We start from the raw sequence: 56,124 nt of genomic DNA, 5'->3' as shown, positions 1-56,124 counted from the left end.
CTCGACGCGATCCGAGTCGTGTCGCGCAGCCCCTGGCCCGCGAGCCCCAGCGCCGACGGGCTCCCGTCGCGCAGGCGCGCGGCCATGAGGCTCGCGACGAGCTGCGGCGCGTGCGAGACGAGGGCGACCGCGGCGTCGTGCGCGGCGACGTCCATCTCGATCGGCACGGCACCGAGGTCGAGGATCATGTCTTCGATCGCGGCCGCTCGGCGGTATCCGATCGCGTCGTGGCCGGCGACGATCCACGGGCGTCCGACGAACAGGTCGGCGCGAGCGGAGACCGCCCCGCCGCGCTCTCGACCCGCCATCGGATGCGTTCCGAGGTAGCGGCTGAGGTCGGCGCCGCGTGCGGTCAACTGCTCGAGCGGGGCGAGCTTCACGCTCGCGACGTCGGTGACGAGCGCGTCCGGGTAGCGGGCCAGCTCGGCCGCCACGACATCCGCCGTGACGTCGGGCGGAACCGCCACGACGACGAGCCCCGGTGCGTCGTCGGCGGCGGGCGCACGGCCCGCTCCGTAGGCGATCGCGAGCGAACGGGTCGACGGCGACGCGTCATCGACGATGACGTCGACTCCCTTCGCCGAGAGCCCGAGGCCGATGCTCGCGCCGAGAAGGCCCGATCCGACGATCCGCACCTGCTCGCCGAGCCGACGGTCCACGTCGTTGCGGTCGGTCATTCGGGTCCGTCCTCGGTCGATGTCGGGGCGTCGGCGGCGCGGACGAGCGCGAGGAGCGCGCCGACCTCCACCTTAGTGAGGTCGCGCATGGCACCCATCGCGAGCGGGCCGAGGGTGAGCGGTCCGAATCGACGGCGCACGAGCTCCACGACCGGATGCCCGACCGCGTCGAGCATCCGGCGCACGATGCGGTTGCGCCCCGAATGCAGGGTGACCTCGACGATCGTGCGTCCTCCGGACGGCTCCCCCACCACGCGCGCGCGGTCGGCGGCGATCGGGCCGTCGTCGAGCTCCACACCCTGCCGCAGACGCCGGAGGGCCTCCGGAGCGACCGTGCCGCGAACCGTCGCGAGGTAGGTCTTCTCCACACCGAACGACGGATGCGCGAGCACGTGCGCGAGAGCACCGTCGTTCGTGAGCAGCAGCAGCCCGGTCGTCTCGGCGTCGAGACGACCGACGTTGAAGACCCGCTCCCCCGCCTCGTCCACGTAGCGCGACAGGTCGGGGCGCCCCCGCTCGTCGGCGAGCGAGCTGACGACGCCCTTCGGCTTGTTGAGCATGAGGTAGCGCTTCGCCGTGTCGACCTGCACGGGAACGTCGTCGACCTCGACGAGGTCGCTCTCCGGATCCACGCGCGTTCCGAGCTCGGTGACGACGCGGCCGTTCACCCGCACGCGGCCCTCGACGATGTACTGCTCGCTCACGCGACGCGACGCGACCCCCGCGGCCGCGAGCACCTTCTGCAGCCGCTCACCGCCTGATTCCTCTGCGGTCATCGGGTCGCGCCCACCTCCTCGAAGCCGTCCGCGCCGTCCGGCAGCAGCGGCGAGATGGGCGGCAGCTCATCGAGCGAGTTGATGCCGAGCTGGGTCAGCAGCAGCGGGGTGGTCTCGTAGTGGATGGCGCCGGTCTCGGCGTCCGTGAACGCCTCGGTGATGAGGTTCCGTCCGAGGAGCGTGCGCACGACCGAGTCGACGTTCACGGCGCGGATCGCCGCGATCGACCCGCGGCTGATCGGCTGCTTGTAGGCGATCACGGCGAGGGTCTCGAGCGCCGCCTGCGAGAGCTTCGTCGGGCTCTGGGTGAGCACGAAGTCGCGCACGAGGTCGTCGTGCTCCGCGCGCACGTAGAGGCGCCAGCCTCCGCCCACCTCGCGCAGCTCGAATCCGCGGCGGGGGCCGCCGGTCTCGCCGTCGTAGTCGGCGACGAGGCGCTCGAGCGACTGACGCACCGCGGGGACGGGCGCGCCGAGCGCCGTCGCGAGCGTGACGAGCGGCAGCGGCTCGTCGGCGACGAGCATCACCGCCTCGAGACGGCGCTCGAGGTCGGCCGCGTGGGTATCGGTGGCTTCAGCGCTGTCGGGTGTCTCATCGGTCATAGTCGGCTCCCAGTGTCGCGAGCTGTTCGTCGTTCCAGTGCTGCGCGCTCCAGCGCAGGGTGAGTTCGCCGAGCGGCTCCAGCTGCTCGAACGAGATCGCGGCGTGGCGGTAGAGCTCGAGCACCGCGAGGAACCGCGCAATCACCACACCGCGCTGATCCGCGCCGGCGATCAGCTGCCGGAAGCTCATCGTCTCGCCGGATCGCAGCATCGTGACCACCACGGCGGCCTGCTCGCGGATGCTCACGAGCGGCGCGTGCAGGTGATCGAGCCCCACGACCGCGATCTCGCGGGGTGCGAATGCGAGCGCCGCAAGTGCCGCGAAGTCGTGCGCGCTGAGGGTCCACACGAGCTCCGGATGCTGTCGGCGGTACTTCTCCTCGAGCCGCACGGAACGCGGGTGCCGCGTGCTCTCCTCCTCGAGGTGCGTGTCGAACCAGCGTGCCGCCTCCTTGAAGGCGCGGTACTGCAGCAGTCGCGCGAACAGCAGGTCGCGCGCTTCGAGCAGGGCCACGTCCTCCGCGTCGACCAGCTCGCCCTGCGGTAAAAGGCCTGCGACCTTCAGATCCAGCAGCGTTGCGGCGACCACGAGGAACTCGCTCGCCTGATCGAGCTCCTCCAGGCCGTCGAGGCCGCGCAGGTACGCGATGAACTCGTCGGTCACCTTCGAGAGCGAGACCTCGGTGATGTCGAGTTCGTGCTTCGTGATGAGCGAGAGCAGCAGGTCGAAGGGGCCGTCGAAGTTGGCGAGGGTAAGGCGGAACCCGGTCGGCTGGGCCTCGGCGCCCGACTCGTTCTCGGCCTCGGGTGCAGGGGTCACGGCGTCGTCATCCGGGGCGGATCCGACCGCCGGGGGCGCCTGCTGCATGCTCGCGAGTCTAGTTGGGGGCACGTGACCGCCCCGCGGATCAGGCGACGGCGCCGCGGTGCACGAGCTCCCGCGCGAGCTGACGGTACTGGTCGGCCGCATGGTGATCGGGAGCGAACTCGGTGATCGGGGTCGCGGCGACGGAGGCGTCCGGGAACTTGACCGTGCGCGAGATGACCGTCTCGAGCACGTTGTCGCCGAACGCGTCCACGACGCGCTCCAGCACCTCGCGGGAGTGCAGGGTGCGGGCGTCGTACATGGTCGCGAGGATGCCGTCGAGCGTGATCGCCGGGTTCAGGCGGTCGCGGACCTTGTCGATCGTCTCGACGAGGAGCGCAACGCCGCGGAGGGCGAAGAACTCGCACTCGAGCGGGATCAGCACGCCGTGCGCGGCGGTCAGCGCATTGACGGTCAGCAGTCCGAGCGACGGTTGGCAGTCGATGAGGATCACGTCGTAGCGATCGGCGACCTGCCGCAGCACGCGCGCCAGGATCTGCTCGCGCGCGACCTCGTTGACGAGGTGCACCTCGGCTGCGGAGAGGTCGATGTTCGCGGGGATGACGTCGAGGTCGGGCGTGCTCGTGGTCTGGATCGCGGAGGCGACGTCCTTCACCGAACCGAGCAGCAGCTCGTAGATCGTCGTCACGTCGTGGGTCTGCACGCCGAGACCTGCAGAGAGCGCACCCTGCGGGTCGAAATCGATCGCGAGGACCTTGCGGCCGTAAGCGGCGAGCGAGGCGCCGAGGCTGATGGTGGTCGTGGTCTTGCCCACGCCGCCCTTCTGGTTGCAGAGGGCGATGATGCGGGCGGGACCGTGATGGCGCAGCGTCGGCGGGGTCGCGAATTCGGTGACGGGCCGGCCCGTGGGGCCCATCGATCCGGTCGGGCCCAGCGATCCGTTCGGGTCGTCGAGCCCTGGGAGCTCGGTCACATCCTCCCGCTGCGCTGTCATGCGGCGAGTCTACGTCCGGCATCCGGGTGCCTCCGGGACGACAGGCGCGCCCCTCCGCGGTTCACCTAACCCTCAACCAGAGCCTGAATCTCAGGGGCCCGGCGAGATGTCCGTTTTGGCACATGTCGCTGTGCGAGATGTGCCAAAACGGACATCTCGCGGGATCGGAATTGGGCTCAGCGGGGTCAGCGGGCTCGGGGGTGAGCCTGCTGGTAGACGTCGCGGAGGCCGTCGATGGTCACGTGGGTGTAGAGCTGCGTCGTCGCGACGCTCGCATGCCCGAGGAGCTCCTGCACCACACGCACGTCCGCCCCGCCCTGAAGCAGGTGTGTCGCGAACGAGTGCCGCAGGCTGTGCGGCGAGACGTCCACCCCCAGCTGTGCGCGATCCGCCGCCGCCCGGATCACGAGCCACGCGTTCTGCCTGCTGAGCCGCGCGCCGCGCGCCCCGAGGAACAGTGCGGGCGTCGACGAGCCGCCCGTGGCCAACAGCGGGCGCGACCGTACGAGGTACGCCTCCACGGCCGCCCGAGCGAAGCTGCCCACCGGCACGATTCGCTGCTTGTCGCCCTTGCCGACCACCCGGATCAGCTCCGCCGTGCCGTCGGCCCCCACAAGGTCGTCCACATCGAGCGCGACGGCCTCCGAAACGCGCGCTCCCGTCGCGTAGAGCAGCTCGAGCAGAGCCTTGTCGCGCAGCCGCACCGGATCATCTCCGTCGGTCGCCTCCAGCAGCGCCTGCACCTGATCGATGCTGAGCGCCTTCGGAAGCCGTTTGGGAAGCTTCGGCGGGGCGAGCTGCTCCGCCGGATCGCGGACGATCACGCCCTCTTCCACGAGAAATCTCGTGAACCCGCGGATCGACGAGATCACGCGTGCCGTCGAAGCCGCCGACAAAGGAGTCTCGCGCTCCCGCAGCCCGACCACGTAGGCGCGCGCCGTCTCCGCGTCGAGCGCAGCTGCATCCGCAACACCGCGGTCGGCAAGCGCCGCCAGGAACGCTCCGAGATCACGCCGATACGCCGCGACCGTGTTCGCCGAGAGCCCCCGCTCGATCGCGAGGTGCCGGAGGTAGCGGTCGAGTTGCCGCGTCAGCTCACCGTCGGGCATGGGCGGCGAGCACCGCGATCAGGAGGATCGAATTGCGGATGCGCCCGGCGAGGGCCGCCTCCACCGCCTCGTCGAGCGGGACCCAGCGCAGCAGGAGTTCGGCCTCCTCCTCCGTGCGGGCGTAGACCTCGGGGGTCGCGGCGAGATCCCGGGCCTCGAAGATCGTGATGGTCTCGTCGCTGCCCCCGGGCGACGTCGCGAACCGCATGATCTCGCGCCACTCCCCGGCGACAAGATCCGCTTCCTCGGCGAGCTCGCGCTGGGCAGCCGCAAGCGGCTCCTCCCCCGGGATGTCGAGGAGGCCCGCCGGCAGTTCCCAGTCACGGGTGCGGATCGGATGCCGGTACTGGTTGATGAGCAGCACGCGATCACGCGCGTCGACGGCGAGCACCGCCACGGCTCCGGTGTGATCGACGTAGTCCCGCTCGATCTCGTCGCCGCCCAAGCGGAAGCGATCGCGGCGGATGTCCCACACCCGCCCCTCGTACATCAGGTGCGAATCGATCACCTCGGCCGGGTCGGCGAGATCCGCCAACTGTCCGTCGACGAGTGCCGCCCGCTGCTCGGGGGTCAGGGCGGGCACGCGATCAGACCTCGGCGGATGCGGTCGCTGGCTCGGACGCGATCGCCTCGGCCGCGGCCGCCTCGTCCTCGTCCACCTCGAACAGGCGAGACGCCTGCTGGCGCTCGAGCGCCGCACCGACGAGCCCCTGGAACAGCGGATGCGCCCGGTTGGGCCGCGACCGCAGCTCCGGGTGCGCCTGGGTGCCGACGTAGTACGGGTGAACCTCGCGCGGCAGCTCGACGAACTCCACGAGGCCGTGCTCGGGGTTGGTGCCCGAGAAGACGAGGCCCGCGTCGGCGATCCGTCCCGTGTAGTGGTTGTTGACCTCGTAACGGTGGCGGTGGCGCTCGTGTACGACCTCGGCGCCGTAGGCGTCGGCCACCACGGTGCCGGGGGTCAGGTGCGCCTCGTAGAGGCCGAGGCGCATCGTGCCGCCGAGGTCGCCGTGGTCGATGATCTCGACCTGCTCGGCCATCGTCGCGATGACCGGGAACTCGGTGTCCGGGTCGAACTCCGACGAGCTCGCCCCCGGCAGACCCGCGACATTGCGCGAGTACTCGATGACCATGCACTGCAGCCCTAGGCAGAGGCCGAGCGCCGGGAGCCCGTTCTCGCGGGCGAAGCGCAGCGCACCGAGCTTGCCCTCGATGCCGCGGACGCCAAATCCGCCGGGCACGCACACTCCGTCGACGTCGCCGAGGTTGCGCGCGGCGCCCTCCGGGGTCTCGCACTCGTCCGACGGCACCCACCGCACCTGCACCTTCGTCTGGTGCGAGAAGCCTCCGGCGCGCAGCGCCTCGGTGACGGAGAGGTAGGCGTCGGGAAGATCGATGTACTTGCCGACGAGCGCGATGGTGACCTCGTGCGCCGGCTCGTGGACCGCCTTCAGCAGGCCCGACCAGCCGTCCCAATCCACCTCGCCCGCCTTCTCGCCGAGGCGCAGCTCTTCGATGATGTAGGCGTCGAGCCCCTGCTGGTTGAGCATCGTGGGGATGTCGTAGATCGACGGCACGTCGATCGCGTTGACGACGGCACGCTCATCGACGTCGCACATGAGCGCGATCTTGCGCTTGTTCGACTCGGAGACGATCCGGTCGCTGCGCAGCACGAGGGCGTCGGGCTGGATGCCGATGGACCGCAGCGCGGCGACGGAGTGCTGCGTGGGCTTCGTCTTCTGCTCGCCGGACGCGCCCATGAAAGGGACGAGCGAGACATGCACGAAGAAGACGTTTCCGCGACCGAGCTCGTGCCGCACCTGACGAGCGGATTCGATGAACGGCTGCGACTCGATGTCACCGACGGTGCCGCCGATCTCGGTGATGATGACGTCGGGGGCCGGCGTGCCATCCTCACCGGGCTGGGCCTGCAGGCGCATCCGGCGCTTGATCTCGTCGGTGATGTGCGGGATCACCTGGACTGTGTCGCCGAGGTACTCGCCGCGGCGCTCCTTCGCGATCACGTTGGAGTAGATCTGCCCGGTGGTGACGTTCGCGGCCTGGTTGAGGTTGATGTCGAGGAAGCGCTCGTAGTGCCCGATGTCGAGGTCGGTCTCGGCCCCGTCGTCGGTGACGAACACCTCGCCGTGCTGGAACGGGTTCATCGTGCCCGGATCGACGTTGAGGTACGGGTCGAGCTTCTGCATGACGACACGCAGTCCGCGCGCGGTCAGCAGGTTGCCGAGACTCGCGGCGGTGAGACCCTTGCCCAGCGACGAGACGACGCCGCCGGTGACGAAGATGTGCTTGGTAACGCCGGAACCCGTATTGATCACCACGGGGTTTCAGCATATGTCACGATCGCGCCCTTGCGCAGCGACACTCTGTCCGGATGTCCGCCTTCAGCTCCGGGCGAGGTCGAGCAGCTCGCGCGCGTGCTCGAGGCCGGAGTCGGAATCGGCGAGACCGGAGAGCAGTCGCGCCATCTCGGCCGCGCGCTCGTCGCCCTCCACGCGCCGCACGCTGGATGCGGTGACCTGGCCGTCGGAGTCCTTCACGACCACGAGGTGATTGCCGGCGAACGCGGCGACCTGCGCGAGGTGGGTCACGACGATCACCTGTGCGGTCTCGGCGAGGCGGGCGAGGCGGCGACCGATCTCGATCGCGGCCGCACCGCCGACCCCGGCGTCGACTTCGTCGAACACGAACGTGGGCACGTCGCCGTTCGCGGCGAGCACGACCTCGAGGGCGAGCATGACGCGCGAGAGCTCTCCGCCGGATGCGCCCCGCTGCACCGGACGCGGCTCGGCACCCGGATGCGGCTGAAGCAGGAACGCGACCCGGTCGCGCCCGGTGGGCCCCGGCTCCGCGTCGGTCACCTCCACCACAAGGCGTGCGTCGGGCATGGCCAGTTGGGCGAGTTCGGCGCTCACCAGGTCGGCGAGCCGCACGGCCGCGGCACGACGCCCCTCGCTCACGCGGGAGGCGAGCTCGTAGACACGATCGGTGGCCTCCTGCAGCCGGTCGGCCAGGCGTGCGATCCGGTCATCGTCGCCGTCGAGCTCGACGAGCCGCAGCCCGGCCGCCTCGAGGCGCTCGATGACGTCGTCGACGTCGCCGCCGTGCTTCCGCGCGAACGCGGCGAGTGCGGCTCGGCGCTCCTGAACGGCCTCGAGTTCGCGCGCGGCATCGACGTCGAGCCCACCGAGATAGTGCGAGAGCTCGGCGGAGACCTCGGCGAGCTGATAGGCGACCTGGTCGAGCCCGTCGCGGGCGGGGACGAGACCGGGATCGTGGTCCACCATCCGCGCGAGCGCGCGCCTGGCCTCCTCGACGAGCGCGACCGCGTCGATGCGGTCCTCGGCCGACTGGGCCGAGATCGCCTCCTGTGCGAGCGCCGCCGCAGACCGGAGGTCCTCGAGGTTCCCCAGGCGCTCGGCGCGGGCCGCCAACTCGGCGTCCTCCCCGACCACGGGGGCGAGCTCGGCGTATTCGGCGAGGTCCGCGCGGAGCTGCTCTGCCTCACGAGCGCGTGCATCGCGCTCGGCGGTGAGCGCCACGAGCTCGGCGTCGAGTTCACGCCACTCGCCGTAGGCGGCTCGATACGCGTCGAGCACCGCGCGATGCTCCCCGCCCGCAGCGCCGTCGAGCGCGTCTCGCTGTGCACCCGCGGACTTCAGCCGGAGCTGATCCGACTGTCCGTGCACGACCACGAGCTGCTCACCCAGTTGAGCGAGCACCCCGACGGGAGTAGAGCGGCCGCCGACCACGCCGCGACTACGCCCCTCGGCCGAGATCGTGCGGGCGAGGATGAGCTCCGCACGTCCACCGTCTGCCTCGTCGAGGTCACCACCGGCTTCGCGCGCACGCTCCGCGACGGGGCCGTCCGCGGGGACGAGCCAGGTGCCCTCGACGCTCGCCTGGGGACTGCCGGCACGGATCGCGCCCGCGTCCGCGCGCTCCCCGAGCAGCAACGCCAACGCGCTCACCACCATCGTCTTCCCTGCGCCCGTCTCGCCGGTCACCGCCGTGAATCCGGGGCCGAGTGGCAGGCGCGCCTGACCGATGACGCCGAGGTCGCGGATCGACAGCTCCTCGATCACGACCGGCTTCTCTCCTCGGATGCGGGTCCGCGCCAGCCGTCGACGGGGAGAGAGAACTTGCCGACGAGCCGGTCGACGAACGGGCGCTGCGCGAGCCGCGCGAGCCGCACCGGTTTCGGAGACCGCCGGACCACGACGCGCGCACCCGGGGGCAGATCGACCGGACGCCGTCCGTCGCACCAGAGGACGCCGCTGCCCTGGGATCGATCGAGCAGCTCGATCGCCACGGGCGACTCGGGGCCGACGACGAGCGGACGCGCGAACAGGGCGTGCGCCGAGAGCGGCACGACGAGCATGGCGTCGACGCTCGGCCAGACGACCGGGCCGCCGGCCGAGAAGGCATAGGCCGTGGACCCCGTGGGCGTGGAGATGACGATGCCGTCGCAGCCGAAGCTCGAGAGCGGACGCTGGTCGACCTCGACGACGACCTCGAGCATCCGCTCGCGACTCGCCTTCTCGACCGTCGCCTCGTTGAGCGCCCAGCTCTCGGCGACGACCTCGGTGCCGTGCTTGACCCGCACCGAGAGAGTCATGCGCTCCTCGACCAGGTAGTCACGGGCGAGGGCGCGCTGCACGGTCGCGTCGAGATCTTCGCGCTCGGCCTCCGCCAGGAACCCGACATGGCCGAGGTTGACGCCCAGCAGCGGCGCCTCGCACGCGCGCACGAGCTCGGCCGCGCGGAGGATCGTGCCGTCACCCCCGAGCACGATCACGAGCTCGAGATCACCGGGATCGACATCGGCACCGAGACGCGCGATCGGGGCGAGGTCGGGTGCCGCCTGACGCAGGTCGTCGAGCTCGTCGTCGGACACCACGGGCGTCAGTCCGGCCGCGATGAGGCGCCGACACACATGGATGCCCGCCTCGAGAGAGTCGGCGCGCCCGGTGTGGGCCACCACGAGAAGATGGCGCGCGTCGTCGGTCATGCATCCATTCTGTCGGATGCGTCCGTCGCCGTGCCGCCCGACTCCACACCCCGGTGCCGCACGCCCCGCCTCACGCGAGCTGCGCGACCGCCTCCCGAAGCGTTCCCGGGTCCGGGCCGCCGCGCCGCAGGTGCACGAGGTACTCGCGATTGCCGGCACCGCCGAGGATCGGGCTGTCGATCACGCCGACCGCTCCGAGCTCGAGGTCCCACGCCGCCCACAGCACGTCGGTCGCGGCGTCGTGGCGGGCAGCTCGATCGCGGACGATGCCTTCGCGCACTCCCCCGCGTCCCACCTCGAATTGCGGTTTGATCAGAAGCACGAGATCCGCATCCGGTCGCGCGAGCGCGGCCAGGGGCTCGAGCACCTGCCGCAGAGAGATGAAGCTCAGGTCCCCCACGACGAGGCTTGGCCACCCGCCGCTTGCGAGTTCGCCGCTGTGCGTCAGAAATGCAGGAGATTCGCGTGTGAGGTGCCGAAGGTTCAGCCCCTCGAGGTTCACCACACGAGGGTTCTCCTGCATTTCTGGAGCGAGCTGGCCGTGGCCGACGTCGACCGCGAAGACCCGCTCGGCCCCGCGCTCGAGGAGTACTTGGGTGAACCCTCCGGTGGAAGCCCCCGCATCGAGCGCCACGCGCCCGGCGGGGTCGACGCCGAAGGCATCGAGCGCAGCGATCAGCTTGTGTGCACCGCGACTCACGTAGTGGTCGGCACCTTCCACCTCGATCATGGTGTGCTCGTCGACGCGCTGAGCCGGCTTCACCGCCGGCCGTCCCGCGACCGACACGGTGCCGCGTCCGATCATCTCCGCGGCAACGGCGCGAGAACGAGCGAGCCCACGCCGCACCAGTTCGGCGTCGAGGCGGATACCGCCCTCAGGCATGTGGGCGCGGCGCGTCACCGGCTTCCAGGCGCGCCCGCAGTTCGTCGTGCACCTGCGCGAGTGCGTCCGCGCGGTCGGCGAGCGGTTGGTCCTCGATGAGACGCAGACGCGAGACGAGTGCGTCGGCGTCGCCGTCGGCTGGGGTCGCTGTCTCGTCGGTCACGTCACGAATATAGTTCCGGCGCCACGTCGAGCGCGTAGATGGGCACGCCTGCCGCCCACACCGCCTGTGCGGCGGCGCGGATGCGGTCGAGGTCGGCACCGGCCGACTCGAGAACGAGCGACGATCCTCGCTGCGCCACGACGGCGTCACCCACCTGCGTGCGGCGCACGCCCGAGATGTCGGCGCCCGAACGGGTCGGCGGATAGGGCTCTGCGAGTCCGCGAAGGTCCTCAAGAATGTAGGTCGGACGATGGTCCGCCGCGGCCGCGAGCAGCTGCTTCGGCCCGTCGATCCCCGTGAGGACGAGCACGGACTCCATGCCTGCGCGATTCGCCCCGAGGATGTCGGTGTCGAGCCGGTCGCCGATGAAGAGTGGATGCGTCGCACCGAAGCGCGCGACGGCAGCGTCGAAGATCGCCCGCTCGGGCTTGCCTGCGACGACCGGCAGTCGCCCGACCGCCGTGTGCACCGCGGAGACGAGGGTGCCGTTGCCGGGGGCCGTGCCTCGTGCCTGCGGAATCGTCCAATCGGTATTCGTCGCGACCCACGGGATCCCGGCGTCGCCGCCGGCCAGTGCGTAGGAGGCTTCCGCGAGATCAGTCCACGCGACGTGGGGAGCGAATCCCTGCACAACCGCCGCGGGATCGTCGTGAGCGGATCGGGTGATCCTGAATCCGGCCTTCTCCACCTCGCTCACGAGACCATCGCCGCCGACGACGAGCACTGTGGACCCCGGCGCGACGAGATCGGCGAGCAACACGACCGCTGCTTGCGGTGAGGACACGATGTCGTCCGGCGCGGCATCGAGTCCGAAACCGCGCAGCTGGGCGCTTACGGTCTCCGGCGTCCGGGAGGCGTTGTTCGTCAGGTACCCGACACGCCTGCCGGATGCGGCTGCCTGCAGCGCCTCGACGGCGTGGGGGATCGCGTGCTCGCCTGCGTAGACGACCCCATCGAGGTCGGCCAGCAGGACGTCCACGCCGTCGAGCGGCGCGGTTCCCTCACCGCTCACTCGTCGGTGCCCGCGTGAGGTGTATCGGTTGCAGAGTCTGTCGCGCTGTGGTCCTCGACCTCGTCGACCTCCTCTTCGAAAACCTCGATCACGTCATCGCCGTCACCGGCGGCCTGGTCGAGAGCAAGGGCTGCGCGCTCCGAACGCTGCCACCACTCCTCGGCTTCCTCGCTGCGACCGAGTTCCTCGAGAACCGTCGCGTAGGCGTCGAAGAGCGCGGGGCTGTAGCTGAACGCGCGCTCGGGATCGAGCTGCGGGATCTGCAGCTCGCCGAGAGCGAGCTCCGGCTGGCCGAGATCGAGTCGAGCGCCCGACATCGCGATCGCGAGAGCGACCTGCACGGGCGGCTCGAGCGACGAACGCGGCACTGAGCGCCCGAGCTCCAAAGCCGCCGCGGGTCGGCCGACACCGCGTTCGGAGTCCACCATGAGCGGCAGCTGGTCCTCACGACCGGTGATCCGGCGGTACGTACGCAGCTCGCGCAGGGCGAGCGCGAAGTCCTCGGTCGCATAGGCCGTGATCGCCGCCGTCTCGCGGACAACGCCGATGCGTCCCGCGCGACGCACAGCGGCGAGTGAGTGCCGGTGGGCGAGCGCAGGGTCCGTGTCGATAAGCCGGCCCGCCATGACGAGGTGCTTGGCCACCGCGTCGGCGTTCTCCTTGCTCAGCGTCTTGAGCTCAGCGCGGACTGCGCGGTCGAGCTGCGCGGGGGCCACGTCTTCCGGAATCGGCGGATCGTCGTGGCGCGGCCTCTCGCGGAAGCTGTCGTCTCGTGAGGCGGATCCGGTACCTCGTCCGTTCGCACCGCGCACCGGCGCACCGCGCCCGTTCGGGGCACCGCTTCGGCCACCTGTGCGCTGTGGTGCGCCACGCCGCGCGCCTCCGCGTTCCGGCCGCGGTGCACGCGGACGCTTGCTCTCCTCAGGCATCAGGCTCTCCCGTGATCGGTTCATGCTACGGCTTAAACAAGGAAAGCCCACCCGGTGTACGGGTGGGCCTCCTCGAAAGAAGTCCGGCGGTGTCCTACTCTCCCACGAGGTCCCCCTCGCAGTACCATCGGCGCAGAAGGTCTTAGCTTCCGGGTTCGGAATGTAACCGGGCGTTTCCCCTTCGCTATGGCCGCCGAAACACTATTGATTTCTCAGTCTTCGGCACCAGTATCGAACTGGTGCGTGCGTTCCCGACCGTCAATCAGGAACCACAAAGTGGACGCGAGCAACAAAACTTATGTGTGTTGTCAAGTTATCGGCTTATTAGTACCGGTCAGCTCCATGGGTCTTTAGTCCCCACTTCCACATCCGGCCTATCAACCCAGTAGTCTAGCTGGGAGCCTCTCCCCCGAAGGGATGGAAATCTCATCTTGAAGCCGGCTTCCCGCTTAGATGCTTTCAGCGGTTATCCGTTCCGAACGTAGCTAATCAGCGGTGCCCTTGGCAGGACAACTGACACACCAGAGGTTCGTCCGTCCCGGTCCTCTCGTACTAGGGACAGATCTTCTCAAATTTCCTACGCGCGCAGCGGATAGGGACCGAACTGTCTCACGACGTTCTAAACCCAGCTCGCGTACCGCTTTAATGGGCGAACAGCCCAACCCTTGGGACCTACTCCAGCCCCAGGATGCGACGAGCCGACATCGAGGTGCCAAACCATGCCGTCGATATGGACTCTTGGGCAAGATCAGCCTGTTATCCCCGAGGTACCTTTTATCCGTTGAGCGACAGCGCTTCCACAAGCCACTGCCGGATCACTAGTCCCGACTTTCGTCCCTGCTCGAGCCGTCACTCTCACAGTCAAGCTCCCTTGTGCACTTACACTCGACACCTGATTGCCAACCAGGTTGAGGGAACCTTTGGGCGCCTCCGTTACTCTTTGGGAGGCAACCGCCCCAGTTAAACTACCCACCAGGCACTGTCCCAGAACCGGATTACGGTTCGTAGTTAGACATCCAGAGTGACCAGAGTGGTATTTCAACAACGACTCCACGAACACTAGCGTGCCCGCTTCAAAGTCTCCCACCTATCCTACACAAGCCACACCGAACACCAATACCAAGCTGTAGTAAAGGTCACGGGGTCTTTCCGTCCTGCTGCGCGTAACGAGCATCTTTACTCGTAGTGCAATTTCGCCGAGTTCGCGGTTGAGACAGCTGGGAAGTCGTTACGCCATTCGTGCAGGTCGGAACTTACCCGACAAGGAATTTCGCTACCTTAGGATGGTTATAGTTACCACCGCCGTTTACTGGGGCTTAAATTCAGAGCTTCGCCGAAGCTAACCCTTCCTCTTAACCTTCCAGCACCGGGCAGGCGTCAGTCCGTATACATCGTCTTGCGACTTCGCACGGACCTGTGTTTTTAGTAAACAGTCGCTTCCCACTGGTCTCTGCGGCCCTGCAGCGCTTCCGGAGCAAGTCCGTACACGCCTCAGGCCCCCCTTCTCCCGAAGTTACGGGGGCATTTTGCCGAGTTCCTTAACCACGATTCTCTCGATCTCCTTGGTATTCTCTACCTGACCACCTGAGTCGGTTTGGGGTACGGGCGGCTAGAACCTCGCGTCGATGCTTTTCTCGGCAGCATAGGATCACTGATTTCTCCCGTGAGGGATACGCATCGGATCTCAGGCTATGTGAGAGACGGATTTGCCTATCTCTCGCCCTACGTCCTTACACCAGGACAACCATCGCCTGGCTCAGCTACCTTCCTGCGTCACACCTGTTAATACGCTAGCCGCACCAGCATGGGGTCGAGCGTTAGGCCGGCCGCTTCACCCCGAAGGGATCCGTCAGCCGGATTAGGACTCTTAGCACCACTGGATTAGCTTGGGCGGTTCTTCGCCGGTACGGGAATATCAACCCGTTGTCCATCGACTACGCCTGTCGGCCTCGCCTTAGGTCCCGACTTACCCAGGGAAGATTAGCTTGACCCTGGAACCCTTGGTCTTTCGGAGGACGTGTTTCTCACACGTCTTTCGCTACTCATGCCTGCATTCTCACTCGTGTGGCGTCCACGGCTGGGTTACCCCGCCGCTTCACTCGCCACACGACGCTCTCCTACCGATCCGCACGGCTGGACCACGAAGGCCTACCAAATATGCGAATCCTACGACTTCGGTGGTGTACTTGAGCCCCGTTACATTGTCGGCGCGGAATCACTTGACCAGTGAGCTATTACGCACTCTTTCAAGGGTGGCTGCTTCTAAGCCAACCTCCTGGTTGTCTGTGCAACTCCACATCCTTTCCCACTTAGCACACGCTTAGGGACCTTAGTCGGTAGTCTGGGTTGTTTCCCTCTCGACGATGAAGCTTATCCCCCACCGTCTCACTGCTGCGCTCTCACTTACCGGCATTCGGAGTTTGGCTGACGTCAGTAACCTTGTAGGGCCCATCGGCCATCCAGTAGCTCTACCTCCGGCAAGAAACACGCAACGCTGCACCTAAATGCATTTCGGAGAGAACCAGCTATCACGAAGTTTGATTGGCCTTTCACCCCTATCCACAGCTCATCCCCTCGGTTTTCAACCCAAGTGGGTTCGGCCCTCCACGACGTCTTACCGTCGCTTCAGCCTGGCCATGGATAGATCACTTCGCTTCGGGTCTAGGGCATGCGACTGAATCGCTCTATTCGAACTCGCTTTCGCTACGGCTACCCCTCACGGGTTAACCTCGCCACATACCGCTAACTCGCAGGCTCATTCTTCAAAAGGCACGCTGTCACAGCTACTAAGGCTGCTCCAACGGTTTGTAAGCAGACGGTTTCAGGTACTATTTCACTCCCCTCCCGGGGTACTTTTCACCTTTCCCTCACGGTACTTGTCCGCTATCGGTCATCTGGGAGTATTTAGGCTTACCAGGTGGTCCTGGCGGATTCACACGGGATTTCTCGGGCCCCGTGCTACTTGGGATCCCTTCCGTCGCTGCTCGACATTTCGGTTACGGGACTGGCACCCTCTGTGGTCGGCCTTTCAATGCCGTTCACCTATATCGCGCATGTCAACGTGTACTTCGGCAGAAGTACGTGAAGGTCCCACAACCCCGACCATGCAACGCCTGCCGGCTATCACACATGATCGGTTTGGCCTGTTCCGGTTTCGCTCGCCACTACTAACGGAATCACGGTTGTTTTCTCTTCCTGTGGGTACTGAGATGTTTCACTTCCCCACGTTCCCTCTACCCGCCCTATATATTCAGGCGGGAGTCGTCAGGTCGTCTTGCGACGCCTGACGGGGTTTCCCCATTCGGAAATCCTCGGATCAAAGCTCTGTTATCAGCTCCCCGAGGCTTATCGCAGATTCATACGTCCTTCTTCGGCTCCAGATGCCAAGGCATCCACCGTCTGCTCTTAGAAACTTGACTACATGAGTTTTTAGAATCGATCGGCAGCCCTTCCCCGGAGGGTCGAGCTGCAGATTGACCAATGATCTATAAATCAGATCATCTTGTAGATCGAGACCCGAAGGTCTCGTTCTAAGATGCTCGCGTCCACTGTGTAGTTCTCAAATGACGGGCGGTACCCGACCCCTTCCGAGCTCCGCTCGGTCGTGATCAGGTCCAGAGAGTCGTCTCGACACCCGAAGGCGCCGGCCCGGTCCCTCAGGACCCAACAGCGTGCATGCCATGTGTATCCGCTTCCGATCTGTTCCTGTCCCGAAGGACGTACTGAGATCTCGAGCTTCTGCGCATGGCCTATGTCAATGTTCCACCCATGAGCTCCGGTCGAGCACATTCGGCTCGAATCCGGCTCTGTCACTCCGAAGAGTGCAGTGCTCCTTAGAAAGGAGGTGATCCAGCCGCACCTTCCGGTACGGCTACCTTGTTACGACTTAGTCCTAATCACCGATCCCACCTTCGACGGCTCCCTCCACAAGGGTTGGGCCACCGGCTTCGGGTGTTACCGACTTTCATGACTTGACGGGCGGTGTGTACAAGGCCCGGGAACGTATTCACCGCAGCGTTGCTGATCTGCGATTACTAGCGACTCCGACTTCATGAGGTCGAGTTGCAGACCTCAATCCGAACTGAGACCGGCTTTTTGGGATTCGCTCCACCTTACGGTATTGCAGCCCTTTGTACCGGCCATTGTAGCATGCGTGAAGCCCAAGACATAAGGGGCATGATGATTTGACGTCATCCCCACCTTCCTCCGAGTTGACCCCGGCAGTCTCCTATGAGTTCCCGGCCGAACCGCTGGCAACATAGAACGAGGGTTGCGCTCGTTGCGGGACTTAACCCAACATCTCACGACACGAGCTGACGACAACCATGCACCACCTGTATACGAGTGTCCAAAGAGTTCTCTATTTCTAGAGCGTTCTCGTATATGTCAAGCCTTGGTAAGGTTCTTCGCGTTGCATCGAATTAATCCGCATGCTCCGCCGCTTGTGCGGGCCCCCGTCAATTCCTTTGAGTTTTAGCCTTGCGGCCGTACTCCCCAGGCGGGGCGCTTAATGCGTTAGCTGCGACACGGAAACCGTGGAATGGTCCCCACATCTAGCGCCCAACGTTTACGGCGTGGACTACCAGGGTATCTAATCCTGTTCGCTCCCCACGCTTTCGCTCCTCAGCGTCAGTTACGGCCCAGAGAACTGCCTTCGCCATCGGTGTTCCTCCTGATATCTGCGCATTCCACCGCTACACCAGGAATTCCATTCTCCCCTACCGCACTCTAGTCTGCCCGTACCCACTGCAGGCCCGAGGTTGAGCCTCGGGTTTTCACAGCAGACGCGACAGACCGCCTACGAGCTCTTTACGCCCAATAATTCCGGACAACGCTTGCACCCTACGTATTACCGCGGCTGCTGGCACGTAGTTAGCCGGTGCTTTTTCTGCAGGTACCGTCACTTTCGCTTCTTCCCTACTAAAAGAGGTTTACAACCCGAAGGCCGTCGTCCCTCACGCGGCGTTGCTGCATCAGGCTTGCGCCCATTGTGCAATATTCCCCACTGCTGCCTCCCGTAGGAGTCTGGGCCGTGTCTCAGTCCCAGTGTGGCCGGTCACCCTCTCAGGCCGGCTACCCGTCGTCGCCTTGGTGAGCCGTTACCTCACCAACAAGCTGATAGGCCGCGAGCTCATCCCGAACCGAAATTCTTTCCACGCGGAGAGGATGCCCTCCCGCGTCGTATCCGGTATTAGACGCCGTTTCCAGCGCTTATCCCAGAGTTCGGGGCAGATTGCTCACGTGTTACTCACCCGTTCGCCACTGATCCGGAGGGAGCAAGCTCCCTCGTTCACCGTTCGACTTGCATGTGTTAAGCACGCCGCCAGCGTTCGTCCTGAGCCAGGATCAAACTCTCCGTAAAGGTTTGGTAGCACGGCGCCGCAAGGGCGCCGGCAGAACCGTTGCGTTCACGACCGGGAAAACGGTCGATCCTGCGAGTTGATCTGACTGAAAGGATCGTCTACTGACAATCCGTCAATCCAAAGGAATCTCCGTCTGACCGAAGTCAGACATCGAGGTTTTTGGCATTTGACATAGTGCACGCTGTTGAGTTCTCAAGGATCGGACGCTCCTGACGCTCGCCGTCTCCGGCTCGCCATCAGGGCAACTTCTCTATCCTATCCCTCTCGTTCCGTCTGTCAAACCGGCGCGCCGGGAGCGTAGATCCGGGCTGCGATCGATGACCGCGGTCTCCGAGAGGAGGATCCCCATCCTAGACGAACAGGACGAATCCTGCTTGTTTCAGATGGGAGGTGGTTCTCCGCTTGAGGGGGCGGGGCCTTTCGGCCTCTCCGCTCTTCCCTTTGGGGCGAACAGGTAAGACATTACGTGGGATTCGGGACGGCGCCAAATCGATCCTGCATCCCGGGCGTGTCGCGGCTCCGGGCGGGGATTCGGCGCCCCTCACTCCCCCGCGATCACCAGGCCTGCGAGGGTCTTCTTGCCCCTGCGGAGGACCGCGCGGCCGCCCGCGAGAGCTGCTCCCTCGAGAGTCTGCTCGTCATCGGTCACCTTGCGGTTGTTGAGAGACACCCCGCCCTGTCCGATTGCGCGTCGAGCGTCCGAAAGGCTCGTGCTGAGGCCCGTCTCGACAAGCGCCTGCACGACGGTGGCCGTCTCGGGCAACCGCGCCTGCGGCAGCTCCTCCACCGCGGCGGCGAGCGTGGACGCATCCAGGGCGTCCAACTCTCCTTGTCCGAACAGTGCCTCGGATGCCGCGATCACCGCATCCGTCGCCTCGGCGCCGTGCACGAGTGCCGTCGCCTCGCGGGCGAGCACTTTCTGCGCCTCACGTCGGAAGGGTTCGTCGCGCACCACAGCCTCGAGACGCTCGATCTCGTCTCGATGCAGGAACGTGAACACTTTGAGTCGCGCGATCACATCGGCATCGTCGGTGTTGAGCCAGAACTGGTAGAAGGCGTACGGGCTGCACATCTCGGCGTCGAGCCAGATGGCGTTGCCCTCGCTCTTGCCGAACTTGGTGCCGTCGGAGTTCGTGATGAGCGGCGTTCCGATGGCGTGGACGCTCACGCCCTCGGCGCGATGGATCAGGTCGGTGCCGCTCGTGAGGTTGCCCCACTGGTCCGAGCCGCCCGTCTGCAAGACGCAGCCGTATGTGCGGTAGAGCTCGAGGAAGTCCATCCCCTGGAGGATCTGGTAGCTGAACTCGGTGTAGCTGATGCCCGCCTCGGAGTTCAGGCGCGCCGCCACCGCATCCTTTTTGAGCATCGTCCCCACACGGAAGTGCTTGCCGACCTCGCGCAGGAAGTCGATGGCGCTGAGCGGGGCCGTCCAGTCGAGGTTGTTGACCATCCGCGCCGGGTTGTCGCCCTCGAACGAGAGGAAGCGCTCGATCTGCCCCCGGAGGTACCCCACCCACTCGGCGACGGTCTCGCGCGTGTTGAGGGTGCGCTCCGCCGTGGGCCGTGGATCTCCGATGAGACCCGTCGACCCGCCCACGAGACCGAGGGGGTGGTGCCCCGCCAACTGCAGGCGGCGCATGACGATGAGCTGCACGAGGTTGCCGAGGTGCAGACTCGGCGCCGTCGGGTCGAATCCGCAGTAGAAGACGATCGGATCGCCGGCGAGAAGCTCCTTCAACCCCGCCGCATCGGTCGACACGTGCACGAGCCCGCGCCAGTTCAGCTCCTCCCACACATCGGGGAAGGACGGGTCATTGCGCTGCGCGTTCAGGAGCTCGGATACCGGCACCGGGCAAGGTTATCGTCTCGGCAGCAGGCAATCCGGGGCCCGACAGAGCCAACCCTGGAAGGATGATGTGACGCATATCCACCGTGGGGGGTTGATGTAGTACGTATCACCCTTCTAGGGTTGATCACGGAGGAATCATGTTCGCGATCACCGCTGACCAAATCGACAGCCGCCTCGGACCCGACCTCGGCGACGTCGGCCTGCAGCTTCTCGCCGCCGCAGGAGGCGACCGCCTCGCCCTGCCACCCGATCGAACCGCCGGCGACGAGGTTCAGGCACTCACCGCCGACCCGCAGACCGCCGTCGACCTCGTCCTCACGCTCGCGCGAACCGGCGCGTGGAGCATCGGACTCGGCATCGGCGCCATCGAGACACCCCTCCCCGACACGACCCGCACCGCGACGGGCGGAGCGCTCGTCGCCGCGCGCACTGCCGTCGACGCGGCCAAGCGCCGTCCCACCCGAGCAGCCGTCGCATCCGTCCAGCCGCTCCGCCCCTCCGCGACGACGGTCCAGGCCATGCTCGACCTGCTGCTGCAGCTGCGCGAGCGCCGCTCTGCCGAGGGGTGGGAGTTGTACGATCTGGTCGAGTCGAGCCTGACGCAAGCCGACGCCGCGGCCCGACTCGACATCACCCCGCAGGCGGCGAGCAAGCGGGCGATCGCCGCAGGGCTCCGCCACGATCACGCCGCACGCACGGCTCTTGCCGAGCTGCTCGCGATCGCGGACACCACGGCAGCCGGCGCCCCGACAGACCGAACCCCGACAGACGAGGAGACCACCGCATGATCGTCGTCGAGTACGTGCTCTGGACGGTAGCGCTGCTCATCACGGGCGGGGCGATCGCGGCGACGGTGCTCGCGATCCGCCTGCGGCGCCCGGAGCTGGGCCTCGTCGGGCTGCTGCCCATCGCCGGAGGCCTGCTGCTCTCGGCGCTCGACCTCGACCTCCTGCCCGACTCGCGCATCACCGCCGTGTTGCTCGCGCTCGGCATCGCGGCGCTCGGGGTGCTCGGCGGAAGCCCGGTCACGGTCTTCGTCCTCGATCTCGCCACCCGCGACACCACCGTGCGTCGAGGAGAGCACGGCGGCATCCTCATCCAGGGCCCCGATGGAGACGCGGATCGCGAAGTCCTCCGCGGGGGCACCACGATCGGCTACCTCGAGCGGGTCGCGATCGTCGGAGCCGTGGCAGTCGGCCACCTCGAAGTCGTCGCCGCGGTGATCGCGATCAAGGGCCTCGGCCGGTTCTCGGAGCTCGACTCGGCCGCTGCGCGGGAGAGGTTCATCATCGGAACCCTCGCGAGCATGATCTGGGCGGCCGCGGCCGGTCTGCTCGCCACGGTCATCGCGGGCTGAGCGGTCCCGCAGAGCGCCGGACCCCACGCGGAGCAGCCGGGCGGTAGACCGACACGGTCGGGTCCCCCGCGATCCAGAACCGCAGCGGGAACGCCTCCGATCCGCCCTCTCCCGAGACTCCGACGCGCGGACCGCGCAACGCCGGCAGCGGATCGCCCACCGGCTCGAGCCGGAACGGCTGCCCCGCAAGCGATGCCCCGTCGTCGTCGAGCCGGATGCCGAGGGCGCGCGTGAGGCGGGCGGGACCCCGTGCGAGGTCTGCGTCCCGCGACGCGGTGGTGCGGCGCTCCCAGGCGAGCTCGACTCCGTCGATCACCTCGCCGGCGCGGAGCAGGATCGCGCTCGCCGTGCCGGGCGGCGAGCACACGACGTTCGCGCACACGTGCATGCCGTAGCTGAAGTACACGTACAGGTGCCCCGGCTCCCCGAACATCGTCCGCGTGCGGGGAGTCGGCCCCCGGAAGGCGTGCGAGCCCGGATCCGACTCGCCGAGATACGCCTCGACCTCGGTGAGCCGGATCGTGACACCGCGGCCCACCAGCCGAGCCCCGAGCAGCAGCGGCGCGACCTCGTCGGCCGGCCGGGAGAGCAATTCTGCGAGACTCAGGAGCCCGCCTACAGGAGCGAGGACACGATCACGACGACGATCACGGCGACCGCGATCACGACGAGCGCCGGCAGCAGCCAGGGAAATCGGGAGTCCGCGGCTCGGCGATAGTCCTTCGCGTGTTCGCGCTTCGAGCGCGGATCGCCATCACCCGAGAGCGTCATGCCGTCACCTCCGCTATCCGCGCGGTCAGCGCGACCAGTTGCTCGGCCACCCGCTCGGGCGCCGTCCCTCCGACGCCCGCACGGCTCGCGATCGAGCCGCCGACGGTGAGCACACCCCGCACATCCGGGGTCAGCCGCGGATCGACCGCCGCGTACTGCTCATCGCTCGGCTCATCGAGCTCGAGGCCGTTTTCCTCACAGAAGCGCACGAGCGCCCCGGAGATCTCGTGGGCCTCACGGAACGGGACGCCCTGGCGAACGAGATGATCGGCGACGTCGGTCGCGAGCGAGAAGCCCTGCGGCGCGAGCTCGGCCATCCGGTCGACGTCGAACTCGATCGTGGCGACCATGCCGGTGAACGCGGGCAACAGCACCTCGAGCGTGCGGACGGAGTCGAACACCGGCTCCTTGTCCTCCTGCAGATCGCGGTTGTAACCGAGCGGCAGCGCCTTGAGGGTCGCCAGAAGGCCGGTCAGGTTGCCGATGAGTCTGCCCGATTTGCCCCGCGCGAGCTCCGCGATGTCGGGGTTCTTCTTCTGCGGCATGATCGACGACCCCGTGGAATAGCCGTCGTGCAGACGCACGAACCCGAACTCGCGGGTGTTCCACAGGATGATCTCCTCGGCGAACCGCGAGAGGTCGATGCCCACCTGCGCGGCGATGAAGGCGAACTCCGCCACGACGTCCCGACTCGCTGTCGCATCGATCGAGTTCGGCATCGGATGCCCGAGGCCGAGCTCGGCAGCGATAGGACGCGGGTCGAGTCCGAGTGCCCCACCCGCGACGGCACCCGCGCCGTACGGCGACTCGCTCGCACGCACGCGCCAGTCGCGAAGCCGCTCGAGATCGCGCACCAGGGGCCAGGCGTGAGCCAGCAGATGGTGTGCCAGGAGGAGCGGTTGGGCGTGCTGCAGATGGGTGCGACCGGGCATCACCGCATCCGGATGCGCGGAGGCCTGCGCCGCGAGCGCGTCGACGAGCTGCACGACGAGATGCGCGATCCGCGTCGCGTGATCGAGAAGGTACAGCCGCACGAGGGTGGCGATCTGGTCGTTGCGGCTGCGGCCGGCCCGCAGCTTGCCACCCAGCGTCGCGCCCACCGTCGCGACGAGCTCGCGCTCCAGTGCGAAGTGCACGTCTTCGTCTTCGGGGAGGGGGCGGATCACGCCGTCGCGCACGCCGCGATCGATGACGTCGAGTCCCTCGAGCATGCGGGCGAGCTCGTCTGCGTCGAGGTAGCCGGCGGCGGCGAGCGCACGGGCATGCGCCCGCGAACCCTGCAAGTCATATGGAGCGAGTTCCCAATCGAAGTGGGTGGAGCGGCTGAGCTCCGCCAGCTCGGGCGACGGCCCGTCGGCGAAGCGCCCGCCCCACAGACTCGATCCGCCCGCCTGGGGCGTCTCGTGGTCGGGGGCCGCGGAGGCGGTGGGGCCGTGAGGCATCGGTGTGGTCTCCTCGTGTCGACTCCAGTCTAGGAGCCGCACCGGACGGCTAAGGTGGGCTCATGTCTGAGCCGAGTCAGCCGCCCGTCCCGCCCACTCCCTCCGATGAGACAGCGGCCCGGCCCGCGCCGCAGTACGGCGAGTTCGCTCCGGTCGAGCCCACGACGGCCCCCGCCGCGGACGCCCCCGCGGCGCCTGTCGAGCCTGCACCTCCGGCCCCGGCGCCGTCCGCTCCCCCGGCTCCCGAGTCGGCGCCCGCCGCCCCCGCGTATCCCGCTCAGCCCGGATACCCACAGCAGGGCTACCCGCAGCAGCCCGGCTACCCCCAGCAGCCCGGCTACCCGCAGGGCTACCCCCAGCAGCCCGGATACCCGCAGCAGGCGTACCCGCAGCCCGGATACGGTCAGCCCGCATATGTAGCACCGGTCTACGGTCAGCCGGGCTACGGCCAGCCCGTCGGCCCGCCGAAGCGACGCACCTGGGACATCGTGCTCACGATCGTGATCCTCGTGCTCGGCATCGGAGGGCTCCTGCTCGGACTGCTCTACGGAGCCATGCTCCCTGCGGCGATCCAGCAGGCGTACACCCAGTACGGTCTCGGCACCTTCACCGATCAGGACAGCGTTCGCGGCGCGGGTGTCGTGCTCATCGTCAGCCACATCGTGCTGTACCTTGTCGGCGCCGGCCTCGCCGTGCTGTTGCTCGTGAAGCGAAAGGTCGCCTTCTACGTCCCGCTGATCGCCGGTGTCATCGCTGCCGTGATCTTCTGGGGCGTGCTGATGTCGGTCGTGATGGGAGATCCCACCCTCGTCGACTACTTCATCGACGGCGGCTACTGAGGCGACCCGCTCCTCGGGAAAGGAGCGCGAGCATGCGCTCCAGGGGTCCCCGTCCGAGCGTGAGCGCCCAGAGCGTGCATCCGACGACGATTCCGATGAGGAGCGGCACGACCGGCTGCAGCGCGCGGAATCCGCCGAGATTCGAGGAGTCGCCCAGCACGAGCCACGCCCAGAGCGCCCACGCCAGCAGGTGCGCCGTATAGGCGCTGAGCGGCATGGCTCCGACAGCACGCACCGGCAGCAGGATCGTCCCCACGACCCGGATGCGACAGACCAGCAGACAGACCCCGAGCACGGCGACCGCGAACCCGCCCGATCCGACGATCTCGCCGATGCCACCCGAGTGCGCTGACGCAGACAGGATCTGCGCCCATTCCGGCGGAAGCCCGACGGCCACCGCCCCCAGCCCATATCCGGTAAGAGCCACGACGGCCCCGGCCGCTGCCAGACCGAGTTGCACGCCTAGCCGCCCGAGGTCAGACCTGCCGGCCGCGATGCCGATCGCGACGAACGCGATCCAGACAGCGAACGGATACCAGAGCCCGGTCGCCACGACCAACGGCTCCCACGCCCGCTCATCGCGCCATGGCAGCTCAGCGAGGAGCATCCAGAGGGGCGCGACGACGGCCGCGACGACGCCGGCGAGCGCGAGGAGCGCCCGGCGAGACATCGGTAGCAGCGGCAGGGCCAGGAGGAACAACACGGCGTACGCGGGCAGGATCACATAGACCGGCACTCGGGTGGCGATGAGCAGCATCCCGAAAGCCCACACGATGAGTGCGCGCGCCGTGATCCGGAACCGTGCCTCTCGCAGCAGCTGCCCCTCGACCGGGCGAGCACCACCCGTCATGAGGGCGAGCGAGACGCCCGCGAGCGTCGCGAAGAGGATCGACGAACGTCCGCTCACGATCCCGCTCCAGGTCGCCGGATCGGACCACGACCACGCGGGGACCGCGACGAGGTGAGCGATCACCATCCCCACCACCGCGAGTCCCCGCGCGAGGTCGACGCCGGCGAGGCGCCCGCTCTCGTCGAGGTACCCGCGGCCGATCACGCGGCGGCGCGCTCCAGGAGCCAGACGAGCAGCGCCTTCTGGGCGTGTAGGCGGTTCTCGGCCTCGTCCCAGATGACGCTCTGCGGGCCGTCGATGACGCTCGCCGCGACCTCGTAGCCGCGGTCTGCGGGGAGGCAGTGGAGGAACACGGCATCCGACGCGGCGAGCGACATGAGCTCGTCGGTCACCTGATACCCGCCGAAGGTCGCGACGCGGTGCGCCTTCTCCTCCTCCTTGCCCATCGACACCCAGGTGTCGGTGACCACGACATCCGCTCCCGCAACAGCCTCGAGCGGATCGGTGAAGATCGTCACCGAGCCGCCGGTCTCGGACGCGCGGCGGTCGGCATCCGCCACCACGTCGTCCGCGGGGCTGAATTCGGCGGGTGCCGCGACGCGCACGTGCATGCCCGCCGTCGCTCCCGCGAGAAGGTAACTGTGCGCCATGTTGCTCGCACCGTCGCCGAGGAAGGTCACGGTGAGTCCCGCGAGCTCCCCCTTGTGCTCGCGGATGGTGAGCAGATCGGCGAGCAGCTGGCACGGGTGGAAGTCGTCGGAGAGCGCGTTCACCACGGGGACCCGGGTGCCCGCAGCCATCTCCTCGAGCCCCGACTGCGCGTAGGTGCGCCACACGATCGCCGACACCATCCGCTCGAGCACTCGCGCCGTGTCGGACGGCGTCTCCTTGCCGCCCAGCTGGCTGTTCGCGGTCGAGATGATGAGCGGGCTGCCGCCGAGATCCGCGATGCCGACGGCGAAGCTCACCCGGGTGCGGGTCGACGACTTGTCGAAGATCACCGCGACCGTCTGCGGGCCGGCAAGCGGGGTCATGCCCCAGCGGTCCTGCTTGATGCGGGCCGCGAGGTCGAGCACCTCCGCCTGCTCGGCGGGGCTGAGGTCGTCATCGCGCAGGAAGTGGCGGGTCATGCGTGCTCTCCAGGGTCGGTGTGCGGGATCTCGAGGGCGACGGTGAACTTACGGGTGAACTCGTGCAGCTCGTCGTCGCCGATGATGAGGGGCGGGGCCAGACGGATGCGGGACTCGTTCGCCGCATTCACGATGAGCCCCTCGTCCAGAGCCCGTCGCGCCACGATCCCGGCGACCGGCTCGGCGAGCCCGATGCCGAGCAGGAGCCCACGGCCCTGAATGTCGGTGACGAGCGGCGAGCCGATGAGCTCGATGCGGGCGCGCAGCTCCGCGCCGCGGCGGCGTGCGTTCTCGACGAGTCCCGCGTCCTCGATCTCGCCGAGCACCGCATTCGCGACCCGCGCGGCGAGCGGATTGCCGCCGAACGTCGATCCGTGGTGGCCCGGCCCGAAGAGGTCGGAGGCGGCACCGAAGGTCACGAGGGCCCCGATCGGGAAGCCGCCCCCGATCCCCTTCGCGAGCGCGACCGCATCCGGGACGATGCCCTCGTGCTGGTAGGCGAACCAATCGCCCGTGCGCCCCGCACCGGTCTGGATCTCGTCGAGGATGAGCAACGCGCCGTGGCGTTCGGTGAGCTCCCTCGCCCCCGCGAGATAGCCCTCGGGCAGCTCGACGACCCCGGCCTCGCCCTTGATGGGCTCGAGCACGAGCGCCGCGACGTCGCCCGCCGCGAGCGCCGCCTCGAGCGCGTCGAGCGAGGTGGGCAGGTGCTCGACGCCCGGGAGGAGCGGCTCGAAGGGGGCACGCAGCGCGGGCTTGCCGGTGAGGCTCAGTGACCCGATGGTGCGGCCGTGGAACGCGTTCTCGAGCGCGAGGATGCGGGGCTTCCCTGTGAGCCGGGCGAGCTTCACCGCCGCCTCGATCGCCTCCGCACCCGAGTTGCAGAGGAAGACGCGCGAGCCCCCCGTGAGCCGTGTGAGCCGCTCGGCGAGCTCGAGCTGCGGGGGCGTCGCGAAGTAGTTCGACACGTGTGCGAGGGTCGCCGCCTGATCCGCGACGGCGCCCACGAACGCCGGATGCGCGTGGCCGAGGGCGTTCACCGCGATTCCCGCGAGGAAGTCGAGGTAGTCGGCGCCGTCGACGTCCCACACGCGGGCGCCCTCGCCTCGCGCGAGCACCTTGAGCGGCGCGGGCGCGGAGCGCATCATGACGCGCGAGAACACCTCGGTGTACATGTCGGTCGTCACGTCGTTCACGCGGGGACCACCTCCGTGCCGATGCCGGCGTCCGTGAAGATCTCGAGAAGGATCGAGTGGGGGCGGCGCCCGTCGATGATCGCCGCCTTCGGGACTCCCCCATCGACGGCCTCGAGGCAGGCGGTCATCTTGGGGATCATGCCCGTCTCGAGACTCGGCAGGAGCTCGGCGAGCTCGGCACGGGTGATCTGCGTGACGAGGGAGTCGCGGTTCGGCCAGTCGCGGTAGAGACCCGCGACGTCGGTCAGCACGACGAGCTTCTCGGCACCGAGGGCGACCGCGAGCGAGGCGGCCGCCGAGTCGGCGTTGACGTTGAGCGACTGGCCCGGCACGTCGACGTCGGGGGCGATCGAGGAGACCACCGGGATCCGTCCCGCCTCGATCTCGGCGAGCACGGCGGCGGGGTCGACCGCCACCACATCGCCGACGAGACCGATGTCGACGGTCTCGCCGTCGACGACCGCACCACGGCGGCGGCCCTGGAAGAGGCCCGCGTCCTCACCGGAGATGGCGGAGGCGAGCGGCCCGTGGGCGTTGATGAGGCTCACGAGCTCGCGGCTCACCTGACCCGTCAGCACCATCCGGACGATGTCCATCGCCTCGGGGGTGGTGACGCGATAGCCGCCCCGGAACTCGCTCGGGATGCCCAGCCGGTCGAGCATCGACGAGATCTGGGGGCCGCCCCCGTGCACCACCACGGGCTTCAGCCCGACCGTGCGGAGGTAGACCATGTCCTCCGCGAAGGCGCGCTGCAGCTCGGCGTCGACCATGGCGTTGCCGCCGAACTTCACGACGACGATGCGCCCCGAGAAGCGGCGCAGCCATGGGAGGCTCTGGATGAGCGTGTCGGCTTTCGTCGCGGCGTCGGCCGTGCGCGGGTCGAGCGGATCGATGGAGGTCATGAGGAGTAGGCGCTGTTCTCGTGGACGTAGTCGTGGGTCAGATCGTTGGTGAGGATCGTGGCGGCGGCATCGCCTGCGTGCAGATCGAGCAGTAGATCGACCCGCCGCGGACGCAGGTCGACCTCGGTGCGCGGACGGTCGGGGCCACCCTTCGTGCACACACGGATGCCGTTCATCGACACATCGACGTCGTAGGGGTCGAACTGCGCGCTCGTGGTGCCGATGGCGGCGAGCACACGCCCCCAGTTGGGGTCGTTCCCGAAGACGGCGGCCTTGAAGAGGTTGTTCCGGGCGATGGAGCGCCCCACCTCGACGGCGTCGTCCTCGCTTGCGGCACCCGTCACCTCGATGACGATGTCGTGCGAGGCCCCCTCGGCGTCGCTCTGCAACTGGGAGGCGAGGTCGAGGCACACTTCGACGAGCGCAGCCTCGAAGTCCGACGCGTCCGGCTCGACGCCCGACGCGCCGCTCGCGAGCACGGTCACCTGATCGTTGGTCGACATGCAGCCGTCGGAGTCGAGCCGGTCGAAGCTCACCCGGGTGGCCGACCGCAGTGCCCGGTCGAGCTCCGCAGGCAGCAGCACGGCGTCCGTCGTGATGACGACGAGCATCGTCGCCAGGCCCGGCGCGAGCATCCCGGCGCCCTTTGCCATACCCCCGATGGTCCATCCGTCGCGGCGCACGACGGTGGTCTTCGGGACGGAGTCGGTGGTCATGATGGCGCGGGCGGCGGCGTCTCCCCCGTTGTCGGTGCGGCGGACAGCCGCCTCTGCGGCACCCGCGATGAGCTTCTCGCGCGGGAGCTGGTCGCCGATGAGACCCGTGGAGCATACGAGCACGTCGCCCGCCGAGACCCCCAGTGCCTCGCCGACCGCCTCGGCGGTCGCGTGCGTGGTCTGGAACCCCTCGGCACCCGTGAAGCAGTTGGCTCCGCCAGAGTTGAGGATGATCGCGCTCACGGTGCCGTCGGCGATCACCTGCTCCGACCAGATGATGGGGTTCGCCTTGGCCCGATTGCTCGTGAAGACAGCAGCCGCGGTGCGCAGCGGGCCCTCATTGACCACGAGCGCGAGGTCGAGACGGTCGAAGCCCTTGATGCCGGCGGCGATGCCCGCGGCGGTGAATCCGGATGCTGCGGTGACGCTCACGGCGCGACTCCGTTCAGGGGCAGGCCGAGCGACTCGGGCAGCCCCGCGGCGATGTTGGCGGACTGGATGGCGGCACCAGCGGTGCCCTTCACGAGGTTGTCGATGGCGGAGACGACGACCACACGGCCTGCCGCCTCGTCGATCGCGATCCCCATGAGGGCGGTGTTCGCCCCTGTGGTGTCGCTCGTGCGCGGGAAGCTCCCCTCCGGGAGCACTCGCACGAAACGCTCGCCCGCGTAGGCGGCGAGCCACGCCTCGCGCACATCGGATGCGGAGACACCGGGCGCGAGCCGGGCGGTGGATGTCGCGAGGATGCCGCGTGCCATCGGCACGAGCACGGGCGTGAAGGAGATCGTGACCCCGTCGCCGCCCGCGGCGGTGAGGTTCTGCACGATCTCGGGCGTGTGCCGGTGGATGCCGCCGACCGCATACGCAGACGCGGACCCCATGATCTCGCTCGCGAGCAGGTCATGGCGGAGCGACTTCCCCGCTCCCGAGGTTCCGACCGCGAGCACGGAGACGAGGTCGTGGGGCTCGATCACACCCGCCGCGATGCCGGGCGCGAGCCCCAGCGTGATCGCTGTCACGTTGCATCCGGGGACCGCGATGCGGGTCGTGCCGACCAGATTGTCGCGCTGCTTGGCGGTGCCGCCGTCGAGCAGCAGCTCGGGCATGCCGTAGGTCCAGGCCCCGTGGTACTCACCGCCGTAGAACGCCGCCCACGCCGTCTCGTCCGTCAGGCGGTGATCGGCGCCGCAGTCGACCACGAGCACGTCGTCGGGCAGCTCGGCCGTGATCGCTCCGGATGCGCCGTGCGGCAGGGCGAGGAACACGACGTCGGCCTCCGCGAGCACGGACGGCTCCGTCGGCTGGAGCACGAGGTCGCCGATGCTCGTGAGGTGCGGGTGCACCGCGGAGAGCGCCTGGCCGGCGTTCTGGTGGGCCGTGACGGTGCGGACCTCGAACTCCGGGTGGTCGGCGAGCAGCCGCAGCAGCTCGCCCCCGGCGTATCCGCTCGCGCCCGCGACGGCGACGGAGATGGGCATGGATTCAACCTTATTGTTCGACGGGACGGGGCCGGGGCGGCGACGTCACGCGAGAGGCTGAGATGCGGTCAGCGCTGCGACGTCGCCGAGATTCGGCGCACGCGGCGGACACGACGGAGCTGCACGCTCTCGACCGTGATCCGCTGACCCATGCGAGCGAGCGTAGCAGAGCCGCCGGGGCGGCACGGACGCTACTCGCGCAGCGTCGCGCCGACGCGTTCGGACGCGACCGCGAGGCCCGCGAGCTTCGCGTCCGTCGCCTCGGCGGCGGTGAGCGTTCGGTCGGCCGCGCGGAAGCGCAACGCGAAGGTCAGCGACTTGGTGCCGGCCTCGACCCCCTGCCCGCGGTAGTCGTCGACCAGGCGGATGTGCTCGAGCAGCTCCCCCGCACCCGCCACGATCGCGTCCCTGACCTCTGCGGCCGGCACGTCGGCGGCGACCACGAGCGACAGATCCTGGGTGGCGGCGGGAAGCGTACCGATCGGGGTCGCGGAGCGTTCGCCCACGGAGAGTTCGATGAGCAGATCGAGGTCCAGCTCGAAGACCGCCACGACCCGCGGCAGGTCGGACTCGGCCGCGAGCGCCGGCAGCAGCTCACCCGCGACGCCCACGACGCGGTCGCCGACGCGGAGTTCAGCGGTGCGTCCGGGGTGGAGCGCGGGATGAGCGCCCTGCACGGGGCGGATGTCGATCCCGACGGCGAGCGCGACCTGCTGCACCGCGTCGAGCGCATCCGCGATGCCCGCGGGAACCGCCGCGGATCCCGGCTGCTTTGCGAGCGCATCCCCGAGGAAGAGGCCCGCCACGTGCCGCTCCTGCGGCGGGATGCTCGCGTTGAGCTCGGCGATGGTCTGGTCTCCCGGGCGAGCTGCGCCGACGGGGATGCCGTCGGTGCCGTACGTGACCCCGGACTCGGGGCGGAAGACCGCCCCGATCTCGACGAGCGCGAGGTCGGTGAGCCCGCGTGACAGGTTGCGGTGTGCGATGTCGACGAGTCCGGGCAGCAGGGTGCGGCGCAGGAGCGACACGGTCGCGTCGAGGGCGTTCGCCAAGCGCACGGAGGCGGCACCGGGCTCGAAGCGCTCGGCGACGGCATCCGACACGAACGGGTAGGACAGCACCTCGGTCGCCCCCGCGGCGGCGAGCGTCTGCGCGACGCGGCGGCGCGCGAGCTGCGAGCGGGTGAGCCCGCGGCCTGCGGGTGCGATGGGGAGCTCCGCTGGGATGCGGTCGTACCCCGTGATGCGCGCGACCTCCTCCACGAGCGAGACGTCGTCGACGAGGTCCGGGCGCCAGCTCGGCGGGGTGACGGTCGCGAGATCCCCGTCCACGGAGACCTCCGCACCGATCATGCGCAGCACGTCCACGACTTCGTCGCGCGAGTACTCCACGCCGACGACCGCGGCGGGGCGGCCGAGCGGAAGGACGACGGCTGCGAGCGGCACGGACCGATCGATCACGACTCCGGCATCGTCGCGCGTGCCACCCGCGAGGTCGACGAGGAGCTGGGCGACGCGCTCGACGGCGATCGTTGACATCCGCGGGTCGACGCCGCGCTCGTAGCGCTTGGCGGCTTCGCTCGGCAGCTTGTGACGGCGCACCGTGCGCGCGATCGAGATCGGATCCCACACCGCCGCCTCTACGAGCACGTCGGTGGTCGACGTGGAGAGCTCGCTGAAGGCGCCGCCCATGACGCCGCCGAGGCCCAGTGGGCCGGTCGCGTCGGCGACGACCATGTCGGCAGGGTCGAGGCTGCGCACCTTGCCGTCGAGGGTCTCGAGACTCTCGCCCTGCTGGGCACGACGCACGACGAGCCCACCCGGGTCGACCTTGGCGAGGTCGTAGCCGTGGATGGGCTGGCCGAGCTCGAGCATGACGTAGTTGGTGATGTCGACCGCGAGCGACACCGAGCGGATACCGGCGAGACGAAGCCTCGACGACATCCACGGAGGCGTCGGCCGGGTCGCGTCGATGCCGCGCACGACACGCGCCGAGAACACCGAGCAGCCTTCGCGGCCGCGGATCGGCGCCTGGTCGTCGAGCACCACCGGGAAGCCGGCGAACGCGCCCACCTCGACCGCATCCGCCGGGTCGCGGAACGCCGCGCCCGTCGAGTGCGAGTACTCACGCGCGATGCCGCGGATCGAGAACGCGTACCCGCGGTCGGGTGTGACGTTCACCTCGACCGCCGCGTCGTCGAGGCCGAGCAGCGAGATGGCGTCGACGCCGACCTCCGGATCGAGGCCGAGATCGGCGAGGCGCAGGATGCCGTCGTGCTCGTCGCCGAGGCCCAGCTCGCGGGCCGAGGCGATCATGCCGTCGGAGACATGTCCGTACGTCTTCCGCGCCGCGATCGGGAAAGGGCCGGGCAGCACGGCACCCGGCAGCGTCACGACGACCTTGTCGCCTGCCGCGAAGTTGTGCGCGCCGCAGACGATGCCGCGCGGCTCCGCCTCGCCGACGTCGACCTGGCACCAGTTGATGGTCTTGCCGTTCGACTGCGGCTCGGGCGTCGCCTCGAGGACGCGCCCGACGACGATCGGGCCCGTGAGGGCGAACCCGTGGGTGTCCTCCTCCTCGAGCCCCACCTTCACGAGCGCGGCATGCAGGTGCTCGAGGGTGACGTCCTCAGGGAGATCGACCCACTCGCCGAGCCACGAGATCGGGACGCGCATCACACCACCATCCCGAACTGCTGCGAGAAGCGCACGTCGCCCTCGACCATGTCGCGCATGTCGTTCATGTCGTTGCGGAACTGCAGGGTGCGCTCGATGCCCATGCCGAAGGCGAAGCCCTGGTACTCGTCGGGGTCGATGCCCGCCGATCGCAGGACATTCGGGTTCACCATGCCGCATCCGCCCCACTCGACCCAGCGAGCACCGCCCTTCGCGTTCGGCTGCCAGACGTCCATCTCGGCCGAGGGCTCGGTGAACGGGAAGTAGTTGGGACGCAGGCGGATCTGGGCGCCCTCGCCGAACATCGCGCGCGCGAGGTGCTCGAGGGTTCCGCGCAGGTGTGCCATCGTGAGGCCCTTGTCGATCGCGATGCCCTCGATCTGGTGGAAGACCGGGGTGTGCGTCGCGTCGAGCTCGTCGGTGCGGTACACCCGCCCCACAGCCGCGACGTAGACCGGAAGCGGGCGGGACAGGAGCGAGCGGATCTGCACGGGGCTCGTGTGCGTGCGCATCACGAGGTGGCGCTCGGCGGGCTCCACGAAGAAGGTGTCCTGCAGGGCGCGGGCGGGGTGGTCCTCGTCGAAGTTGAGGGCGTCGAAGTTGAACCACTCATGCTCGAGTTCGGGACCCTCGCCGATCTCCCAGCCCATCGCCACGAAGAGGTCGCTCATCTCCTCCATGAGGAGCGAGAGCGGATGCCGGGCGCCGCGGTTCCAGCGCGACGGCAGCGCCGTGACGTCCACCGCCTCCGCCTCGAGCCGGGCCTGCTCCTCGGCGACGAGGATGCGCTCCTCCGCCTCGGCGACCGCCTGGTTCACCCGGGCACGCGCCTGGCCGACGAGCTTGCCCGCGGCCGCCTTCTGATCGCCGGGGAGGTCGCGGATCTGCGCGTTGAACTGGGCGAGCGCGGACGCCTCACCGGCGTGGGCACTGCGGGCGGCCTTGAGACTCGCGGAATCGCTCACCGCGCCGATCGCGGCGAGAGCCGACTCGACGGCGCGCGCGACGGCCTCCTCGGTGATGGGGCTAGGGGTCGACACGAGGATCGAGTCTATCGGCGCGGGGCACGGCCGCCGGTCACCTCGAGGGCTCCCCCGTGCCCGCCGATCAGCCCCGCTGGGCGAACGCCGACTGGTAGAGGCAGACCGACGCGGCGGTGGCGAGGTTCATCGACTCCGCGTGCCCGTAGATCGGCACGCGCACGGCGCGATCCGCGAGCGCGAGGGTCTCGTCGCTCAGGCCGTGCGCCTCGTTGCCGAACAGCCACGCCGTGGGAGCGGAGAGCTCGTCGCGAAGGCCCGGCAGCTCCTCGCCGGAGATGTCTGCGGCGAGAACGCGCATCCCGGCGGCGCGGACCGCATCGAGCGCATCCGACAGCTCCCCACCCTGCGCGAGAGGCAGGTGGAAGATCGACCCTGTCGTCGAGCGGACGACCTTGGGGTTGTAGGCGTCGACGCTGCGGCCGGTGAGGATCACGCCGTCCGCACCCGCGGCATCAGCGGCGCGGATGATCGTGCCCGCATTTCCCGGATCGCGCACCTCCTCGAGGATCGCGACGAGCCGCGCACCTCCGGAGAGCAGTTGCTCCACCGACACGGGGAAGCGACGGCACACCGCGACGACACCCTGCGGCGTGACGGTGTCGGCCATCGCGGAGAGCACGCTGTCGGTGACGTCCTCGGCCTCGAGTCCCGCGCGGGAGAGAGCCCGACCGATCTCGGGATGCCGGTCGAAAGCGCCTCGCGTGGCGAAGACGTCGACGATGAGCTCGGGGTGGAATGCCAGCGCCTCGCGGAGTGCCTGCGGCCCCTCCACGAGGAAGAGCCCGGTCTCCTCGCGGGCCGAGCGCTTGGCGAGCTTCGCCACGGCGCGCACGCGCGGCGAGCGGGGATTGTCGATCACATTCCGATCGTAGAAAACGACGACGGTGCGCACCGGGAGGCGCGCACCGTCGTCGGTGAACAGCGGGTTACGCCGCGTTCTTCGGAGCGTTCACGTCCTTCGGGAGCGCGGCCTTCGCCGCCTCCACGAGACCGGTGAAGGTCGCCGGTTCGTTCACCGCGAGTTCCGCGAGGATTCGACGGTCCACCTCGATGCCCGCGAGGCCGAGGCCCTGGATCAGGCGGTTGTAGGTGATGCCGTTCGCGCGGGCCGCAGCGTTGATGCGCTGGATCCACAGGCGACGGAACTCGCCCTTCTTCGCATGACGGTCGCGGTAGGCGTAGACGAGCGAGTGGGTGACCTGCTCCTTCGCCTTGCGGTAGAGACGCGAGCGCTGGCCGCGGTAGCCCTCGGCGCGCTCGAGCGTGGTGCGACGCTTCTTGGCGGCGTTGACCGCCCTCTTGACACGTGCCATCTTCTTGAGTCCTTCTGTATTCCGGGGCCGGGGCTTACTTGCCCAGCAGTCCCTTGATGACCTTGGCGTCCTGCGGAGCCAGGATCACGTCCTGGTTGAGACGACGCGTCACGCGCGACGACTTGTGCTCGAAGTTGTGGCGCATACCCGCGCCCTGCTTCTTGACCTTGCCGCTTCCGGTGATCTTGAAGCGCTTCTTCGCACCGGAGTGCGTCTTCTGCTTGGGCATTACTCTTCCTCTGTCTTGACGGCAGCTGCCGCATCGTCGGCGGACTCGTCCGCCTGGCTCTCGGGGCGCGTCCTGTTGGCCGCGCGCTTGGCGTTCTGCTCCGCCTTGGCATCCGCCTTGTTCTTCAGCGGGCCGATGATCATGACCATGTTGCGACCGTCGATCGTCGGGGTGGACTCGACGGTTCCGAACTCGGCGACATCCTCCGCGAAGCGCTGGAGAAGACGCACGCCCTGCTCGGGGCGGGACTGCTCACGACCGCGGAACAGGATCATGGCCTTCACCTTGTCCCCGGCCTGGAGGAATCCCTCCGCGCGCTTGCGCTTGGTCTCGTAGTCGTGCTTGTCGATCTTCAGGCGGAACCGCACCTCCTTGAGGATGGTGTTCGCCTGATTACGCCGAGCCTCCTTGAGCTTCTGGGCCTGTTCGTACTTGAACTTGCCGTAATCCATGATCTTCACCACGGGAGGCTTGGAGTTCGGCGCCACCTCGACCAGATCCAGATCAGCCTCCTGCGCCAGGCGCAGGGCGTCCTCGATGCGGACGACGCCGACCTGCTCTCCGCCAGGACCCACGAGGCGGACCTCGGGGACGCGGATTCGGTCGTTGGTTCTGGGATCGCTGATGCGGGTCTCCTTCATTCGGTGTTCATTCCACGCGCATGAAGCGATACCGCACCCGTGCAACCGGCTCTCAGCCGGCGGAGTGCGCCACCGAGATCCGTTCGGAACTCGGTTGCCAACTCTGACCCGATAGCCTGAAGAAGCGGCCGGCGGGTGGGATTGCTCCACTTGCGTGTCCGGGGAGATGGCCCCGGAGCCCGCATAAGGATAGCAGAGGAACAACCCGTGAGCCCAGATGCCGTGCCCGCCCCCGAACCGGGGGATGTCGACGACGAGATCCGCGACATCGCCGAGGTCCCCGCGGTCGAGGTGATCAATACGGTGGCCGTGCACCTGATGAGCGCCGCGGCCGTCAAGGTGGGTCTCGCGGACGACCCGGAGAGCCAGACCGATCTCGACGAGGCGCGCAAACTCATCGACGCTCTCGCGGGTCTCGTGACGGCGTCGGCACCGAGCCTCGGCGATCACCACGCGCGTGCGCTGCGCGACGGCCTGCGCACGGTGCAGCTGGCGTTCCGCGAGGCATCGCCGTTCCCCGACGAGCACGGCAAGGGTCCCGGCGAGAAGTACACCGGTCCCGTCGGCTGAACCTCGACCCGCGGGGCTCTCAGGCGGTGAGGCGGATCGCGATCGAGTCGACGCGCTCGGCGATCGTCGCATCCGACGACCACGCCGCCTGCAAGCGACCGAGGAGCGCGGCCCGCTCCTCGTCATCCGATGCGGCGAGCCGCAGCACGACGACGACCTCGGGCCCGGTCAACCGCGACTCCGGGTCGCCGGGCGCGAGCGCGATGGCCTCGACTGCGGGCTCCGCTGCGATCGACGCCCCGAACGCCGCGCCGACCTGCGGATCCTCGTAGGCGGGCGTCCACGACTCCCCCGTCGCGAGCGCCCGGAACGCGGGACGCCGCACGACGGTCTGAGTATCGGATCCGGGGTCGAGCACGATGAGCGGGGTCGCCTCGGCCGCCGCCGCGAGCGCGACGCGCGACGCCTGGATCGGGATCGGACGCGCGGACGGGTCCCAGACCCGCATCGCGTCGACCGACGAGAAGACCGGCAACACCACGCGGCCGTCCGGCCCCGCGACCGTCACGATCGAGAGCTCCTGGGTCTTGTCGACGCGCTGACCGTGCGGGCCGATGCCCTCATCCCCCGCCACCGCGACGAGCGGCACGAGCACGCGCTCGGCGTGCAGCGCGGCGACGACCTCCGCGATCCCCGTCTCGCCGGAGCGCATGCGCCGGATGGCGTCGAGGACGGCCTCAGGCGCGGAACCGTCGTCACCGGCCGCCGCGTTGTCGTGGAAGCGGCGCCCCGCGAACGGGATCCCCGCACTGTCCGCGTGCGGCAGCTCCATGGCGATCAGTCGCTCGCGACGTCGATGGCCTCTGCGAGGGTGAACGCACCCGTGTAGAGGGCCTTGCCGACGATCGCCCCTTCGAGACCGAGCGGCACGAGCTCGCGCAGCGCGGCGATGTCGTCGAGGGTCGCAACCCCGCCGGATGCGATCACGGGCTTCGGCGTGCGGGTCATCACCTCGCGCAGCAGGTCGAGGTTCGGGCCCTTCAAGGTGCCGTCCTTGGTGACGTCGGTCACGACGTACCTGGCGCATCCGGCCGACTCGAGGCGGCCCAGCACGCTCCAGAGGTCGCCGCCCTCCTTCGTCCAGCCGCGGGCGGCGAGGGTCGTGCCGCGCACATCGAGTCCGACGGCGATCGCCTCGCCGTACTCCGCGATCACGTGCGCCGCCCACTCGGGGTTCTCGAGTGCCGCGGTGCCGAGATTGATGCGCTTCGCACCCGTCGCGAGCGCGGCCTCCAGGCTCTCGTCGTCGCGGATACCGCCCGAGAGCTCGATGTTCACGCGGCGCGGGGTGTTCTTGATGACCTTCTTGATGGTCCCGCGGTTGTTGCCGCGACCGAAGGCGGCGTCGAGGTCGACGAGGTGGATCCACTCCGCCCCGGTCTCGGCCCACTCGTGGGCGGCATCGACCGGATCCCCGAAGCTCGTCTCGGTGCCGGCCTCGCCCTGGGTGAGGCGGACCGCCTTCCCCTCGGCGACGTCGATCGCCGGAAGGAGCGTGAGAGCGGGGGACGTTGCGAACTCGGTCATCTCGGGTCTTTCTGCGGGGCGCACCCCCGCACACGAAGTTCAGATCCTAGCCCAGCGGGTTTCTGGAGGATCTACAGGGTCGCCAGCCAGTTGCCGAGGAGCCGGATGCCGGCCTCCCCCGATTTCTCCGGGTGGAACTGGGTGGCAGAGAGGGGGCCGTTCTCGACCGCCGCGACGAACTGCTCGCCGTGATGCGCCCATGTGACCCGCGGATGCGCGATCCGCGCGGTGCCCTCGAGGGTCCAGCTGCGGGCGGCATAGGAATGCACGAAGTAGAACCGCTCGTCGGCGAGGCCTGCGAAGAGAGCCGAGTCATCGGGCGGAGTGACGGCGTTCCAGCCCATGTGCGGGAGCACGTCGGCATCGAGCTGCTCGATGACGCCCGGCCACTCGCCGAGGCCCTCCGTGTCGGCTCCGCGTTCGACACCGCGCTCGAACATCACCTGCATGCCGACGCAGATGCCCAGCACCTTGCGCCCCCCTGCGAGACGGCGCTCGATGAGCTCGCCCCCGCGGACGGACTGGAGGGCCGACATGACTGCCGCGAAGGCGCCGACGCCGGGCACGAGCAAGCCGTCGGCCGCCATCACACGATCACGGTCGGCGGTCAGCTCGACGCGGGCACCGGCGTGCTCGAGCGCCTTGGCCGCCGAGTGCACGTTGCCCGATCCGTAGTCGAGCACGACGACGGAAGGTGCGGTCATCTCAGAGCGCACCCTTCGTGGACGGCACGCCCGACACGCGCTCATCGCGCGCGACGGCCTGGCGGAAGGCGCGGGCGAACGCCTTGAACTCGGCCTCGGCGATGTGGTGCGGGTCGCGCCCGGCGAGCAGGGTGAGGTGAACGGTGAGACCCGCGTTGAAGGCGATCGCCTCGAAGACGTGGCGCACCATGGAACCCGTGAAGTGCCCGCCGATCAGGTGGAACTCGAATCCGGCGGGCTCGCCGGAGTGCACGAGGTACGGGCGCCCGGAGACGTCGACCACGGCCTGCGCGAGCGCGTCGTCGAGCGGCACGAGGGCGTCGCCGAAGCGTCCGATCCCCGCCTTGTCGCCGAGGGCCTCCTTGATCGCGGTGCCGAGCACGATGCCGGTGTCCTCGACCGTGTGGTGGACGTCGATGTCGGTGTCGCCCTCGGCGCGGACCGTGAGGTCGACCAGCGCGTGCTTCGCGAAGGCGGTGAGCAGGTGGTCGAAGAACGGCACCGTCGTCTGGATGTCGGATACGCCCGAGCCGTCGAGGTCGAGCGTCAGCTCGATGTTCGACTCGCTCGTCCGGCGGCTCAGGCGCGCGGTGCGGTGGGTCATGGGCTCCACTCTACTGACCGAGCGGGCGGCCGACCTCGGCGAGGGCGGCGAGGAACGCTGTCGTCTCGTCTTCGGTACCGGCGGTCACCCGCAAGGCGTGCGGGATGCCGACATCGCGGATCAGGATGTCGCGCTCGAGGAGCGCCTCGAAGGTGCCGTGCGGGTCTGCGAGCCCATCGAAGAGCACGAAGTTCGCCTGGCTGGGCCAGGCGCGATATCCGAGTGCAGGCAGCTCCGCGATCATCCGGTCGCGCTGCCGGGCGATGTCGTCGACCATGGCGAGCATCGCCGGCGCGTGCCGCAGCGCCGCCACCGCGGCCGCCTGGGTAAGCGCGGAGAGGTGGTACGGGAGCCGCACGAGCCGCAGGGCGTCCACCAGTGCCGGGTCGGCGGCCAGGTAGCCGAGACGGACTCCGGCGAACGCGAAGGCCTTGCTCATCGTGCGGGAGATGACGAGACGCTCCCGGCCGGGCAGCAGCGTGAGCGCACTCGGCTGATCGGCAGGCATGAACTCGGCGTACGCCTCGTCGACGAACACGATGCCCCGGGCGGCATCGTAGGCCGCCTCGATCGTCTCGAGCGACAACGGGGTGCCCGTGGGGTTGTTCGGTGCGCACAGAAAGACGAGATCAGGATCGTGCGCCTCGATCGCCCGGACCAACGTCTCGGGGCTGATCTCGTAGTCGGCGTCGCGCTCCGCCGCAATCCACTGCGTGCCGGTTCCCGCAGCGATGATCGAGTGCATCGAGTAGGTGGGCGGGAAGCCCAGGGCGCTGCGCCCGGGACCGCCGAAGGCCTGCAGCAACTGCTGGATGATCTCGTTCGAGCCGTTCGCCGCCCAGATCTGGTCGCGGACGAGGCCGTGACCGAGGTAGCCGGCCAGCCCGTCGCGCAGCTCGGTGAACTCGCGATCCGGGTAGCGGTTCGCGGTGAGCACCGCGTGCGCGAGCGACTCGACGATGTCGCGCGCGACGTCCTCCGGGATCGGATGCGTGTTCTCGTTGACGTTGAGCGCGTACCGCACGTGCTTCTGCGGCGCGCCGTACGGGGTGAGACCCCGCAGATCGTCGCGAATCGGGAGATCGGAGAGGCGGGTCACCCGCCGATTCTAGTGAGCGTAGGCGGCGGGGATCGCGAGCCGCTGGCCCGGCTGCAGCTCACTCGAACCCAGCTGGTTGAGCTCGACGAGAGCGGTGACGACCTCGCGCGGATCGGCCTCAGGGGCGATCCACGCGGCGAGATCCCACAGGGACTCCCCCGCGGCGACCGTGATGTAGTCGAACGACGCCGTGGCCGCTGTGGACCCGGCCTCTGCGGGCGCGCCGTTGCCAGCAGAGAGAGCGAGCGCGATGGCGATCGGCGTCGCCAAGAGCGCGCCGAGGACCACGCGGCCGCGGCGAGTGATCCGCAGGCGCGAGGGGCGCTGCTGTGCGCGAGGTGCGGTACCGAGGGCGATGGTGCTCATGGTTGCCTCCTGCTGGTGGTGGACAGCCGCCGCATCCGGCCTCGGCCGGGAGGCCGGATGCGAAGCTGTGTTCCGAATATATCTTCGATCGAACATCTGTTCAAGTGACTGCCCCGTTTTTGCGGAAATCCCCGGAAACCCGGCGATCCGATCGCGCGACACACTCGAACGGATGTTTGCCCGCACCCCCCGTAGCGGATACAGTTTCGATCGACGGGATGCATCCGATCACGAACCACCGACATCGCATCCCCGCGACCGATCCGGGAGACGACATGAGCGACATCGAGCCCCTCGAGGAGCGCGCGGCGACGCGGCGACGCAAGAGCCTCAGCGACAAGCAGCTCGCGATCCTCGAGGTCATCCAGCGCTCCGTCTCGACGCGGGGCTATCCGCCGAGCATGCGCGAGATCGGCGACGCCGTCGGGCTCGCATCGCTGTCGAGCGTGACCCACCAGCTCAACCAGCTCGAGCTGGCGGGGTACCTGCGCCGCGACCCCAATCGTCCGCGTGCGCTCGAGGTGCTCATCGATGTGCCGGGCGCGAGCGAGGAGGGCGGGGGTTCTCCTGTCGGAGACGCCGCAATGGTCCCGCTCGTCGGTCGCATCGCAGCAGGCGTGCCCATCACCGCCGAGCAGCAGGTCGAAGAGATCTTCCCGCTTCCCCGGCAGCTCGTCGGCAAGGGCGAGCTGTTCATGCTCAAGGTCTCGGGCGACTCGATGATCGACGCCGCGATCTGCGACGGCGACTGGGTGGTCGTACGCGAGCAGCGCACGGCCGAGAACGGCGAGATCGTCGCGGCGATGCTCGACGGCGAGGCGACCGTCAAGGTCTTCCGTCAGCGCGACGGGCACACCTGGCTGCTCCCGCGCAACACCGCCTTCGAGCCCATCCTCGGCGACTCCGCCGAGGTCCTCGGCAAGGTCGTCGCGGTTCTGCGCTCCGTCTGAGCCTCAGGCCGCGGGCCAGGGCTCCGGAGTCTGATCGGCGTCGAGAGCATCGAGAGCCGAGCGGTCGCCGAGCAGTTCCCAGCGAAGCAGTGCGAACGGCACGTTGCCGTTGCGGAACACCGCATCGTGCAGCTCGCGGAACGAGAAGTCGTCGCCGCGCTCCACGATCGCGTCGGAGACGAGCGCCAGAAGCTGCTGCTTCCCGACGTGGTACGACATCGCGAGGCCCGGTGTCGCGAGGTACATCGCGCTCTCTTCAGCAGCGGTCCGGTGATCCATCGGCACGCGTCGCACGAAGTGGTCGACCGCCTGCTCCAGCGTGAACACTCCCGTGGCGAGGTTCACATCCGCGATCACCCGTAGCGCGCGCAGACGCATGAAGTTGTGCACGACCGTCTGAGAGTGCGGTGCGTCGTCGAAGAGCCCGGCGAGGAGGGTGAGCTCCTCCGTGTAGTGCGCGATGCCCTCGTTCGCGCTCGAATCGATGTAGCGACGGCGAATCGCATCCGGGTTCGCCCACGACAGGGCGAGCTGCTTGTAGTGCGCCCCCTCGTGGATGATGCCGAGTCGCGGGTCGCGCGCGTTCGCGGCGTAGAAGTAGGCGAGGCCCTCCTCGGGCGCGGGCGTGTAGGAGACGCCGTCCTGATCGAGGCGGTGCTCGTCCGTGAGGTCGTCGGGGACACCGAACATGCGGAGCGCCTCGACGTACCGGGGCATCCCGGCCACGTGGTAGCGACGGAGGCTCTCCGGCTGGGTCAGCAGCCCCTCCGTCTCGAGGAACTCACGTACCTCGGCCTCCTGGCGGTGCTGCAGCTCCAGCTGCGCCTCGAGAGACGCGGCGAGCGGCGCCGGGGGCACGTCGCGGTAACGATTGCGGGTGAGGCGCTCCGCCACGACCGCACGGTGCAGATCGTGCTCGGCCGCCCGCACCAGGTCCTCCGGCTCATCGGGGATGAGCGCGACGTTGCGCAGGAACCAGACGAAGCGCTCACGCCCGACCGGCTCGACCGCGGCCATGCTCGGCGCATCCGCGAGGAGGCGGGCGCGGAAGGCCTCGAGCGCGCCCGCCGTCGCCGGCACGGCCTCCGCCAGCTCGGCGTGCGCCGCCGGATCCAGGTGCTCGCCAAGCGCGTCCAGTGCGGCGACGAGGCGCCCGTCGATGCCCTCGAGCATCTCCGCCGCGCTGAGCGCCAGATCGGTCGTACCCGCTCGAGCGATGTTCTGCTGTGCGAGAGCGACGCGGTCGGGCATGCCGCGCATGATGTCGACGAGAGCCCGCTGACGCTCCGGAGCGAACGGAGGCAGGGGCAGGAGGAGGTCGTACCACGGTCCGAGGATCTGACCGACGAGGAAGACGGCGTTGTGCTCCCAGTTGCGCGTGACCTCGAGGTCCCAGAGGGCACGGTGGATCATCGAGCCGAGGAGACGGTAATCGACCTGCACCCACACCTCGGCCCCCGAGACGTCGATCGCCAGCCAGCGCTCGCGCAGCGCCCGCAGCTCGGCGACGCGCGCCTCGACGGACGCGGGCGTGAACTCCGGTACCCACTGCGGGTCGTGGGGCACGCGGGGGATGTCGTCGCCCGTGTGGAAGGCCAGTCGACCCGTGGCCTCGGTCACCTCGGCGCCGAAGGCTGCGATTTCGTCGGCGATGCTCATGCGGTCTCTCCTTCGCGGATGCGGGGCACGACCGCCTCGCCGAGCAATTCGACGGTGCGGACGGGATCGGGCCCGAGGGGCGGGCCGAAGCTCAGATGACGCACGCCTTGGGCGAGCAGCTCGCGGCATCGCTCGACGACGACGTCCGGCGAGCCCGAGATGCCCATGCGGAGCATCTGCGGCGTGATGGCGGCGACCGCGGCATCCTCGTCGCCCGCGCGGATCGCTCTCTCGGCGGGCGCGAAGTCCGAGGGCTCGAGGCCGGCGGTCGCGAGGAGGAAGGGCGAGAACGCGGTGCCGTAGTAGGCGAGCTTGAGCGCGAGGGCGCGATCCGCCGCCTCCTGGTCCTCGTCGAGCGAGAGCCAGACGCATGCGGGCAGGTCGAGGGCGCCCGGATCGCGCCCAGCTTCGCGTGCGCCGCGCTCCACATGGGCACTCGCGACGAGCAGGTGCTCGGGCGGGAGGTGCAATGCCAGCACGCCGTCGGCCTCCGCGCCCGCGAAGGCGAGCATCCGCGGACTCATCGCCCCGATGTAGAGGGGGACGGGGATCTCGGGGCGCGGCACACGGAGCACGGCGTCGGCGTTCCAACCCGGACCGGCCCCCGGGACGTCAACGGGGCGTTCCCCCGCGAGAAGGGCGCGGATCGCCCGCAGCGCCTCGCGGGTGGTCGTGAGGGGGGTCGGCTGCGCGATGCCGATCCACTCGAGGAACTCGCCCGACCCGGCGCCGAGGCCGAGCAGGAATCGCCCACCCGAGAGCTCTTGGAGCGTCGCCGCGGTCATCGCGAGCTCGCTCGGATGCACCGAGTACGGATTCATGATGCCGATACCGAGACCGATGCGCGAGGTGTGCTGCGTGAGCGCGCCGAGGATGGCGGGCGCGGACTGCAGCATCAGGTCGTTCGAAACCCACAGCTGGTCGATCCCCGCCTGCTCCGCCGTGCGCGCGAGCTCGATGAGCTCGCCCGCGGGCCGATCGTTGTTGATCCGGAGGCTGATACGGGTGCGGGTCATGCGGGCTCTCCGATCAGTCGCCGTCGCACCTCTCCGAGCTGATCGATCGAGGCGCGCGTGAGGGCGTCGTCGACGAGAGGGTACTTCGAGCGAAACATGACGTGCAGGTTCTCACCGACGATGTCGGCGACTTCCTCGAGCACGGGGAGGACGTCGTCGACCGAACCGAGCAAGAGCTCGGAGCGGCGCTGCGCCAGCTCGTCCGCGTCGAGCATGCCGGGACGCCAGTGCGCGTACTCGGACGGGTCGAGGCCGTACCAGTCGCCGTAGACGCGGCGCGTCATGAGGTACGCCTCCTCGATCGCCTCCCACGCGGCATCAGGACCGTCCGGGTGGAGGAACCCGCCCACATTGAGCGAGAACGCGGGTGCCTCCACGTCGCGCCCATGACGTGCGAGCGCGTCACGGTAGCGCGCGAGCATCGTCTCGACACGGCCGACGAGCCCGCGATTGCGACCGTCGCCCGCCTCGTAGGCCTCCGAGTCCGTGCCGGCGTCCATGCAGAACCGGTCCGCGAGGCGCGCCGCGCGGTCGACGGCGCGGGGGTGGTGCCCGCCGAGCATGATGGGCGGGCCGCCGGGGGTGGCGGGCTGCGGGCTCACGACGAGTCCCGTGCGGGTGAAGTGGCGTCCCTCGTGCGCGAGTGGCTCGCCCGTCCACGCCTGCCGGCAGATCGCGATGAGCTCCTCGGTGCGACCGACCCGGGCGGAACGGGTCGTCTCGAATCCCGCGTACTCCACCTCCCTGTAGCCGAGGCCGAGCCCCAGCACGAAGCGGCCGTCCGAGAGCTGGTCGAGGAAGGCGGCGTCCTCCGCCATACGGATCGGATCGTGGAGCGGCGCGAGCGCGAGACCGTAGCCCACCGTGATCCGCTCGGTCGCCTGTACCATCGCGCCGCAGTAGGCGGCGAGCGATCCCACGAACTGCGCCTCGTGGAAGTGGTGCTCGCTCACCCAGACGCTGTCGAGACCGACCTGCTCGGCATACCGCACCTGGGCGATCGACTCGCGAAGAGTCGCGCCGTGGTCGAGGCCCGTTCCCGGATGCCACTCCCCCGTGAACACCCCGAGGCCGAGCTCGATCGCCATCAGCGGCGGACCGTCTCCGCCTCGAGGGCGAGACCTCCCGCGGTCTCACGATGCCACGCGATAAGGGTGCCGACTCCTGTTCGGATCGACTCCTCCGACGCGGCGAGTGAGAGCCGCAGTGCGTGCGGGGCTCCCTGGCCGAACGCGCTGCCGGGCGCCGTGGACAGCCCGCGTGTGACGAGGTCGAGGGCAGCGGCGCGGGAATCCGCGCCGTCGGCCAGCGGAACCATGAGGTAGAAGGCCCCTCGCGGCGTGACGAGGTCGAAGCCCGCCTCGGTGAGCATGCCGACAGCGAGGTCGCGGCGCGCACGGTAGGCCTCCCGCATCCGCGCCACCGCCGACTGGTCGCCGGTGATCGCCTCGAGGGCGGCCGCCTGGTTGACGCTCGAGAGACACGAGATCGACGACTCGAGCACGCGGGTGAGCGGGTCGGCGAGCCACTCGGGAACGAGGGCGTAACCCACCCGCCAACCCGTCATGGCGTAGGTCTTCGAGAAGCTGAAGACCGAGACGGCGTGATCGGGTGCGATCGAGGCGGCGCACACCGGTGCACCATCGAACACGATCTCGTCGTAGACCTCGTCGCTCACGACGAGGATGTCGTGCTCAACAGCGATCCGCAGGATCTCTTCGACGAGGTGACGCGGCAGGAGCGCCCCCGTCGGATTGCTCGGCGAGTTGAGCACGATCGCTCGCGTGCGCGGGGTGACCAGAGCGCGGATCTCGTCCGCGTCGGGAAGGTATCCGCGTTCGGCCGGCATCGGGTAATGCACGACCTCGGCACCCAACAGCCGTGCCTGCATCTCGTAGTTCGGCCAGGCGGGATCGGGGATCATGACCGCGTCGCCGGGGGCCACGACGGCGCGCAGCACCGAGTCGAGGGCGTGGACCGCTCCGTGGCTCACGAGGACCCGGGACGAGGGGACGTCGAGGTCGTACCGGCGCCCGAGCGCCTCGGCGAGCGCGCCGCGCAGCGGCGGGATGCCCGACGCCTGCACGTACGACGCGCCCCGTCGGCCAGCGGCCGCCGCAGCCTCGACGATGTTCGCGGGTGTCGGGAAGTCGGGTTCGCCGATCTCGAGCCGCACGAGGGGGGTGTCGAGCGACAGCGCCAGGTCGACGATCTCGCGGATCCCGGAGTGCGGCAACGTCGTCGTGACGGCTGCGGGAGAGGGCATGGCGTCCTTCATTGGCGGTGGCCGGGTGGTCGAATCAACTGTACGCTCGAAAGGGACGATTTCGAGCTGTCTGTAAGTTACAAAGCTGTTCGCATCGTGCTAACGGTAAGTTTCGACCCCAAGAATCTGATTGATTGGGAGGTGGGCACCTCATGGCCGTCTCGCTCGGTGCCTGGTCGATGCTCAACTCCGCGCCCGTTGCGTCGCTTCTCGCCGGCACGAACGCCGACTGGACGGTGCTCGACGCGCAGCACGGTCTCTTCGACGATCGGGGCATGGTCGAGTCGCTCGCGCTGGCGGGCGCCGCCCACCCGAACCACCCGATGCACGTACGGGTCGCCGCGAACGAGCCGTGGCTCATCGGGCGCGCCCTCGATGCGGGCGCCGCGGGCGTCATCGTGCCGATGGTCGACGACGAAGCCCAGGCTGCGGCCGCCGCCGGCGCGTGCTGCTATCCCCCGCGGGGCACGCGCTCGTGGGGGCCGATGGGTGCTGCCTACGGTGCGGGAGCTGCGGCGTCGCCCACCGAGGTCGACGCGCGCATCCAGTGCGCCGTCATGGTCGAGACCCGCACCGGCCTCGGCAACGTCGACGCGATCGCGGCGACCGCCGGGGTCGACATGATCTTCCTCGGCCCCTTCGACCTCTCGATCGCCCTCGGCATCGAACTTCCCGAGCTGCTCGGCGACCGCTCCGCGGGCAACCCCCTCGACACGGTCGTGGCCGCGTGCCGGGAGCACGGCATCCGTGCAGGAGCGTTCGCGGGAAGCGCGGCGACAGCGACCGCTCTTGCCGAGCGCGGCTTCACGCATCTCGCGCTCGCCGTCGACACCTTCCTCATCGCCTCCGCGACGACGCAGCTGGTCGACGAGGTGCGCCGCTCTCTCGACGGCTGAGGCAGCTCAGACGGCCTCGGGCGTCGCCGGTTCCTCGGTCGACGTCTCGGGTGCGGGCAGCCCGATGACCTCGTTCGCCGGACGCTCGGCGACGAGTTCGCCGAGACCGAGCAGGGTCTCGATACGCTGCAGGCCCCGAATAGGCCAGATGCGGTCGAGCAGCAGACGCTGCAGGTGCGCGTGATCGCGGATGCGGAACCGGGCCACGAGGTCGTAGCTTCCCGTGACGATCACGAGCTCGGTCAGCTCGGGGATGTCGCGCAGACGCCCCACGACATCCGGTACCTGCGCGTCCGTCGTCAGGGTCATCGGGATGTAGACGAGACCCGGGTACCCGAGCGCCGACCAGTCGACGATCGCCGTGTATCCGCGCACGAGCCCCTGGCGTTCGAGCCGGGCGATGCGCTCCCCCACGGCAGGCGGCGACATGCCCACCTCGCGCGCGAGTTGACGCTGCGACACACGCGGATCGGCGAGCAGCAGCCCCAGCAGTCGCAGGTCGATCTCGTCGAGTTCGACGGTCGGGGTCGACGGCAGCACCTCTCGGGTCATCGCCGACATCGGCGAGTGGGGCTGCTGCGAGTCCGGGCCCTCAGCAGAGGCTGGGCTCATCGGGCGGCTCCTTCCGTCGGGCGCGGTAACGCCACGAGCATAGGGGTCAGGTCCTGCGATGTCAGCGATCTCATCGATCTCATCGACGCCGCCGGTCAGTTCGCGATCAGGTCGCGGTGGTGGTCGTTGATCGAGACGGCGCCCGATTCGGTCATGAGGAAGACGTCCTCGACGCGCACGCCAACGCGACCCGGCCAGAACACGCTCGGCTCGATCGTGAAGAGCATCCCCGGCGCGAGCGGCGTCTCGTCCTCGGCCGACAGGAACGGCAGCTCGTGCACGTCGAGGCCGATGCAGTGGCCCACCCGGTGGCGGAACCAGTCGCCGTAGCCGGCGTCATCGATCACCTCGCGCGCGGCGCGATGCACATCGCCGCCGGTCGCCCCGGGGACGGCCGTGCGGCGCCCGGCCTCCTGAGCGGCCATCACGACCTCATGCACCCGCTCGTACTCCTCCGACGGATCGCCGATGTGCACGGTGCGCCCGAAGTCGCTGCAGTATCCGCGCGTGATCGCGCCGAAGTCGAAGCTCACGCCGGTTCCTGCCGCGAGCGCGTCGGTGCTCACCCGTACGGAGGCGTCGCGGGTGAGAGCCGGACCCATCCCCCACACTCCGGTGTCGAAGGAGGCCCCGGACGACCCGTGCCGCCGCATCTGCAGATCGACCTCGCTCGCGAGCTCGATCTCGGTGATGCCCGGCACGACATGGGGCGCGACCTCCGCCATCACGCGGTCGACGACCGCCGCAGAGGCGCGCATGAGCGCGATCTCCTGCGGATCCTTGATCGCACGAAGGCCCGAGAGGATGTCGTCGGCGATGACGAGATCGGCCTCCGGTCGGTGCGCGCGCAGCTCGACGACGACCTCGGACCAGGTGCGCCCGGTGACCGCGATGCGCTCACCCGCGCCGCCTTCGTGCTCGCACGCCTCGGCGCGCGGCGGTCCGGAGACGGCCACGCGCCTGCTGCGGTACTGGTCGAACGCCGACCGGAACACCTCGCGCCCGTCGTCGGTCTCGATCGCCGTCACGACCTCGCCGTCCACGCCGTCCGGCAGGTCGAACTCCTGGAAGTGGCGGGTCAGCACGAACAGCGGCATCTCGCCCGGGGCGACGAAGGCGCCTGAGATCCAGTGGTTCGTGTACGCGATGTTGCCGAAGCTGGGCGCGCGACGGGGCACGCCGGTGACCCACTCGAAGTCGCTCTGGTCGGCAGGGAGGAAGAGCACGTCGACTCCGCGCTCGTCGAGCGCCTCCCACAGCCGCGCGCGGCGCGCGGCGAAGTCGAAGGGGGCGACGAGGGGGTCGGCGGTCGGCTGAACGGTCGTCACGTCAGGTGCTCCTCTCGGGTAGCTCGGGCAGCACCGCCCGGCCCAGCAGTTCGATCCCGGCGATCTCGTCGATGCCGTGCGGTGTTCCGAACTCGATGCGGTCGACTCCGGCCTCGATCAGCCGGGCGGCGTGCGCGGCGATGTCGTCGGGATCCCCGGAGAACGCGAAGAGCTCGAGCACGTCATCGGGGATCCACTTGCCCGCGGCATCCGCATCGCCCGCGCGGAGCTCGGCGCGCACGTGGTCGAGCATGCCCTTCGGAAGCTCGACCGTCGGGTCGAGCTCGGCGACGACATCGACGTACATCGCCACCTGGCGGCGCGCGTACGCACGAGCCACGTCGCGATCACGGTCGATCACGGTCACCGCCCCGAGCACGACACCGACGTCGTCTGCGGGGCGTCCGGCGAGCTCGAGGCCGGCGGCCATCCGCTCCCGTGTGACCTCGATCATGGCGGGATTCGCGCATCCGCCGAGCTTGATCTCGTCCGCGAGCTCGCCCGCGAGCGCGGCTCCCCGGGGCCCCCAGCTGCCGACGAGCAGCTCGAGCGGACCGTGCTCCTGCGGTGCTGCGAACCCCACGCCCGGATCGAGGCGGAAGGTGCGCCCCTCGACACCCGACCGGTCGCCGTCCCAGAGCGCACGGATCACCCCGATCGCCTCGCGAAGGGCGGGCAGCGGTCGCTCGGGTCGCACCCCCACCGACTCGAGCCACGAACCCCGCGCGAGGCCGAGGTAGGCCCGGCCGCCGCTGCGCGCGTCGAGTGCCGCCTGCATCCCCGCGATCTCCACGGGATGGATGAGGAACGGATTCCAGCAGGCGCAGCCGAGGCGGATGCGCTCGGTCGCGTCGGCCATCTCGAGCAGCGCCACGATCGCGGGCTGGTAGAAGAGGTCGGAGAAGACGCTGACACCGTCGAAGCCGAGTCCCTCCGCGAGGCGGGCGAGCTCGGCGTACCGACCCGGCGCCTTGTCGGTCTGCAGCCCGAGACTCACCGGCACGCTCACGTCAGATCCTCCGAGCGGAGGCCGACCCGGCGTGTGCGCTCGATGCGCATCACGAGGCGCTCCTCCGGGTCGGGGCACGCCACCTCGGTGTCGCGCTCCAGCCAGTCGTTCGCGGGCAGGTCACGCTGCTTCGCGGGGATCAGGGGAAGCGCCGCCTGCAGCGCGTAGATGCAGAAGTGGCCGCCCTCGGGCAGCACGAGGCGGCTCGAGTCGACCACCTCGCAGCTGTCGCCCACTGCCATCCCGCAGACCGAGCGACCCTCGATGCGGTCGACGACGAGGCGGATGTCCCACAGCTGCATGTCGGGCTCGTCCGGGTGCCGGGTCATCGGTCGCCCCGCTCGTCGCGCACGACGACCCCGCCCGCGATCACAGTCGTCAGCTCGCGCAGCGCGCTCGGCGAGACGGACGGATCGTCGGGCATCGCGATGAGGTCGGCGTGCGCCCCCACGGCGACGCTACCCACCTGCCCCTCGAGGCCCAGCCAGCGCGCAGGGCCGTCGGTCGCCGCGCGGAGCACGCCCCACGCGTCGAGCCCTCCCGCATGCATGTGCTCGAGCTCCCGGACCACGGCGGTCGTGCCCTCGAAGGGCCAGAACGGGGGCATGTCGCTTCCGAGCAGCACCTCGACCCCCGCCGCGAGAGCCAGACGGTACGACTCGAGGTGGCGGACGGCCGCCTGGGCGGAGCGCTTGCGCATCCACTCCGGCACTCCGAACTCCGCGAAGAACTCCTCCGCGTGGGTCACGACGAGCGTCGGGACGAGGGCGGTCCCGCGCTTCGCCATGAGGCGCGTGACCTCCTCGGTGAGCTGGTATCCGTGCTCGATGCAGTCGATGCCGAGCCGCACCGCGTCGGCGATGACGGGCGCGGGCCCCGCGTGGGCGGTGACCTTGCGCCCCCAGGCGTGCGCCGTCTCGATGGCGGCGGCCATCTCCTCACGGGTGAGCTGCGCGGTCGAGATCTGCTCGTGCTCCCCCGCGATGCCGCCCGAGATCATGAGCTTGATGAGGTCGGCTCCGGCCTTGACCTGGCTGCGCACCCCCTGGGCGAACCCGACCGGGCCGTCGCACTCGACGGTGTCGTCGGATGCGTGCCCGTGCCCGCCCGTGCAGGCGAGTGCACGCCCGGCCGTGAGGATGCGCGGGCCGAGCACCTCACCCGCCTCGATCGCACGGCGCAGTGCGAAGTCGAGGTGGCCCTTCTCGGCCACGCACCGGACGGTCGTCACCCCGTTGAGGAGCGCTCGGCGCGCGCCGTCGGCCATGTAGAGCGAAAGCTCGCCGGGTCCCATCGCCTCGAGGCGCGCACCCGCCTCCCCCGGCAGGGAGAGGCTGAAGTGGGTATGCATGTTGATGAGACCGGGCATGACATACATGCCGCCGAGGTCGGTGCGCGGGAGCTCCGGCGCCGCGTCGGTCCCGGCGGACTCGACCCCCGCGATCCGGCCGTCGCGGATGACGACGGCGACGTCGCGTGCGACCCGGCGCGCGACCGGATCGACGAGACGCACGTGATCCAGCACCCCGTCGGCGGTTCGCGGCAGGCTGCGCACGACGCTCACGCCGCCTCCACCTCCCGCAGCGCCTCAGCCGCGACCAGGTGACCGCCGCCGATATCCACGAGCTCCGCACCCTCCGGATCGGCCGCCCGGGAGACGATCGGCCGCGGAGGCGCCGCGGAGGGCAGTGGCGCGTCGCGCCCGAGCTGCGGGATCGCACCGATGAGCGTGCGCGTGTAGGGATGGGCGGGCGCGCCCCACACCGCCTCGGTGGGGCCGACCTCGACGATGCGACCGAAGTACATCACCGCGATCCGGTCGGCGATCACGCGGAGACCGGAGAGATCGTGCGAGATCATCAGTACCCCGGCACCCTGTGCGGTCGCGGTTTCCGAGATGAGGGCGGCGACCTGTGCGCGGGTGGACGCGTCGAGTGCCGAAACGGGCTCGTCCGCGACGATCACCTTCGGCTCCACACCGAGAGCACGGGCGATCGCGATGCGCTGGCGCTGTCCGCCGGAGAACTGGTGGGGGAAGCGGCTCGCGGCGGATGCGGGAAGCCCGACCGACTCGAGCAGCCCCACGACGATGTCGCGCGTCGGCCGACGTCCGCCGGCGCGGATCGCATCGGCGAGCTGGCGCGCGACCGTCCGTCGCGGATTGAGCGAGGAGTACGGATCCTGGAAGATCATCTGCACCCCGCGGTCCTCGCGGGATCGCGCGCGTCGGCCGAGCGCGCGCAGCTCGCGTCCATCGAGCCGGATCGCGCCGGACGAGAGCGGATTGAGCCCCACGATCGCGCGGCCGAGCGAACTCTTGCCGCAGCCGGACTCGCCGACGAGTCCGACGACCTCCGAGCGCGCGACGCCGAGCGAGACGCCGTCCACAGCACGCACTGTCGGGCGACCCGGCACCCGGTACTCGACGACCGCCTCGTCCACCTCGAGAAGCGTGCTCATGCGGTCTCCGTATCCGTCTGCGGGAGCGCCTCGATGAGCGCCCGCGTGTACTCGTGGGTCGGTGCGGCGAGCACCTCGCGCGTGGCACCGGTCTCGACCACACGCCCCTCGCGCATCACGTAGAGCCGTTCGGTGAGCACGTTCATGACCGCGAGGTCGTGCGTGATGAAGAGCATCGCCATGCCGGTGTCGCGGCAGAGCTCGTCGAGGAGGCGCAGGATCCCCGCCTGAACCGTCACGTCGAGCGCCGTCGTGACCTCGTCGGCCACCACCAGATCCGGCTCGCACGCGAGCGCGCTCGCAATCGCGATGCGCTGACGCATACCGCCCGAGAACCGGTGGGGGTAGGAGCGGATCGCCCGGTGCGGATCGGGGATCCGCACACGTTCGAGGAGCTCGATCGCATGTTCGCGCGCCTGGCGCCGGGTGAGCGAGCGGTGGGCGAGCTGGTGCTCGGTGAGCTGACGCTCGATCGTGAGCATCGGGTGGAGCGAGGTCATCGGGTCCTGGAAGATCATCGCCACCCGGTCGCCGCGGAGGGCCCGCAGCTGCGACTTCGGCAACGTGAGCGTGTTGCGCCCCTCGAAGAGCACCTCGCCGCTCGCCGCCGATCCCGGCGGTGTGAACCCGAGGGCGGTGAGGGCGGTCAATGTCTTGCCGCTGCCGCTCTCGCCCGCGAGCCCCACGATCTCTCCCGGGTTCACCGAGATGTCGACGCCATCGACGAGGGCGCGATCGCCCAGCCGGATCCGAAGATCCCGGATTTCGAGCAGAGGGGTCATCTCACACCTCCACGTTTCCGACGGCCCGCTCGGTACGCGGATCGAGGGCGTCGCGCAGCGCATCGCCGATGAAGTTGAAGGCCAGCACGACGCTGAAGATCGCAAGCCCCGGGAAGAGCGCGACCCAGTAGTTGTAGAACGCGCGGGCGCCGTCGGCGACCATCGCACCCCACTCGGGCGTGGGCGGCACGGCACCCAGCCCCAGGAAGCTCAGCCCCGACAGCAGCAGGATCGCGTTGCCGAGCTCCAGAGTCGCCACCACGAGGATCGGCCCGATCACGTTGGGAGCGATGTCGCGCAGCAGCGCGCGACCGGCGGACGCGCCGAGCAGGCGCGACGCCTGGATGTAGTTGGCGTCGCGGAGTCCGAGGACGAGCGACCTCGTGACGCGCGCGTAGGCGGGCCAGGAGACCACCACGATCGCGGCGACCGCGTTGAGAAGCGACGGCCCGAGCGCCGCCGAGACGGCCATCGCGAGCACGATCGCGGGGAACGAGAAGAACAGGTCGACGATGCGCATGAGCACGCCGTCGACGACGCCGCCCGCATACCCGGCGATCGCGCCGACCGTCGAGCCGATCGCGAGCGACAGCGCCACCAGCCCGACGGCGACCGGAAGCGAGATCCGGGCCCCGGAAACCACCCGCGAGAACACGTCGCGCCCGACTCCGTCGGTGCCGAACAGGTGCTCCGCCGACGGCGGAAGGTAGCGGGCCGAGTCCTGTGCGATCGGGTCGTAGGGGGCGATGAGCGGCCCGAAGATGACAACCAGCACCCAGAAGGCGACCACGACGAGTCCGATGACCGCGAGCGGGCGACGCCACGCGCGCGGGAGACGCACCCGGCGCATCCGGAAACGGCGGCGGCGGTCGAGTTCGTCGACGGGGTTCGGTGCGGTGGCGGTCATGCGCGGCGGATCCGGGGGTCGATGGCGCCGTAGAGCACGTCGGTCACGAAGTTCACGACGATGTAGACGAGCGCGACGAAGATCGTCACTCCGACGATCGCGGAGAGGTCGAGGGTGGTGGCCGATCGGTAGGCGTAGGAGCCGATACCCGGCCAGGCGAAGATCTGCTCGACGAGCACGGTGCCCGCGAGAAGCGACGCGAACGCGGTGCCGACGATCGTGATGACCGGCACGAGGGCACCGCGCAGCACATGCCCGAAGACGACGGTGCGCGGGGCGAGGCCCTTCGCCTCCGCCGCGCGCACGTACTCCTGCCCCACCACATCCAACACGGACGCGCGGGTGAAGCGCATGAGGAGTCCGACCATCGGCGCCGAGAGCACGAGCGCCGGCAGGATCAGGTGCTCGAACGCCTGCCCGAACAGCGGCAGATCGCCCGCGAGCAGCGCGTCGATGGTGAAGAAGCCGGTGACGTGCGGTGGCGCGGCGACTCCGGCGTCCAGGCGACCGGAACTCGGGAACCAGCGCAGTGTTGTGGAGAAGATCGACGTCGCGACGAGCGCGAACCAGAACAG

55 protein-coding genes and 3 rRNA genes (2 of these 58 only partly in view) are annotated in these 56,124 nt (G+C 69.1%); 6 read left to right on the top strand and 52 right to left on the bottom strand.

Annotation, left to right across the window (positions count from 1 at the left end; translation table 11 throughout):
• The 18 genes from FVQ89_RS08565 to tyrS form a co-directional block, all read right to left on the bottom strand.
• On the bottom strand, window positions 1-677 hold the 5' portion of the coding sequence (locus FVQ89_RS08565) for a prephenate dehydrogenase (RefSeq protein ID WP_147901386.1). Its footprint begins 430 nt before the window's first position; only the first 677 of its 1,107 coding nucleotides appear in the window; it begins with the start codon at window positions 675-677; the stop codon falls past the left edge of the window.
• Window positions 674-1,453, bottom strand: coding sequence for a pseudouridine synthase (locus FVQ89_RS08560; RefSeq protein WP_147901385.1), 780 nt, complete (start codon window positions 1,451-1,453; stop codon window positions 674-676). The genes FVQ89_RS08565 and FVQ89_RS08560 overlap by 4 nt, the downstream gene beginning before the upstream one ends.
• Window positions 1,450-2,055 carry an SMC-Scp complex subunit ScpB gene (gene scpB / locus FVQ89_RS08555; RefSeq protein WP_147901384.1) on the bottom strand — a complete coding sequence of 202 codons (606 nt, stop codon included), beginning with the start codon at window positions 2,053-2,055 and terminating at the stop codon, window positions 1,450-1,452. Before scpB ends, FVQ89_RS08560 begins: the two co-directional genes overlap by 4 nt.
• On the bottom strand, window positions 2,045-2,923 hold the full coding sequence (locus tag FVQ89_RS08550) for a ScpA family protein (RefSeq protein ID WP_147901383.1): 879 nt from the start codon (window positions 2,921-2,923) through the stop codon (window positions 2,045-2,047). The genes scpB and FVQ89_RS08550 overlap by 11 nt, the downstream gene beginning before the upstream one ends.
• Window positions 2,924-2,963: 40 nt before the next feature.
• Entirely contained in the window at window positions 2,964-3,875 is a 912-nt protein-coding gene (locus tag FVQ89_RS08545; RefSeq protein WP_147901382.1) for a ParA family protein, read from the bottom strand.
• Window positions 3,876-4,060: 185 nt separating this feature from the next.
• Window positions 4,061-4,984 (bottom strand): site-specific tyrosine recombinase XerD, encoded by a 924-nt coding sequence (gene xerD, locus FVQ89_RS08540; protein WP_147901381.1) that lies wholly within the window; start codon window positions 4,982-4,984, stop codon window positions 4,061-4,063.
• Window positions 4,971-5,567, bottom strand: coding sequence for an NUDIX domain-containing protein (locus FVQ89_RS08535; protein WP_370454453.1), 597 nt, complete (start codon window positions 5,565-5,567; stop codon window positions 4,971-4,973). The genes xerD and FVQ89_RS08535 overlap by 14 nt, the downstream gene beginning before the upstream one ends.
• 4 nt (window positions 5,568-5,571) lie before the next feature.
• A complete protein-coding gene (locus FVQ89_RS08530) occupies window positions 5,572-7,317 on the bottom strand; it encodes a CTP synthase (RefSeq protein ID WP_255513514.1) in 1,746 nt (581 codons plus the stop codon).
• A 69-nt stretch (window positions 7,318-7,386) separates the two neighbouring features.
• A complete protein-coding gene (gene recN, locus FVQ89_RS08525; protein ID WP_147901379.1) occupies window positions 7,387-9,087 on the bottom strand; it encodes a DNA repair protein RecN in 1,701 nt (566 codons plus the stop codon).
• Window positions 9,084-10,013 (bottom strand): NAD kinase, encoded by a 930-nt coding sequence (locus FVQ89_RS08520; RefSeq protein WP_147901378.1) that lies wholly within the window; start codon window positions 10,011-10,013, stop codon window positions 9,084-9,086. The genes recN and FVQ89_RS08520 overlap by 4 nt, the downstream gene beginning before the upstream one ends.
• 70 nt (window positions 10,014-10,083) lie before the next feature.
• Complete coding sequence (locus tag FVQ89_RS08515; RefSeq protein ID WP_147901377.1) at window positions 10,084-10,896, bottom strand: TlyA family RNA methyltransferase; 813 nt, start codon at window positions 10,894-10,896, stop codon at window positions 10,084-10,086.
• Window positions 10,889-11,059, bottom strand: a complete 171-nt coding sequence (locus FVQ89_RS14440) for a hypothetical protein (RefSeq protein ID WP_187264960.1) — start codon at window positions 11,057-11,059, stop codon at window positions 10,889-10,891. Before FVQ89_RS14440 ends, FVQ89_RS08515 begins: the two co-directional genes overlap by 8 nt.
• Before the next feature lies 1 nt (window position 11,060).
• A complete protein-coding gene (locus FVQ89_RS08510; protein WP_147901376.1) occupies window positions 11,061-12,071 on the bottom strand; it encodes an HAD-IIA family hydrolase in 1,011 nt (336 codons plus the stop codon).
• The gene (locus FVQ89_RS08505) at window positions 12,068-13,000 is read right to left on the bottom strand and encodes a hypothetical protein (protein WP_255513490.1); all 933 of its coding nucleotides are present in this window, start codon (window positions 12,998-13,000) and stop codon (window positions 12,068-12,070) included. The genes FVQ89_RS08510 and FVQ89_RS08505 overlap by 4 nt, the downstream gene beginning before the upstream one ends.
• An 81-nt stretch (window positions 13,001-13,081) precedes the next feature.
• A 5S ribosomal RNA gene (gene rrf / locus FVQ89_RS08500) occupies window positions 13,082-13,198 on the bottom strand.
• 106 nt (window positions 13,199-13,304) lie between these two features.
• A 23S ribosomal RNA gene (locus tag FVQ89_RS08495) occupies window positions 13,305-16,419 on the bottom strand.
• 418 nt (window positions 16,420-16,837) lie between these two features.
• Window positions 16,838-18,362: ribosomal RNA gene (locus tag FVQ89_RS08490) — 16S ribosomal RNA — on the bottom strand.
• Together the 16S, 23S and 5S rRNA genes form the textbook arrangement of a ribosomal RNA operon.
• Before the next feature lie 542 nt (window positions 18,363-18,904).
• Entirely contained in the window at window positions 18,905-20,212 is a 1,308-nt protein-coding gene (gene tyrS, locus FVQ89_RS08485) for a tyrosine--tRNA ligase (protein WP_147901375.1), read from the bottom strand.
• A gap of 137 nt (window positions 20,213-20,349) precedes the next feature.
• Here tyrS and FVQ89_RS08480 point away from each other — a divergent pair, with 137 nt between their 5' ends.
• Window positions 20,350-21,000 carry a DNA-binding protein gene (locus tag FVQ89_RS08480; RefSeq protein WP_147901374.1) on the top strand — a complete coding sequence of 217 codons (651 nt, stop codon included), beginning with the start codon at window positions 20,350-20,352 and terminating at the stop codon, window positions 20,998-21,000.
• Entirely contained in the window at window positions 20,997-21,569 is a 573-nt protein-coding gene (locus FVQ89_RS08475) for a hypothetical protein (RefSeq protein WP_255513489.1), read from the top strand. Before FVQ89_RS08480 ends, FVQ89_RS08475 begins: the two co-directional genes overlap by 4 nt.
• Here the strand turns inward: FVQ89_RS08475 and FVQ89_RS08470 are convergent.
• From FVQ89_RS08470 to argH, 3 genes are read right to left on the bottom strand one after another with little or no spacing between them, the layout of a single operon-like run.
• On the bottom strand, window positions 21,556-22,161 hold the full coding sequence (locus FVQ89_RS08470) for a DNA-3-methyladenine glycosylase (protein WP_255513488.1): 606 nt from the start codon (window positions 22,159-22,161) through the stop codon (window positions 21,556-21,558). The two genes, FVQ89_RS08475 and FVQ89_RS08470, sit on opposite strands and share 14 nt — an antisense overlap.
• A 23-nt stretch (window positions 22,162-22,184) precedes the next feature.
• Window positions 22,185-22,340, bottom strand: coding sequence for a hypothetical protein (locus FVQ89_RS14435; protein WP_187264959.1), 156 nt, complete (start codon window positions 22,338-22,340; stop codon window positions 22,185-22,187).
• Window positions 22,337-23,782, bottom strand: coding sequence for an argininosuccinate lyase (gene argH / locus FVQ89_RS08465; RefSeq protein ID WP_147901372.1), 1,446 nt, complete (start codon window positions 23,780-23,782; stop codon window positions 22,337-22,339). The genes FVQ89_RS14435 and argH overlap by 4 nt, the downstream gene beginning before the upstream one ends.
• Before the next feature lie 62 nt (window positions 23,783-23,844).
• Here argH and FVQ89_RS14430 point away from each other — a divergent pair, with 62 nt between their 5' ends.
• On the top strand, window positions 23,845-24,621 hold the full coding sequence (locus FVQ89_RS14430; RefSeq protein ID WP_187264958.1) for a DUF6264 family protein: 777 nt from the start codon (window positions 23,845-23,847) through the stop codon (window positions 24,619-24,621).
• Here the strand turns inward: FVQ89_RS14430 and FVQ89_RS08455 are convergent.
• The 12 genes from FVQ89_RS08455 to infC all read right to left on the bottom strand — a co-directional run bounded on the left by FVQ89_RS08455 (window position 24,602) and on the right by infC (window position 36,794).
• Window positions 24,602-25,675 carry a heparan-alpha-glucosaminide N-acetyltransferase domain-containing protein gene (locus tag FVQ89_RS08455; RefSeq protein WP_255513487.1) on the bottom strand — a complete coding sequence of 358 codons (1,074 nt, stop codon included), beginning with the start codon at window positions 25,673-25,675 and terminating at the stop codon, window positions 24,602-24,604. The two genes, FVQ89_RS14430 and FVQ89_RS08455, sit on opposite strands and share 20 nt — an antisense overlap.
• Window positions 25,672-26,601 (bottom strand): ornithine carbamoyltransferase, encoded by a 930-nt coding sequence (argF, locus tag FVQ89_RS08450; protein ID WP_147901371.1) that lies wholly within the window; start codon window positions 26,599-26,601, stop codon window positions 25,672-25,674. Before argF ends, FVQ89_RS08455 begins: the two co-directional genes overlap by 4 nt.
• Window positions 26,598-27,776, bottom strand: a complete 1,179-nt coding sequence (locus FVQ89_RS08445; protein ID WP_147901575.1) for an acetylornithine transaminase — start codon at window positions 27,774-27,776, stop codon at window positions 26,598-26,600. The genes argF and FVQ89_RS08445 overlap by 4 nt, the downstream gene beginning before the upstream one ends.
• A 17-nt stretch (window positions 27,777-27,793) precedes the next feature.
• The gene (argB, locus tag FVQ89_RS08440; RefSeq protein WP_147901370.1) at window positions 27,794-28,699 is read right to left on the bottom strand and encodes an acetylglutamate kinase; all 906 of its coding nucleotides are present in this window, start codon (window positions 28,697-28,699) and stop codon (window positions 27,794-27,796) included.
• A complete protein-coding gene (argJ, locus tag FVQ89_RS08435; protein ID WP_147901369.1) occupies window positions 28,696-29,847 on the bottom strand; it encodes a bifunctional glutamate N-acetyltransferase/amino-acid acetyltransferase ArgJ in 1,152 nt (383 codons plus the stop codon). The genes argB and argJ overlap by 4 nt, the downstream gene beginning before the upstream one ends.
• Window positions 29,844-30,893: an N-acetyl-gamma-glutamyl-phosphate reductase gene (gene argC, locus FVQ89_RS08430; protein WP_147901368.1), complete on the bottom strand. Its 1,050-nt coding sequence runs from the start codon at window positions 30,891-30,893 to the stop codon at window positions 29,844-29,846. Before argC ends, argJ begins: the two co-directional genes overlap by 4 nt.
• Window positions 30,894-31,084: 191 nt before the next feature.
• A complete protein-coding gene (pheT, locus tag FVQ89_RS08425) occupies window positions 31,085-33,568 on the bottom strand; it encodes a phenylalanine--tRNA ligase subunit beta (RefSeq protein WP_147901367.1) in 2,484 nt (827 codons plus the stop codon).
• Entirely contained in the window at window positions 33,568-34,608 is a 1,041-nt protein-coding gene (gene pheS, locus FVQ89_RS08420; protein ID WP_147901366.1) for a phenylalanine--tRNA ligase subunit alpha, read from the bottom strand. The genes pheT and pheS overlap by 1 nt, the downstream gene beginning before the upstream one ends.
• Window positions 34,609-34,675: 67 nt before the next feature.
• The gene (locus FVQ89_RS08415; protein ID WP_147901365.1) at window positions 34,676-35,470 is read right to left on the bottom strand and encodes an RNA methyltransferase; all 795 of its coding nucleotides are present in this window, start codon (window positions 35,468-35,470) and stop codon (window positions 34,676-34,678) included.
• A 67-nt stretch (window positions 35,471-35,537) separates the two neighbouring features.
• A complete protein-coding gene (gene rplT / locus FVQ89_RS08410; RefSeq protein ID WP_147901364.1) occupies window positions 35,538-35,924 on the bottom strand; it encodes a 50S ribosomal protein L20 in 387 nt (128 codons plus the stop codon).
• 34 nt (window positions 35,925-35,958) lie between these two features.
• Window positions 35,959-36,153, bottom strand: a complete 195-nt coding sequence (gene rpmI, locus FVQ89_RS08405; RefSeq protein WP_147901363.1) for a 50S ribosomal protein L35 — start codon at window positions 36,151-36,153, stop codon at window positions 35,959-35,961.
• The gene (infC, locus tag FVQ89_RS08400) at window positions 36,153-36,794 is read right to left on the bottom strand and encodes a translation initiation factor IF-3 (RefSeq protein WP_147901362.1); all 642 of its coding nucleotides are present in this window, start codon (window positions 36,792-36,794) and stop codon (window positions 36,153-36,155) included. The genes rpmI and infC overlap by 1 nt, the downstream gene beginning before the upstream one ends.
• A 207-nt stretch (window positions 36,795-37,001) precedes the next feature.
• On the opposite strand from infC, the gene FVQ89_RS08395 reads away from it, so the two are divergent.
• A complete protein-coding gene (locus tag FVQ89_RS08395; protein WP_255513486.1) occupies window positions 37,002-37,364 on the top strand; it encodes a DUF1844 domain-containing protein in 363 nt (120 codons plus the stop codon).
• A gap of 19 nt (window positions 37,365-37,383) precedes the next feature.
• Here FVQ89_RS08395 and FVQ89_RS08390 read toward each other — a convergent pair whose 3' ends face one another.
• The 6 genes from FVQ89_RS08390 to FVQ89_RS08365 form a co-directional block, all read right to left on the bottom strand.
• Window positions 37,384-38,136 carry an SseB family protein gene (locus FVQ89_RS08390; RefSeq protein ID WP_147901361.1) on the bottom strand — a complete coding sequence of 251 codons (753 nt, stop codon included), beginning with the start codon at window positions 38,134-38,136 and terminating at the stop codon, window positions 37,384-37,386.
• 5 nt (window positions 38,137-38,141) lie between these two features.
• On the bottom strand, window positions 38,142-38,891 hold the full coding sequence (gene priA / locus FVQ89_RS08385) for a bifunctional 1-(5-phosphoribosyl)-5-((5-phosphoribosylamino)methylideneamino)imidazole-4-carboxamide isomerase/phosphoribosylanthranilate isomerase PriA (RefSeq protein ID WP_147901360.1): 750 nt from the start codon (window positions 38,889-38,891) through the stop codon (window positions 38,142-38,144).
• A gap of 71 nt (window positions 38,892-38,962) precedes the next feature.
• Window positions 38,963-39,595, bottom strand: a complete 633-nt coding sequence (hisH, locus tag FVQ89_RS08380; RefSeq protein ID WP_147901359.1) for an imidazole glycerol phosphate synthase subunit HisH — start codon at window positions 39,593-39,595, stop codon at window positions 38,963-38,965.
• A 1-nt stretch (window position 39,596) separates the two neighbouring features.
• Window positions 39,597-40,199: an imidazoleglycerol-phosphate dehydratase HisB gene (gene hisB / locus FVQ89_RS08375; RefSeq protein WP_147901358.1), complete on the bottom strand. Its 603-nt coding sequence runs from the start codon at window positions 40,197-40,199 to the stop codon at window positions 39,597-39,599.
• A gap of 10 nt (window positions 40,200-40,209) precedes the next feature.
• Entirely contained in the window at window positions 40,210-41,298 is a 1,089-nt protein-coding gene (locus FVQ89_RS08370) for a histidinol-phosphate transaminase (protein ID WP_147901357.1), read from the bottom strand.
• A gap of 9 nt (window positions 41,299-41,307) precedes the next feature.
• Window positions 41,308-41,664, bottom strand: coding sequence for a LysM peptidoglycan-binding domain-containing protein (locus FVQ89_RS08365; protein WP_147901356.1), 357 nt, complete (start codon window positions 41,662-41,664; stop codon window positions 41,308-41,310).
• A 275-nt stretch (window positions 41,665-41,939) separates the two neighbouring features.
• Here FVQ89_RS08365 and lexA point away from each other — a divergent pair, with 275 nt between their 5' ends.
• Complete coding sequence (lexA, locus tag FVQ89_RS08360) at window positions 41,940-42,614, top strand: transcriptional repressor LexA (protein WP_147901573.1); 675 nt, start codon at window positions 41,940-41,942, stop codon at window positions 42,612-42,614.
• Between the two features lie 3 nt (window positions 42,615-42,617).
• Here the strand turns inward: lexA and FVQ89_RS08355 are convergent, their stop codons facing one another.
• The 4 genes from FVQ89_RS08355 to FVQ89_RS08340 are packed head-to-tail and all read right to left on the bottom strand — an operon-like array spanning window position 42,618 to window position 47,555.
• Window positions 42,618-44,273: a DUF885 family protein gene (locus tag FVQ89_RS08355; RefSeq protein WP_187264957.1), complete on the bottom strand. Its 1,656-nt coding sequence runs from the start codon at window positions 44,271-44,273 to the stop codon at window positions 42,618-42,620.
• On the bottom strand, window positions 44,270-45,289 hold the full coding sequence (locus FVQ89_RS08350; protein ID WP_147901354.1) for an LLM class flavin-dependent oxidoreductase: 1,020 nt from the start codon (window positions 45,287-45,289) through the stop codon (window positions 44,270-44,272). The genes FVQ89_RS08355 and FVQ89_RS08350 overlap by 4 nt, the downstream gene beginning before the upstream one ends.
• A complete protein-coding gene (locus FVQ89_RS08345) occupies window positions 45,286-46,377 on the bottom strand; it encodes an LLM class flavin-dependent oxidoreductase (RefSeq protein ID WP_147901353.1) in 1,092 nt (363 codons plus the stop codon). Before FVQ89_RS08345 ends, FVQ89_RS08350 begins: the two co-directional genes overlap by 4 nt.
• The gene (locus FVQ89_RS08340) at window positions 46,377-47,555 is read right to left on the bottom strand and encodes a pyridoxal phosphate-dependent aminotransferase (RefSeq protein WP_187264956.1); all 1,179 of its coding nucleotides are present in this window, start codon (window positions 47,553-47,555) and stop codon (window positions 46,377-46,379) included. The genes FVQ89_RS08345 and FVQ89_RS08340 overlap by 1 nt, the downstream gene beginning before the upstream one ends.
• A 152-nt stretch (window positions 47,556-47,707) precedes the next feature.
• Here FVQ89_RS08340 and FVQ89_RS08335 point away from each other — a divergent pair, with 152 nt between their 5' ends.
• Window positions 47,708-48,451, top strand: a complete 744-nt coding sequence (locus FVQ89_RS08335; protein ID WP_147901351.1) for an HpcH/HpaI aldolase/citrate lyase family protein — start codon at window positions 47,708-47,710, stop codon at window positions 48,449-48,451.
• Window positions 48,452-48,457: 6 nt separating this feature from the next.
• Here FVQ89_RS08335 and FVQ89_RS08330 read toward each other — a convergent pair whose 3' ends face one another.
• The 9 genes from FVQ89_RS08330 to FVQ89_RS08290 form a co-directional block, all read right to left on the bottom strand.
• Window positions 48,458-49,063 (bottom strand): Lrp/AsnC family transcriptional regulator, encoded by a 606-nt coding sequence (locus FVQ89_RS08330; protein ID WP_147901350.1) that lies wholly within the window; start codon window positions 49,061-49,063, stop codon window positions 48,458-48,460.
• A gap of 95 nt (window positions 49,064-49,158) precedes the next feature.
• Window positions 49,159-50,391, bottom strand: coding sequence for a Xaa-Pro peptidase family protein (locus FVQ89_RS08325; RefSeq protein WP_147901349.1), 1,233 nt, complete (start codon window positions 50,389-50,391; stop codon window positions 49,159-49,161).
• Window position 50,392: 1 nt separating this feature from the next.
• The gene (locus tag FVQ89_RS08320) at window positions 50,393-51,400 is read right to left on the bottom strand and encodes an LLM class flavin-dependent oxidoreductase (RefSeq protein ID WP_147901348.1); all 1,008 of its coding nucleotides are present in this window, start codon (window positions 51,398-51,400) and stop codon (window positions 50,393-50,395) included.
• Window positions 51,397-51,729 (bottom strand): TIGR04076 family protein, encoded by a 333-nt coding sequence (locus FVQ89_RS08315; RefSeq protein WP_147901347.1) that lies wholly within the window; start codon window positions 51,727-51,729, stop codon window positions 51,397-51,399. The genes FVQ89_RS08320 and FVQ89_RS08315 overlap by 4 nt, the downstream gene beginning before the upstream one ends.
• Window positions 51,726-52,964, bottom strand: coding sequence for an amidohydrolase family protein (locus tag FVQ89_RS08310; RefSeq protein ID WP_222706056.1), 1,239 nt, complete (start codon window positions 52,962-52,964; stop codon window positions 51,726-51,728). The genes FVQ89_RS08315 and FVQ89_RS08310 overlap by 4 nt, the downstream gene beginning before the upstream one ends.
• Entirely contained in the window at window positions 52,961-53,860 is a 900-nt protein-coding gene (locus FVQ89_RS08305) for an ABC transporter ATP-binding protein (protein WP_147901346.1), read from the bottom strand. The genes FVQ89_RS08310 and FVQ89_RS08305 overlap by 4 nt, the downstream gene beginning before the upstream one ends.
• Complete coding sequence (locus tag FVQ89_RS08300) at window positions 53,857-54,642, bottom strand: ABC transporter ATP-binding protein (RefSeq protein ID WP_147901345.1); 786 nt, start codon at window positions 54,640-54,642, stop codon at window positions 53,857-53,859. Before FVQ89_RS08300 ends, FVQ89_RS08305 begins: the two co-directional genes overlap by 4 nt.
• 1 nt (window position 54,643) lies before the next feature.
• On the bottom strand, window positions 54,644-55,549 hold the full coding sequence (locus FVQ89_RS08295) for an ABC transporter permease (RefSeq protein WP_255513485.1): 906 nt from the start codon (window positions 55,547-55,549) through the stop codon (window positions 54,644-54,646).
• A protein-coding gene (locus FVQ89_RS08290) for an ABC transporter permease (RefSeq protein ID WP_255513484.1) crosses the window boundary here: on the bottom strand, window positions 55,546-56,124 show its 3' portion. 429 nt of this gene lie beyond the right edge of the window; the window shows 579 of its 1,008 coding nt (coding positions 430-1,008); the start codon falls outside the window, past its right edge; its stop codon occupies window positions 55,546-55,548. The genes FVQ89_RS08295 and FVQ89_RS08290 overlap by 4 nt, the downstream gene beginning before the upstream one ends.

Source organism: Homoserinibacter sp. GY 40078, from assembly GCF_008017545.1.
Lineage (GTDB): Bacteria > Actinomycetota > Actinomycetes > Actinomycetales > Microbacteriaceae > Homoserinibacter.
Note: the sequence above shows the minus strand (reverse complement) of the source record. Positions and strands in the feature narration are given on the sequence as shown.

Excerpts from the sequence above, each read along its gene's own strand:
- FVQ89_RS14435 (WP_187264959.1), bottom strand. The coding sequence starts at position 22,340 with ATGACGCTCTCGGGTGATGGCGATCCGCGCTCGAAGCGCGAACACGCG.
- FVQ89_RS08355 (WP_187264957.1), bottom strand. The coding sequence starts at position 44,273 with ATGAGCATCGCCGACGAAATCGCAGCCTTCGGCGCCGAGGTGACCGAG.
- rpmI (WP_147901363.1), bottom strand. The coding sequence starts at position 36,153 with ATGCCCAAGCAGAAGACGCACTCCGGTGCGAAGAAGCGCTTCAAGATC.
- priA (WP_147901360.1), bottom strand. The coding sequence starts at position 38,891 with ATGACCGAGTTCGCAACGTCCCCCGCTCTCACGCTCCTTCCGGCGATC.
- FVQ89_RS08315 (WP_147901347.1), bottom strand. The coding sequence starts at position 51,729 with ATGACCCGGCACCCGGACGAGCCCGACATGCAGCTGTGGGACATCCGC.
- FVQ89_RS08305 (WP_147901346.1), bottom strand. The coding sequence starts at position 53,860 with ATGAGCACGCTTCTCGAGGTGGACGAGGCGGTCGTCGAGTACCGGGTG.
- pheT (WP_147901367.1), bottom strand. The coding sequence starts at position 33,568 with ATGCGCGTCCCGATCTCGTGGCTCGGCGAGTGGGTCGATCTCCCTGAG.
- FVQ89_RS08505 (WP_255513490.1), bottom strand. The coding sequence starts at position 13,000 with ATGCCTGAGGAGAGCAAGCGTCCGCGTGCACCGCGGCCGGAACGCGGA.
- FVQ89_RS08365 (WP_147901356.1), bottom strand. The coding sequence starts at position 41,664 with ATGAGCACCATCGCCCTCGGTACCGCACCTCGCGCACAGCAGCGCCCC.
- lexA (WP_147901573.1), top strand. The coding sequence starts at position 41,940 with ATGAGCGACATCGAGCCCCTCGAGGAGCGCGCGGCGACGCGGCGACGC.
- hisH (WP_147901359.1), bottom strand. The coding sequence starts at position 39,595 with ATGACCGCACCTTCCGTCGTCGTGCTCGACTACGGATCGGGCAACGTG.
- FVQ89_RS08545 (WP_147901382.1), bottom strand. The coding sequence starts at position 3,875 with ATGACAGCGCAGCGGGAGGATGTGACCGAGCTCCCAGGGCTCGACGAC.
- FVQ89_RS08350 (WP_147901354.1), bottom strand. The coding sequence starts at position 45,289 with ATGACCCGCACCCGTATCAGCCTCCGGATCAACAACGATCGGCCCGCG.
- scpB (WP_147901384.1), bottom strand. The coding sequence starts at position 2,055 with ATGACCGATGAGACACCCGACAGCGCTGAAGCCACCGATACCCACGCG.
- FVQ89_RS08550 (WP_147901383.1), bottom strand. The coding sequence starts at position 2,923 with ATGCAGCAGGCGCCCCCGGCGGTCGGATCCGCCCCGGATGACGACGCC.
- FVQ89_RS08480 (WP_147901374.1), top strand. The coding sequence starts at position 20,350 with ATGTTCGCGATCACCGCTGACCAAATCGACAGCCGCCTCGGACCCGAC.
- argH (WP_147901372.1), bottom strand. The coding sequence starts at position 23,782 with ATGCCTCACGGCCCCACCGCCTCCGCGGCCCCCGACCACGAGACGCCC.
- FVQ89_RS14430 (WP_187264958.1), top strand. The coding sequence starts at position 23,845 with ATGTCTGAGCCGAGTCAGCCGCCCGTCCCGCCCACTCCCTCCGATGAG.
- hisB (WP_147901358.1), bottom strand. The coding sequence starts at position 40,199 with ATGACCCACCGCACCGCGCGCCTGAGCCGCCGGACGAGCGAGTCGAAC.
- FVQ89_RS08515 (WP_147901377.1), bottom strand. The coding sequence starts at position 10,896 with ATGCCTGAGGGCGGTATCCGCCTCGACGCCGAACTGGTGCGGCGTGGG.
- FVQ89_RS08390 (WP_147901361.1), bottom strand. The coding sequence starts at position 38,136 with ATGGAGCTGCCGCACGCGGACAGTGCGGGGATCCCGTTCGCGGGGCGC.
- FVQ89_RS08520 (WP_147901378.1), bottom strand. The coding sequence starts at position 10,013 with ATGACCGACGACGCGCGCCATCTTCTCGTGGTGGCCCACACCGGGCGC.
- argF (WP_147901371.1), bottom strand. The coding sequence starts at position 26,601 with ATGACCCGCCACTTCCTGCGCGATGACGACCTCAGCCCCGCCGAGCAG.
- FVQ89_RS08445 (WP_147901575.1), bottom strand. The coding sequence starts at position 27,776 with ATGTACACCGAGGTGTTCTCGCGCGTCATGATGCGCTCCGCGCCCGCG.
- FVQ89_RS08340 (WP_187264956.1), bottom strand. The coding sequence starts at position 47,555 with ATGCCCTCTCCCGCAGCCGTCACGACGACGTTGCCGCACTCCGGGATC.
- FVQ89_RS08300 (WP_147901345.1), bottom strand. The coding sequence starts at position 54,642 with ATGACCCCTCTGCTCGAAATCCGGGATCTTCGGATCCGGCTGGGCGAT.
- FVQ89_RS08335 (WP_147901351.1), top strand. The coding sequence starts at position 47,708 with ATGGCCGTCTCGCTCGGTGCCTGGTCGATGCTCAACTCCGCGCCCGTT.
- xerD (WP_147901381.1), bottom strand. The coding sequence starts at position 4,984 with ATGCCCGACGGTGAGCTGACGCGGCAACTCGACCGCTACCTCCGGCAC.
- infC (WP_147901362.1), bottom strand. The coding sequence starts at position 36,794 with ATGAAGGAGACCCGCATCAGCGATCCCAGAACCAACGACCGAATCCGC.
- rplT (WP_147901364.1), bottom strand. The coding sequence starts at position 35,924 with ATGGCACGTGTCAAGAGGGCGGTCAACGCCGCCAAGAAGCGTCGCACC.
- FVQ89_RS08345 (WP_147901353.1), bottom strand. The coding sequence starts at position 46,377 with ATGGCGATCGAGCTCGGCCTCGGGGTGTTCACGGGGGAGTGGCATCCG.
- argC (WP_147901368.1), bottom strand. The coding sequence starts at position 30,893 with ATGCCCATCTCCGTCGCCGTCGCGGGCGCGAGCGGATACGCCGGGGGC.
- FVQ89_RS08330 (WP_147901350.1), bottom strand. The coding sequence starts at position 49,063 with ATGAGCCCAGCCTCTGCTGAGGGCCCGGACTCGCAGCAGCCCCACTCG.
- FVQ89_RS08475 (WP_255513489.1), top strand. The coding sequence starts at position 20,997 with ATGATCGTCGTCGAGTACGTGCTCTGGACGGTAGCGCTGCTCATCACG.
- FVQ89_RS08295 (WP_255513485.1), bottom strand. The coding sequence starts at position 55,549 with ATGACCGCCACCGCACCGAACCCCGTCGACGAACTCGACCGCCGCCGC.
- FVQ89_RS08560 (WP_147901385.1), bottom strand. The coding sequence starts at position 1,453 with ATGACCGCAGAGGAATCAGGCGGTGAGCGGCTGCAGAAGGTGCTCGCG.
- argB (WP_147901370.1), bottom strand. The coding sequence starts at position 28,699 with ATGACCTCCATCGATCCGCTCGACCCGCGCACGGCCGACGCCGCGACG.